We start from the raw sequence: 47672 nt of genomic DNA on the forward strand, positions 1-47672 counted from the left end.
CTCCGAAGGCGCCTGCCGCCCCGGCGCCGGGGAACACGGCGATGGCCGAAGCCCTTCGGCGGGCGGGACTCGGGAAGTAGCGCCTACCGTTCGTCGCGAAAATGCTACCGCTCATCGTGAAACCGCCCGTCGTGACTTCGGAACCTCGACGCCGCCGTGTGATCTGCACCATGATTGCCGAAGGCAACGGCCCAAGTGAGGCCTTTCGCCTCTGTGCCCCGGGGAGGCGCAGATCAAACTGCGGGGACGGCGTCGTCCCCAACTGAGCAAGGGGAGCACCAATGGGCTGGCTGGACCGTGACCGCACAATCGCCCCTCCGGGGTTCAACCGCTGGCTGGTTCCGCCCGCCGCGCTCGCCGTGCACCTGTGCATCGGCCAGGCCTACGCCACCAGCGTGTACAAGACCGCCCTGGTCAAACACTTTGGCGCCAGCCTGACCGAGATCGGCATCATCTTCTCCATCGCCATCGTGATGCTGGGCCTCTCCGCCGCCATCATGGGCACCTGGGTGGACAAGAACGGCCCGCGCAAGGCCATGTTCACCTCGGCCATGTTCTGGGCCAGCGGCTTCCTGATCGGCTCCCTCGGCATCTTCACCCGCCAGCTGTGGCTGGTCTACCTGGGCTACGGCGTGGTGGGCGGCATCGGCCTGGGCATCGGCTACATCTCGCCGGTGTCCACCCTGATCAAGTGGTTCCCGGACCGGCCGGGCCTGGCCACCGGCATGGCCATCATGGGCTTCGGCGGCGGCGCGCTGATCGCCAGCCCCGTCTCCACCGCCCTGCTGAAGGCCTACGACCCCAACTCCGGCGCCCAGGGCTGGGTGGCCAGCGGCGACGCCGTCGGCAAACTCTTCCTGACCCTCGCCGTCGTCTACCTCGCCTACATGCTCTTCGGCGCGTTCACCATCAAGGTCCCCGCCGACGGCTGGAAGCCCGCCGGCTTCGACCCGTCCAAGGTCAAGGCCGCCAAGCTGGTCACCACGGACAACGTCTCGGCCAAGAACGCGGTGAAGACCCCGCAGTTCTGGCTGGTCTGGGTGGCGCTGTTCTGCAACGTCACCGCCGGCATCGGCATCCTGGAACAGGCCGCCCCGATGATCCAGGACTTCTTCCGCCAGCCCGGCGGCACCTCCCTGGTCAGCGCCGCCGTCGCCGCCGGTTTCGTAGGGCTGCTGTCCATCGGCAACATGGCCGGCCGCTTCGCCTGGTCCGCCACCTCCGACGTCACCGGCCGCAAGCGCATCTACATGGTGTACCTCGGCGTCGGCGCCGTACTGTACGTGCTGCTGGCCCTGGCCGGATCGTCCACCACCATCCTCTACGTGGCGCTGGCGTTCCTGATCATTTCCTTCTACGGCGGCGGCTTCGCGACCGCCCCGGCCTATCTGCGGGACCTCTTCGGCACCTTCCAGGTGGGCGCGATCCATGGCCGGCTGCTGACCGCCTGGTCTGCTGCCGGCGTCGCCGGGCCGCTGATCGTCAACGCGTTCCTCGACGCCCAGGGCACCCCGGGCAAGCTCAACGCCGCGTCCTACCAGCCGGCGCTGCTGACCATGGTGGCCCTGCTGGTGGTGGGCTTCGTGGCCAACCTGATGGTCAAGCCCGTCGCCGCCCGTTTCCACGAACCCCGTCCCGAGAGCAACCGCTCCACCGAACCCGCCATGGAGGCCTGAGATGAGCACCCAGCACCCGCACGGAGCCGACACCCCCGTCAACGCGTCCCCCGCACGGCTGACCATCGCGTGGGCCCTCGTGGGCCTGCCGCTGGCTTACGGCGTCTACGAGACGCTGACCAAAGTGACGGCGCTGTTCGGCTGAGCATGACGTTTACCGCTCCGGACCAGTTCACCACCCGGCCCACCCTGCAGGGTACCTTCGGCATGAGTGCCTCAACGCACTGGCTGGCGACGGCGGCCGCGCAGGCGGTGCTGGAACGCGGCGGCAACGCGTTCGACGGCGCCGTCGCGGCAGCCTTCGTCCTGCACGTCGTCGAGCCGCACCTCAACGGGCCGGGCGGGGACATGACCGGCGTCTTCGTCACCGCGGCGGACCCGGACACCCCGGTGGTGCTCATGGGCCAGGGCCCGGCGCCGGCCGCCGCCACCGCGGAGCACTTCCGCAGCGAGGGCCTGGACCTGGTTCCCGGGTCCGGGGCCCTCGCCGCGGCCGTGCCCGCCGCCGTCGACGCCTGGCTCCTCCTGCTGCGCGACCACGGCACCTGGGAACTGGACGCGGTGCTGGAGTTCGCGATCGGCTACGCCCGCGACGGCCACCCGCTGCTGGGCCGGGTGGGCGCCACGATCGCGACCGTGGCCGAGCTGTTCCGCGAGCACTGGCCCAGCTCCGCCGAGCTGTGGATGCCCGGCGGCACCATCCCCGCCGAGGGGGAACTGTTCCGCAACCCCGCGTACGCCCGCACCCTGGAACGTCTGGTCGCGGCGGGCGTCGCGAAGTCAGGCTCCCGCGAGGACCGGATCGACGCGGCCCGGCGCGAATGGAGCGAGGGGTTCGTGGCCAGCGCCATCGTCGCCTCCGTCCAGCTCCCGCACCGGCACTCCTCCGGAACGGACCACGCCGGCGTCTTGGCGGCCGAAGACCTGGCCGGGTTCCGCGCCGGGTACGAGCCCGCCGCCACCGTCGAGTTCCGTGGCCACACCATCGCCAAGACCGGACCCTGGGGACAGGGCCCTGCGTTGCTGCAGACACTCGCGATCCTGGACAGGTTTGAGGACCGGTACCTGGACCCGTCGACCGAGCTCGGGGCCCACACCATCCTGGAGGCGCAGAAACTGGCGTTGGCGGACCGCGAGGCCTACTACGGCGACACCGACGTGCCGCTGGACTACCTGCTCTCACCGGACTACTGCGCCGAACGGCGGGCCCTGATCACCGAGCGGGCCTCCCACGATTTCCGCCCCGGCACGGTACCGGGCCGGGAACCCTACCTGCCGCCGCTGCGGACCGAGTACACGCCGCCCGCGTTGGTCCACGACGGCGCCGGGCTTGCCCCGGCGGGGCTGGGCGCCGGGGAACCGACGGTGGCCCGCACCGGGGAGACCCGCGGCGACACCTGCCACGTGGACGTCGTCGACCGCTGGGGCAACATGGTCTCCGCCACCCCCTCCGGCGGCTGGCTGCAGTCCTCCCCGGCCATCCCGGAGCTGGGATTCTGCCTGGGCACCCGGCTGCAGATGACCTGGCTCGAGGAGGACACCCCCTCCACCCTGACGCCGGGGGAACGGCCCCGCACCACGCTGACGCCCACCCTGGTTCTCCGCGACGGTCAGGCCGTCACAGCCCTCGGCTCACCCGGCGGCGACCAGCAGGACCAGTGGCAGCTGCCGTACCTGCTGCGCACCATCGTGGGCGGCTACACGCCCCAGCAGGCCATCGACGCGCCCACGTTCCATACGACGTCGATGCCGGGCTCCTTCTGGCCCCGCACCTGGGAACCCGGCGGCGCCGTGGTCGAGGAACGGCTGGGCGAGGAGGTCATCGCCGGGCTGAAGCGCCGCGGCCATGTGGTGACGACGGCGCCGGGCTGGAGCCTGGGCCGGATCTCTGCCGTCGCGCGGGACCCGGAAACCGGCGTGCTGCAGGCGGCCGCGAACCCACGGGGCGCGCAAGGGTACGCCGCGGGACGGTAACCCGGACGCGGCGGCGTGGTCAAAGACCGGCCTGGCTACCGGGAGCCGCCGTGCTCCAGGCAGACCGTCGTCGTGAACTGCTCGATAGTGTCCGGTGTTCCGGGCGCGTTGGTGAAGAGCGAAACTGCCGCTGAGGCCTCTCCGGAAGCGAAGCGGCCGCCTGTGGCCGGCAACGTGAGCGTGACGGTTTCGGTTTCGCCCGTGCAGGGGCGCTGGCCCGTACCGGCGCCACCGACGACGTCGGGCTCGGACGGTGTTGCCTGGCTGAGGACGAATCCGACGCCGGCGCTCCGGCCCTCATCGCACCGGTAGCTGAGCCTGACCCTCACGTCCGCGCCGTGGCTGCGGAGGGCTGCCGCCTCGATGCTGACCGGAGCGCCGTCGTCGGCCCGGGCGGGATCCGCGGCCGCGAATAATGATCCGCACAGGACGGCTGCTCCCGTCAGGGCGACCATGCGGCGTCTAAGAGGTGGGGAGATGTGCTCCATGATGTGCCTGCCTTGGCTCCCGGGGGTGGAGACCGGACCCCATCCACTACACGCCTCCCCGGGCGCGACGGACAGGGAAGAAAGACCCTTGAAGCCCGTCAGAACGGATCGGGGAGCGCCTCAGCCCCGCCCGGAGCTCGCCCGGCCGGAACCAATCAGTGCCCGGGGCCGGCCGAACTGGGTCCGGACCCCGGGGGAGTACAGCACCGACTCCGGCGGCCCGGCCACCGCGATCCCGGCCGCGGCCACCAGCCCGTCCTCCAGCCGCGCGATCCGCGCCGGGTACAGCGGCCAGGGAGTGTGCGTGTTGGGGATGTAGAGCGTCTGGCCGTGGAACCGGGAATGCAGCCCGAACCGCGCCGTCAGGTGCACGGACAGCGGGTCTCCGGCATCGCCGTCGTAGTCCGGAACCACGGCAAAGTCGCTGGCCGCACCGCCCCGGAACCGCCGCACCGTGTACCCGGTGGCCGGGTCCTCCGGGGTCGGCGGGCGGTAGCAGTCCCTGGACCAGACGTAGGGGATGCCCGCGGCCCGCGCCGCGACGACCACCGCCAGCCGGGAAGCGTCCAGGGACAGGAACACCACGCCCCGGGTGCCGTCCGGTTCCCGCGAATAGAGCCGGACGTTGATCTCGGTGAAGCTGCCGAAATACGGGATGGCCGGGCCGGTGCCGATGCCCGCGCCCTGCATCCGGAAGCCGATCAGGCCCACCCAGGCGGACCCGTCGAACTCGTCCGGCTCCGCCCCCGCGGGCATGAGACGCGCGGCGGAGGCCCGGGGGATGCGCCAGTGCAGGAACACGGCGTCGCTCCAGCGCTGGTCCATGATGACCGGGCGGGGCAGCTCCGGCGCCGCGGGCCAGGGATCCATCAGTTCAGCGGCCGGGTGCCGTCGGGCAGGGCGCCGCCGGCGAGGAGCTGGGCGGCGGTGTCGGCCAGGGCGGTCAGCGCCACCCGCTGGGTCCACGGGCCGTAGGAGATCCGGGCGACGCCGAGTTCCTGCAGCCGGGCCGGGGCCAGGGAGCCGGGGACGTTGATGACGGAGACCTTGTTCCAGCCGATCCCGTCCACCAGCGCCGCGACGGTCTCCTCCTCCAGCAGCCCCGGCACGAACACGGTGGTGGCGCCGACGTCCAGGAAGGCGCGGCCGCGTTCGATCGCGTCGGCAAGGACCTCGCGCCGGTCCCGGTCCTTGCCCTTGAGGAACGCGTCCGTGCGGGCGTTGAGGACGAAGTCGATGCCCTCGTCCGCGGCGGCCTCGCTGACCGAGCGCATCTGGGCGATGGCGTCCGCCAGGGGACGCATCTGGTCCTCGATGTTCGCGCCGACGACGCCGACGCCGATAGCCTTCCGCACGGCTTCGCCGGGGGTGCCGTAGCCCGATTCGAGGTCGGCGCTGACCGGCAGGTCCGTGGCCGCCGTGATCCGGCCGATCGCGGCGATCATCTCATCCAGCGGGATGTTCTCGCCGTCCTCGTAGCCCAGGGAGGCGGCGATGGAGTGGCTGGCCGTGGCGAGGGCCCGCGTGCCGGGCACGTCGCCGATGACCTTGGCGCTGATGGCGTCCCAGACGTTGACGACCTGGAGGATCTCGGGGGCTTGGTGCAGGCGCAGGAGTTCGGTGGCTTTGGAGGCTGTGGTTTCCGTCATTTCGCGAGCCTAACCGGGTGCGAGGGTCCCGGAACAGGGGTTTTGCTCAGGGATGAACGGTCAGGCCGCGCCGGCCTCGGCCCGGCTGCCGGCGGACGGCTTTTGCCAGGGCCAGCGGCCGGTGATTTCCAGTTCCAGCGAGAAGCTCAGGAACGTCCTGATCAGGACAATGATGGCCAGGACGGCGACGCTCTCAAAGGTGGGGGTGATGGCCACGGTGCGGATGATGTCCGCCGCGACCAGCAGCTCTAGACCCAGCAGGATCGAGCGGCCCAGCAGCTGACGGTAGGACCGATACTTCGAGAGCGGCTCCGAATCCGCGGCCAGACCGCGCGGCTGGACGCCCCGCAGCGCCATCGGCAGCGACACCAGGGCGCCCACCACCATCACCGCCACCCCGGCGAAGTCCATGAAGCCGCCGACGGCCTCGATGATGATCCTGAAGTCCATGCTGCTCCTTGGGACGGGTGGGTGGCGTGGTTCTGCTGCTGTCCGAGTTAGGGGTGGCGGACGCCGACGCCGGCCAGCACGGCGCGGTAGCCCTCGCGGTAGCTGGGGTAGGTGAACTCCAGGCCGGTGCCGCGCAGTAGGGCGTTGCTGACCTTCTTGTTGCCGCCGCGGGACGGTTCCCCTGAACGGCGGCCGGCGGTTGGGCGATCACTGCCGGTGTGTTCGCCGCCGTCGGTGTCCTCGGGCTGCGGGGTGGGCAGGCCTAGCTCCGCGGCGAGGAAGGTGAGGACGTCCGCCATCTCGGCCGGTTCGTTGTCGACGCCCAGGTAGAGCGGTGCTGGTTCGGCCTCCATGGTGCAGAGGCGCACGATCGCGGCGGCGGCGTCGTCGCGGTGGATGCGGTTGGTGAGCTTGGAACCGGCCGGCAGTGTGGCCTTGCCGCCGCGGACCATGTCGATCAGGCGGGTCCGGCCGGGGCCGTAGATCCCGCCGAGCCGCAGCACCACCGGGGCGATCCCCGTACCTTTGAGCCGCTCGGCCAGCAGCTGCTCAGCCTCGAGGATGATGCGGCCGGAGAAGCCGCCGGGGTTCGGTGCGGTGGTCTCGTCCACCCAGTCGCCGTCGGCGTCGCCGTAGACCGCCGTGGAGGAGACGAACAACACCCGCCGCACGGGAGCCCCGGAGGCGAGGACGGCGTCGAGCACCCGGGACAGGCCGTCCACGTAGGCGGCGCGGTAGGCCTCCTCGGTGGGCGAGTCGGCGGCGACGGCCACGACGACGGCGGTGGTGTCCGCCGGGACGGGCGGCAGCTCACCACGGGTCAGGTCCGCCGCAAAGCCTTCGATCCCGGCAGGCAGCTTCTCCGGCGAGCGTCGCCAGCCCGCCACGCGGTGTCCGGCGGCGGCAAACCGCAGCCCGGCCTCAGTCCCCAGGTCGCCGCATCCGGCAAGCAGAACAGTCATACCGGCAAGTCTGCCAGCAAATCGGAGGGGCTCTGTGCCGGGTCGGATCGGGCCGGTTGGGAGCGCGCCGGCGCCCCGCCCCGACCCCGCCCGCCTAGCGCGCGGGGATCGGGAAGAAGAGCCGGGGGTCCTGGAGCAGTGCCGGGTAGTCGAAGTCCTCGCGGGCGATGACCTCGTCCACCTCGAAGTTGCGGGCGAACCGGCCCTCCACCTCGATCGGACGGCCCACGACCTTGCCGACGGCGAAGGTGCGGCCGGCGTCGAACGGGACAGCCACCACGGACTTGCCCGGGAGGGTGGTGAACGCCTCCTCCTGGGCCAGGCGCTTGCGGGTGGGCTTCTTCGGCTGCGGCTTCTGGGGCCGCTTCTTGGCGTTCTTCTCCGGCCGGCGGGAAGTGGGCTCGGCGTAGACGAACTGGTACTCGCCGTCGTCCGGGGCCGCGCCCTTGCCGCGCACGGGCGGCAGGCTCACGGTCAACAGGTCCGAGGGATCGGTGCCCTCGACGGGAAGCCGCAGGATCCACATCTTCTCGCCCTCGGGGTCCTCCGGCAGCAGCTCGAGCTTAGGCTCGGGCCAGAGGTACTCCAGGTCCGGGTCCGTGCCGGGGAAAACATCGGCGTAGAACGCAGGCTCCTTGGCCAGCAGGCGGGACCGGTGGGCGAGGTGGAACCCGGGGTCGCCCAGCCAATACGGCATCTGGATCCGGTCCGCGTAGTCCGGGTGGCCGGCCTGCGGCGCGAATTCCAAGATCCGGCCGCGGGTGTTGTCTTCCCCGCCGCGGGCCACCCATTCATCCACCATCGCCAGGCCGTACATGGTCAGCGCGGGGACGTGGCCCATCCACATCCGGACGGCCGGGTGGGTCTGCCAGCCGTACTGGGGGATGACCAGGGCGCGGAGCACCTGGAGGGCCTCGACGCGCTGTTTGCCCAGCCGGGCACGGTCCAGGGCCGCGGCGCTTTGCCGGAAATCGGAGTAGGGCAGGAAAGTTTGCATCTCTCCAGTTTGAGGCCGCGGCCCCGCATCGCCAATTGCGGGCCGTCCGGGGTGAGCGTGTTCACATGTCGGGCGCCTACAGACAGCTCCCAGCCGGGAGATTTATCATGGATCGGAATCACCCACGCTCCACGGAAGATCCGCCATGACCCCTGAAACCACGGCGCCTTTTGCGCCCAAATACGGACAGATGCTCAGCCCGGAAGCCAACGGCATCCTGGTGCTCGAGGAATTCACCCTGGATCCGGCCGCAGCCCGCAAGGAACAGCACGGCTTCCGCGCGGCCCTCGCGTCGGTGGCGCTGACAATGCGTAGGATCCTCGCGTTCCGCATGCTGATCGCCCTGGTCGCCATCGCCAACCTGCCGCTGTTCCTGCTCTCCAGCGGCTGGGAAATCTACGTGGTGTCCGTGGCCCTGGTGGTGGCCGTCCACGCCGCGGTGACCTGGCTGAACCGGCACGAGCCGCGGCTGAAGCAGCGCCGGATGCTGGAACTCCACCTGCACCGGGAGCGCAGCGACAACTACCGCAAGGTCCGCGACGCCGTGAAGTACGTCATCGACACCCCCGCCCGGATGAACGAGCAGCTCTACCTTGAGCTCCTCGCCGCCAAGCGCGTAGCCCTGAACCTGGCCCACGGCACGGTGGCGCTGCTGGACACCAGCGACGACGCCGCGTGGAAGGTCCGCATCATCCGCGAGCTGCCCCGCACCGCCTGAGCAGCTGCAGAGACAACAAACGACGACGCCGGAGCGGCCCCCCAAGGCCGCCCCGGCGTCGTCGTTTTGTCGTGTCTGAAAGCTAGGCCGGAAGCTGCAGGACCTGCCCGGCGAGGACCAGGTTCGGGTCGCTGATGGTGTCCGTGTTGGCGTCGGCCAGGGCCTGCCAGCCGCCCTTGATGTTCAGGTGCTCGGCGATGGTGCTGAGGCTGTCGCCGCTCTGCACGGTGTAGGTCTTGCCGCTGAGGGCCACCGGGGCCGCATGCCGGGCAGGAACGGGTGCCTGGATCGGGGCGGCCTGGGGTGCGGCCTTGACGGGGGTGCTCTGGACAGGGTTGCTCTGGACGGGGGCAGACTGGACGGGAACGCTGGCCGCAGCCCCGCCGCCCCCGCTGAGGCCAAGCTGCGCGGCGCAGGACGGCCACGCGCCCCAGCCCTGGCTGGCCTGGACGTTCTGGGCGACGGCGATCTGCTGCTCGCGGGTGGCGTTCGCCGGGGAGCCGGTGCCGCCGTTGGCCGCCCAGGTGCTCTGGGTGAACTGCAGGCCGCCGGAGAATCCGTTGCCGGTGTTGGTGCTCCAGTTGCCGCCGCTCTCGCACTGGGCGAGTGCATCCCAGGTGGAGGTGGACGTGGCGGCGGGGGTCGCGGCGCTGGCGGCGGTGGCGGAAAGGGCGACGCCGGCGGCGGAGATGGCGGCCAGGGCGGCGCCGCGGCGCGCGGCAGTGGTGAGGGTTGAAGTCTTCATGTGGTTCAGCTGCTCCTGAGGGCCACCTGCGCTCGGCCCGTCCCCGGGCGTTGTCGCGCCACTGCCCGCCCCTGACAATAGAGGTCATCTGCGGTGTCTGCCGGTCGGGCAGTTCTGGTGGAGGCAGCACCGGGCATGCGATCGCCCGATTTCGGGCATCCGCCCACGCTAGGACAGACCGCAGCATGTTTCAACCCCGCCGCCCGGGAAATGCGCAGGTCAGCGGGCCAGTACGGCCGCAAGGTACGGCGCGGTGCGGCTCTTGGCGGAGCGGGCGACGGCGGCCGGTTCGCCCGCGGCAATGATCCTGCCTCCGGCGTCACCGCCCGCCGGGCCGAGGTCGATCACCCAGTCCGCGGCGGCCACCAAGTCCATCTCGTGCTCGACCACCACCACCGTGTTTCCGGCGTCCACCAGGCGGTGCAGCTGCGCCATCAACAGCTCGACATCGGCCGGGTGCAGCCCGGTGGTGGGCTCGTCCAGCAGGTAGAGCGAATGCCCGCGCTGGGCGCGCTGAAGTTCGGTGGCGAGCTTGATCCGCTGCGCCTCGCCGCCGGAGAGCTCGGTGGCGGGCTGGCCCAGCCGGAGGTAGCCCAAGCCCACCTCGCGGAGCGTCTGCAGGGCGCGGGACGCGGCCGGCACGGAGGCCAGGAACTCGGCGGCGGCGTCCACCGTCATGCCCAAAACCTCCGCGATGTTTTTGCCCCGGTAGGTGACCTCCAGGGTTTCCGGGTTGTACCGGGAGCCGTGGCATTCGGGGCACGGGCCGTAGCTGCCGGGCAGGAAGAGCAGTTCGACGGCGACGAAGCCCTCGCCCTGGCAGGTCTCGCAGCGGCCGCCGGCGACGTTGAAGGAGAACCGGCCGGCGCCATAGCCGCGGGCCTTGGCCTCGTCCGTCGTCGCGAAGACCTTCCGGACCGCGTCGAACAAGCCGGTATAGGTGGCCAGGTTGGAGCGCGGCGTCCGGCCGATCGGTTTCTGGTCCACCCTCACCAGCCGGTCGATCAGCTCCAAACCGGTCACGGGCCCGACGGTCAGCGGTTCGGTGAGCTCCCCGGCGTCCTCGGCGTCCTCCGGGTCGGCGGCGGAACCGACGGGGGTGCCGGCAGCGCCGCCTCCGGACGTGCCGTCGCCGTCAGCGCCGCCGTTGTCCCCGTGCAGCCAGCGGCCGGTCACCTCGGCCAGGACCTGGCTGACCAGCGTGGATTTCCCGGATCCGGAGACGCCGGTGACGGCGGTCAGGACGCCCAGCGGGAAGTCGGCGTCGAGGTGCTGCAGGTTGTGGCGGCTGATGGCGCGCAGCTGGAGCCACCCGGACGGTTCCCGGGCATCGCCGTCGTCGCCGCGCGAACCCGCACCGCCGTCGTCGCGCGCCCTGGAAACCGAAGCGGCCTCGGGGAACAGGTACGGCCGCGTCACCGAGGCGTCCACCCCGGCGAGGCCGTCCACCGGGCCGCTGTAGAGCACCTCGCCGCCACCCTCGCCGGCCCGCGGACCCACGTCCACCAGCCAGTCCGCCCGCCGCACCACGTCCATGTTGTGCTCCACCACGAACACCGAGTTACCGGCGGATTTCAGCTGGTCCAGCACCGCGAGCAGGGGTTCGGCGTCGGCGGGGTGTAGGCCGGCGGAGGGCTCGTCCAGGACGTAGATAACGCCGAACAGCCCGGACCGCAGCTGGGTGGCGATCCGCAGCCGCTGCATCTCGCCGGGGGAGAGGGTGGGGGTGGAGCGGCCCAGCGCCAGGTAGCCCAGGCCCAGGTTCAGCAGCACGGTGACCCGCTGCAGCAGGTCACGGGTGATCGCAACCGCCACCTCGTTGGTTTCCCCGGACGACTGTTTCCGCGAGGCCGTCCCTGCGCCGGTCAGCTCGGTGGTGGGCCGGATGATGTCGGCGAGTTCGCTCATCGGGGCCGCGTTCAGCTCGGCGATGTTCCGGCCCGCGAAAGTCACGGCCAGGGCCTCGGGCCGCAGGCCGCTGCCGCCGCAGCGCGGGCACGGACCGGTCTCCATGAACTTCAGGACCTTCTCGCGCATGGTGGAACTCTTCGAGTCGGCCAGGGTGTGCAACACGTAGCTGCGGGCGCTCCAGAACCGGCCCTTATACGGCTTGGCGACGCGGTCCCGCTGCGGCGTCACCTCCACCACGGGCTGCTCCTCGGTGAAGAGAATCCAGTCGCGGTCCTTTTTGCGCAGCTTCCGCCAGGGGGTGTCGATGTCGTAGCCGAGGTGGCTGAGGATGTCGCGGAGGTTCTTGCCCTGCCAGGCGCCCGGCCACGCGGCGATCGCGCCGTCGCGGATACTCAGGTCGGCGTCCGGGACCAGCGAGGACTCCGAAACGGTGTGGGCGATGCCCAGGCCGTGGCATTCCGGGCAGGCGCCGGCGGCGGTATTGGGCGAGAACGCGTCCGAATCCAGCGGGGCGGCACCGGCCGGGTACGTGCCGGCGCGGGAGAAGAGCATCCGCACCGAGTTGGACAGCGTGGTCACCGTGCCCACGGTGGAGCGCGAGCTGGGCGTGCCGCGGCGCTGCTGGAGCGCGACGGCGGGCGGCAGCCCGGTAATCAGCTCCACCTTGGGATTGTGGCCCTGCTGGATCAACCGCCGGGCGTAGGGCGCCACCGACTCGAAGTAGCGGCGCTGGGCCTCGGCGTAGATGGTGCCGAAGGCCAGCGAGGACTTGCCTGAGCCGGACACCCCCGTGAACGCGACGATCGCGTCGCGGGGGACGTCGACGTCGACGTTGCGCAGGTTGTTCTCACGCGCGCCGCGGACCCGGACGAACCCGTCCGAGGGCGCCTCGGGCGCAAGGCCGGGGAAATCGGAAGCCTGCTGATCATTCTGCATTGTATTGACTCTATCCGGCCCGGCCCGCGTCGGGCATATCCTTACCGAATGGAAAGTTACGACGGTGGCGCTGGGGCGCCGCAGGCAGTTAATGGGGCGCCGCAGGCGGAGCCGGCAACGGGACATGCAGCGGAGAACCCAGCAGAGGCCCGGCCCGAGGGGGTCCCCGACTTCGTGGAGGTCCCGGAGGAAGTCCACGGCCCGCTGCCCGTGGCGGAACTGCACCTGCACATCGAGGGGACGCTGCAGCCGGAGCTGATCTTCGCGCTCGCGGAGCGGAACAACATCACCCTGCCGTACGCGGACCTTGACGAGCTGCGGGCCCGCTACGAGTTCACGGACCTGCAGTCGTTCCTGGACCTCTACTACGCCAACATGGCCGTGCTGCAGACCGAGCAGGACTTCGCGGACATGATCCGGGCTTACCTGTCCCGTGCCGCCACCGCCGGGGTCCGGCACGCGGAGATCATGCTGGACCCGCAGGCGCACCTCTCACGCGGCATAGCGCTCGAAACCTGCGTCAACGGCGTTGCCTCCGTGTTGGCTACCTCGCAGGAGGAGTTCGGCATCTCCACCCTGCTGATCGCGGCGTTCCTGCGCGACCTGTCCGAGGAGTCCGCCCTGGAGGTGCTGGAGCAGCTGCTGGCGATGAACGCCCCGTTCGCCGGGATCGGCCTGGACTCCGCGGAGGTGGGCAACCCGCCATCGAAGTTCGAGCGGCTCTTCGCCCGGGCCAAGGACGCCGGGCTGCACCGGATCGCGCACGCCGGCGAGGAGGGCCCGCCGTCGTACATCGTCGAGGCGCTGGATGTCCTGGACGTGGAGCGGATCGACCACGGAATCCGCTGCATGGAGGACCCGGACCTGGTGGAGCGCCTGGTTCAGGAACTGATGCCGCTGACCGTGTGCCCGCTCTCCAACGTCCGGCTCCGCGCGGTGGACACCCTGGCCGAGCACCCGCTGCCGGGCATGCTCGCCGCGGGCCTGAACGTCAGCGTGAACTCGGACGACCCGGCGTACTTCGGCGGCTACGTGGACGACAACTTCACCCAGCTCAGGAGCGTGATCGGCCTCTCCGAGTTCGACTGTGTCCGGCTCGCGGCGAACTCCATCCGGTCCTCGTTCGCCAGCGAGGAGCGCAAGACCGAGCTGCTGGCCGAGCTCGCCGCCTCCGGCCGCTAGGGCGGAGGCGGCTAAGCCGGAGGCGGGGCCGGGAGAGCCTAGGCGTCGATGCTGCCCATGTCCGGGTAGCGTCCGCCGGCGGCCACCCCTGCCGGTGCCAGCTCCTCCAGCCGGGCCAGGTCCTCGGCGGTGAGTTCGACGTCGACGGCTCCGAGATTCTCCTGCAGCCGGTCGCGCTTCTTGGTGCCGGGGATCGGGACGATGTGCTCGCCCTGGGCCAGCAACCACGCCAGCGCCAGCTGCGCCGGGGTGCAACCCTTGGCGGTGGCCAGCTCGGTCACCCGGTCCACCAGCTCCAGGTTGCGGGTGAAGTTCTCGCCCTGGAATCGCGGGGAGTGGCGGCGGAAGTCGTCGGGCGCGAAGTCGTCCTCACTGCGCAGCTGCCCGGTGAGGAAGCCGCGGCCCAGCGGGCTGTAGGGGACGAAGCCGATGCCCAGCTCGGCCAGGACCGGGAACACCTTGGTCTCCGGCTCCCGCTCCCACAGCGAGTACTCGGTCTGCAGCGCGGTGATCGGGTGCACGGCGTGTGCCCGGCGGATGGTGTCCGCGCTGGCCTCCGAGAGCCCCAGGTACTTGACCTTGCCGGCCTGGACCAGTTCGGCCATGGCGCCGACGGTCTCCTCGATCGGCACGGTCTTGTCCACCCGGTGCTGGTAGTACAGGTCGATGTGGTCCACGCCGAGGCGCTGCAGGCTCGCGTCACACGCGGCCCGGACGTACTCGGGCTTGCCGTTGATGCCCACCCAGGAGCCGTCCTCGCGGCGTTCGTTGCCGAACTTGGTGGCCAGCACCACGTCGTCGCGGCGCCCCTTGATCGCGCCGCCCACCAGCTTCTCGTTGGTGAAGGGCCCGTACATGTCGGCGGTGTCCAGCAGGGTGCCGCCGGCGTCGAGGAAAGCGTGGATGGTGGCGACGGATTCCTGCTCATCGCCCTTGCCGTAGAACTCGCTCATGCCCATGCAGCCGAGGCCCAGGGCGGAGACGGTAAGCGAACCAAGCGTGCGGTGTTCCATGGGGGTTCTCCTGACACAGTGGGAGGGCCGCGGATCGGCCCCCTGGGGAGCGGGGGTGGCGGCGATCAGGCCACTGTAGCCAGCCTGATTGCCCGGAGCAACGGTCGTTCAGTCCCCGGGAGTCACGGCGCCGGCGCGGTGTCGGTGCAGCCGCAGGATCAGGGCCACCAGCGGGCTGACGGCGGCGCACACGGCGGCGCCCCAGGCGATGTCCGTGACGGCGACGACGGCGGGGAAGTCCTTGAGCACGGCGAACGCCGTGAGCGCCCACGTGGCGTAGGTGAAGAAGCCGAAGAGCGCCCCGGACCCGGCCCGGCTCCGGAGGCTGGCGCGGCTGTCCGTCGGGCGGACGCCGTAGTGGACGATCCCGGCGACAAAGACCAGGTAGAACAGCACGGCGCCGGCGGCGTTGAAGCTGGCCGGGAGCAGGTGGCCGATCTGGCTGCGGTACTGCGGGGTGGCCACGGTGAGGATCCAGATGGCGTCGACGGCGGCGAAAATCACGGCGGTCACCGCGTAAGCCAGCAGCCATTTCCTGAGCGGACGGGTCATGAGGGGCTCCTTCTAGGGGTGATGCGTGTTCAGCGGTGGGGCGTGGCCGGGGGAGCCGGAACTTTCCCCAATACTAGTTCGTAGGCTTAGTAGTCAGTGCCGGCACCGGGACCCGGGCCGCCTAGGGAAGGAACGTCCATGAAAGAGTCCGAACGCAAGGCCCTCGCCGCCATTCCGGTGGTGGTGCTGCTCGGAGCCGGGCTCGCCTGGGCCGGAAGCCAGAACGGGGCGGCGGCCGGCGGCATCCCGGTGTTCACCCTGGCCGTGGCGGCCGCCTTCATCATCCAATGGCTGGCGTTCATTCCGGCCTACCTTCGCCAGACGGAGCGCTTCTACGACCTGACCGGGTCGCTGACCTACATCGCCGTCACCGTGATGCTGATGCTGCTCACCCCCGGAATCGACGCCCGAGGCTTCTTGCTGGCGGCCCTGGTGCTCGTGTGGGCCGCCCGGCTGGGGTCCTTCCTGTTCCGCCGAATCAGCAAGGCCGGCAAGGACGACCGCTTCGATGAGATCAAGCCCTCGTTCGTCCGCTTCCTCAGCACATGGACCATGCAGGGAATCTGGGTGGCCTTCACCGCCGCCGCGGCCTGGGTGGCCATGACCTCGGCCAACCGCGTGGGGCTGGACTGGTTCGCCCTGATCGGCGTGCTGGTCTGGATCGCCGGGTTCGGCATCGAGGCGACGGCGGACCGGCAGAAGGGCAAATTCAGCGCGGACCCGGCCAACAAGGGCAAGTTCATTCACACCGGGCTCTGGGCGAAGTCCCGGCACCCCAACTACTTCGGCGAGATCCTGCTCTGGGTGGGCGTCGCCATCATCGCCCTGCCCGTGCTGCAGGGCTGGCAGTGGGTGGCCCTGATCTCCCCGGTGTTCGTCGCCCTTCTGATCACCAAGGTCAGCGGCGTCCCGCACCTGGAGAAGAAGGCGGACAGGAAGTGGGGCGGCCAGGCCGACTACGAGGAGTACAAAAAGAACACCCCGGTGCTCATTCCCAAGCTCTGACCCACGTAACTACGCCGCGTCATATCCGGTCACGACACCGGTCCAATCGACGCGCCCGGTCGCGGATGCCGGGGAACCTTGGCAAAATGCAGGTGGATCAATAGCTGCTAGAGGAGACCCATGGGCGCGAACGCTGCGGAAAACACTAACCTTCGCCTGAAAGCTGTGCTGGACGTCCTGACCGAGGGGGTGTGGTCCGGGGAGAAGCTGAACGCCGGCGTCGTCCTCGGCGAGGCGATCGCCCGGGTCCCGCTGAATGACAAGGAGCGGGAGCTGCTCAGTGGCGGCATTCCGCGCGGGCACAAGGCACTCACCACCGCGTCCGCGAAACTGGTGAAGGCCGGCTGGCTGATCAAGGGCCGCTCCGGCTGGACCATTACCGAGGACGGCCAGCGCGCCACGGTCGCCTTCGCGGACCCGGCCGCCTTCACGGCCGCGCTCGACGCCGGCACCCCGGTCCCGGCCGACACCCCGCTTCCCGCGGCGCCGGCCGGCCACAGCGCCCCGAAGGCCGCCCCGCACGGGGCGGAGAAGGCCGTGAAGGCGGTCGAAAAGGTCGCCGAGAAGGTGGCGGACACCGCCGCCAAGCTGGTCGAGGAGACCGTAGCCCCGGTGGCGAAGGCCGTCCGGAAGCGCAAGGCCGCGGACAATGCGGCTCCTGCCGAAGCACCCGAGGCCGCGCCCGCCGTCGAGCAGCCCGCCGAGGTCGCCGTCGCCGGTGACTTCAACGTCCTGCTCGGCGCCCCGGCCAACTGGGCGCCGCAGTACGACGAGTCCCAGATGCAGTTGGACGAGGTGGACCAGCTGTGGAAGCTCGCCGCGGACCTGCCGGCAGGCGCCTACAGCTTCAAGATCGCCATCAACCGCTCCTGGGACGAAAATTACGGCCGGTTCGGCGCCTTCGACGGCGCCAACCACGAGGTGCACCACCGCGGCGGACCCCTGGTGATCCGCTACGACCACCGCACCCGCGACATAGTCACCGAGTAACGCGCAAGAACCATGAACCGGCCGGGGCCCCGCACAGGGCCCCGGCCTGTTCTTTATGGCCTAGAACCGGGTGGGGTCAGGCCCCGGCGGAATGGGCGACGGCGGCGGGACCGGCCCCGGGTCGGGGATCGGCAGCGGCCCCGGCGGCGTCGGTCCCGGCTCCGGGGCGGGCCCGGGAGCCGGACTCGGCGTCGGCTGGGGGATTGGCGGCGGCGTGGGACCGGGCTCGGGCGGGAACGGGTCCCCGGGTTGAGGTTCCGGCGAGGTGGGGCCGGGTTCCGGCGGGAACGGATCGGGTCCGGGCGGCGGGGGGATGGTCATGCCCCCGATTATCTGCCCGCATCCCCGCGCTGGGAAGAGCCCCTAGTTTTGCGAGGCGGCGGACTTGTCCCGGTCCTCGAACACGTCCTCGCCCGGGCCGGAGAAGGCCTTGGAGCGCTCCACCGCCTCCAGGGATCCGGTGAACAGCTGGGAATCATGGGGGTCGGTCGGGGTCCGGTCATCCGGTGCCACGATCCCGGCAGGGAGCGACTCGACCCGGAAGTGCGGCAGCGCCGTCGGGTGCTTCTCCTGGAGGAAGAGCACCAGCTCCTCCCGGATCAGGCAGCGCAGGTCGAACAGCGCGGCGCTGTCCGCGGCGCTGACCAGGATCCGGACCCGGACGTAGCCGGCGGTCGCGTCGGTGATCTGCAGGATCCCCACCCGCTGGTCCCAGAGTTCCGTGCCCGCCAGGACCCGCTTCAGCTCGGCCCGCATGGCGGAGACGGGCGCGCGCCAGTCCAGGTCGAACTCCACCGTGCCCATCACCTCGGACTGCCGCCGGGTCCAGTTCTCGAACGGGGTGGTGGTGAAGTAGGTCGAGGGCAGGATCAGCCGCCGGTCGTCCCAGATGTGCACCACGATGTAGGTGAGGGTGATCTCCTCGATCCGGCCCCACTCCTTCTGCACCACCACCACGTCATCCACCCGGATGGCGTCGGTGAAGGCCAGCTGGATCCCGGCGAAGACGTTGACCAGGGAGGTCTGCGCCGCCAGGCCGGCCACGATCGAGATCAGGCCCGCGGAGGCCAGCAGCCCGGCGCCCAGGGCCTGGACCGCGGGGAAGGTCAGCAGGATGATGCCCAGCGCCACGATCGCGACCAGGGCCGCGCCGATCCGCCGGGCCAGGATCACCTGGGTGCGCAGCCGCCGGGCCCGCCGGTTGTCCGCCACGTCCACCCGGTAGCGGGTGGTGACCAGGGTTTCGATGATCAGCAGCACGGCGATCGCCAGCCACGCGACGGAGGCGATCAGGGCGATCACGAGGCCGTGGTCCAACGTGCGGCGCCAGTCGGCGTCGTTGGTGGTGGCGGCGAGGGCGATCCGCACGCCGATCAGGCAGAGCGCGAAGCGCAGCGGCAGCCGGGCCACGCGGGAGGTTTCCCGGAGCGCCTCCTGCTTGCGGTTGAGCCGCAGGACGATGCGTCGCACCAGCCAGGAGGCGGCCAGCCCGGCGATGATGGCCAGGGCCACGGCCAGGAAGGGCATTGCGGAGGAGAGGAACTCTTGCATCTTCCAAGGTGTAGCAAGGATTCCCGCCCCGGCTGAAATCGCGGCCCTGTCAACGTGGGTCCGCTCACGGTTTACACGGCGGGCAGGTGCCTCCGGAGGTGGTGGTGCCCGGCCCGGGCGGCCTGGCTGCTCTTGGTCCACGTGGTGCCGCCCCAGGGGGTGGCGTGCGATTCGCGGATCAGGCCGGTTCCTGCGCATTCGCGGACGGCCATGATGCCGTCAGCCGCGGAGCGCTTGTCCTCGAAGGGTTTGGAGACAGCGAGCACTGTGCCGTCCGCCCCCAACAGCCGGAACCGGACGTTCGAATCTGTGTCGGTGAAGATCTCGAATTGTCCTGCCATTGTCTTGTTCCTTTCAGGCGATCCGGCGGGTGCGCGGGACGTCGGATGGTGTCCCCGGGACCCCGCCGGAGGGTCTTCTTCCACCCTCCGCAATGCCGTGCGGGGGCTGAAAGGGGCGAAGGTCCCGGATACCGGACACTCCGGTGCGGGGCTAGATTGGGTCCATGGCGGAGAATGCGGGGGAGCGGTCCGGGCCCGACGGCGGCGCCGGCGTGCGGCTCACGGCCCGGGTCACGGGCATGGTCCAGGCGGTCGGCTTCCGGTACTGGACGGTGCGGAAGGCCGCCAAGCTGGGGCTCACGGGCACGGTCCGGAACGACGACGACGGCTCGGTGCGGCTCGTGGCGGAGGGGCCGCCGGAGGTGGTGCTGGAGCTCCGGGCCTGGTTGCGGTCCCCGGACGCGCCGGGCCGGGTGGACCACGTTGAGGAGTCCCTCTCCCCGGCCACCGGCGAATTCACCGGCTTCGACGTCAGTTACTGAGGCCGGCGGCGCACATCTGGCTTCAGGCGCGCTTCAGCAGGCCCCGCTCCAGGACGGCTCGATGGGAGAGGGTCTTGTAGCCCTCGGAATCGAACAGCACGGTGAGGACGTTGCCGTCGCACTGGATTACCTGGCCTGGTCCCCACTCGGCGTGGACCACAGCGGATCCCACGGGGAAGTCGCTCCCGGAATCCTCGCCGCCGTCGTCCGCGGCCCCATCCGGAGCAGCCTCCCCGGCAAGGCAGGTATCGCAGTTGCCGCAGGGCCCGGGCAGCTCTTCGCCGAAGTAGCCCAGCAGGAACTGCCGCCGGCAGTGGTGGGTCTCGGCGTAGCCGCGGATCATCTCCACCCGGGACCGGTCCACCCGTCCCCGCGTCTCGGCGAGGTCGACGGCCAGCGCCAGCGCCGCCTCCGGGTCTCCGGTGAGACGCACGCCGCCGTCGTCGGCGTGAAGCAGCCCGGTGTCCTGCAGCTGGTTCAGCAGGGCGGTGATCCGCCGGGACGGGAAGCGGGTCCGGGACGCGAGCTCGTCGCGGGCGAGCGGGGTGTCCTTGGCGGCCAGGACCGCCAGCAGCACCCGCAGGGAGGGCTGGTTCGTTGTGTGCGTGGTGAAGAAGCGGCGCAGGCCCAGGTCCTCGGACCGGTAGTGCAGCACCGCCCGGGCGGGTCGGCCATCACGTCCGGCGCGGCCGAACTGCTGGTAGTAGCTGTCCAGGGATTCCGGGATGTCCGCGTGCAGCACGAAGCGGACATCCGGCTTGTCGATGCCCATGCCGAACGCGGTGGTCGCCGCCACCACGTCCAGGGTTCCGGCTTGGAAGGCCTCGTGCACCCGGGTGCGCTCGGAGGCGGGCATGCCGGCGTGGTACGCGGCGGCCCGGATCCCGGTCCGGGTCAGCTTCGCCGCGTACTTCTCGGTGTCCTTGCGTTTGGCGGCGTAGATCAGCCCAGGGCCGCGCAGCTCCGCCACGAATCCGGCGGCCTGCTCGATGACGGCCCGGCGCTTCGCCTTGTCCTCGTGGTGCCGGGTCACGGCCAGGTGGATGTTCGGCCGGTCGAAGCCGCGGACCAGCACCAGCGGCCGGTCCAGGTGCAGGCGATGCTGGATCTCCTCGCGGACCGGGGCTGCCGCTGTGGCGGTGAGGGCCGCCGTCGTCGGGTTGCCCAGGCGCTCGCGGACCTCGCCCAGGCGCAGGTACTCGGGCCGGAAGTCGTGCCCCCAGGAGGTGACGCAGTGCGCCTCGTCCACCACCAGCAGCGGGATGCCCAAAGCGGCGAGCCGGTCCACGGTGCTGTCCTTGGCCAGCTGTTCGGGGGCCAGGAAGAGGAAGGCCGCGGTGCCGTCTTCGGCGGCGGCCCAGGCCCGGTCCTGTTCCGCGGTGGTGTGGGCGGAGTTGATGTCGACGGCGGTGCCGGGCCCGGAGGCGTCGTTGATTCCCGCCAGCTGGTCCTCCTGCAGCGAGATCAGCGGCGAGACCACCAGGGTGGGGCCGGTGCGGGTACCGGAGTGGTGGAGCAGCAGGCCGGGGACCTGGTAGATCAGGGACTTGCCGTAACTGGTGGGCATCACGGCCAGCAGGTCGCGGCCGGCGGCCAGGGCGGCCATGCCCTCGAGCTGGCCGCCGCGCAGGGTGCCGATGCCGAAGGTCTCCGCCGCGATCCGGCGCAGGGCGGCCTCGCGGGGTCCCGGAGTGCTCGGGCTGACAGGAGCGGCGGGGGCGGCGGGAAGCGCGTGGGCGCCGGGCACGTCGGCGGGCGGGTCTGCGGTGGCCTGAGTCATGGATGCTCCACGCTGAACGGTTCCGGCGGCCGGCTGCTGCAGCCGCACTCCCAGCCTAACGCCGCCCGCAAGGCCCACCCAGGGACCGAGCCGCCGCAACGGGGACGGCCCGCGGCAAGCCGAACCCGCCCCGTGGACATCGTTTCGAATCACCGGCCCGCATGGGACAGACTGTTGCCGTGAGCAACTCTCCCCGGACCGGTCTGGCCATCGCAGGGCTCAGCCTTGGCACCGCGCTGAACCCGCTGAACTCCTCGATGATCGCCGTCGCCCTGGTGGTGCTGCAGGCCGACTTCAAGCTCGACGTCGCCACCGTCACTTGGGTGGTGACCTCGTTCTACCTCACGTCCGCCGCCGGGCAGCCGCTGATGGGCAAGCTGGCGGACCGGTTCGGCCCGCGCCGGCTGTTCCTGCTGGGCATGGTCCTGGTGGCGGCCACCTGTGCGTTCGCCCCGTTCGCGCCCAACTTCGCGTTGCTCTGCGTGGCCCGGGCCTTCATGGCCCTCGGAACTGCGAGCGCGTACCCCAGCGCCGTCGTCATGGTCGCCGCCCTGGCCAAGCAGGCCAACGTGCCCTCCACCCGGCCGCTGGGCCGGATCCAGATGGCCAACACCTCCGCCGCGGCCGTCGGCCCGGTGGTGGGCGGCCTGCTGGTGAGCCTGGTGGGCTGGGAGGCCCTGTTCCTGATCAACGTGCCGCTGGCCCTGGCCTCCATCCTGATCGTCCGCCGCTTCGCCCCCGCGGACGGCGAACGGGAACGCGGCAAGGTGGCGGACCTGGTGCGGGACTCGGACCTGCCCGGCATCGGGGCGTTCATCGGCGCCCTGACCCTGGTGATGATGGCGCTGCTGAACGTGCTGCCCGGCTACCGCTGGTGGCTGCTGGGCGCCGGGGTAGTCCTGGCGGTGCTGTTTGCCGTGCGGGAACTGCGGTTCAGCCCGCCGTTCCTGGACCTGCGCCTGCTCGGCCGGAACCGGCCGCTGCTGCTGGTGTACCTGGGCTTCGTGCTGTTCAGCGGCGTCTACTACTTCGCGTTCTTCGGCCTGCCGCAGTTGCTGCAGACCGCCGGCGGGTACGATCCGGGCGTCGTCGGCCTGCTGATGCTGCCGCTGGCGGCCATCTCCGTGGTGGGCACCCCTGCCGCGGTCAAGGCGATCGACCGGTTCGGCGTGCGGCGGGTGCTGATCGCCGGCGTCGTGCTGCTGCTCGCCGCGTCCGGGGCCATGTGGCTGCTGACCGCGTCCCTGGCCGTCCCGCTGGTCCTCGCCATGACCGCACTGCTGGGCGTGCCGTACTGCGTGGTCAGCATCGCCTCCAGCCAGGGCATGTATTCGTCCACCCGGCTGGAGGAGCGGGGCGTCGCGGCCGGGATCTACCAGACTTGCCGGTATCTGGGCGCGATCACCGCCACCGTGCTGATCGGCATCTTCTACGGCAGCGGCGTGAACCAGGCCAACTGGGGGCTGATGGTGTTCGTGATGCTGGGCCTCGGCGCCGTGGTGCTGTTGGTCTCGCTCGCCTGGCGGGAGCCCAAGAGCCGCTAAAACAGCGGTCCGGAAACGGTCAGCCCGCGGCGGGCTCCAGCTCGGCGTCGTGGACGGCGCGTTCCCGGGCGATCTCCCCGGTGAGCGCCACCAGCAGGGTCAGCGCGGCCGTCGCCATCACGCCCAGTCCGGGGTGGATGTGCAGCAGGGCCGCGCCCACGGTGGCGCCGGCCAGGATAAGGACGACGGCGCCCAGCCGGCGGCCGGTGTGCGCGCCGGTGCCGCCGCCCAGGCGGGAGTCGGCGGCAAGGCCGGTCAGGGTGGAGGTGACCACCACGGTGGTGACGTCCTTGACGGCCAGGTGCCGGGCGGTGGCGGCCTGCATGCCCATCGCCACGGCCAGCGCTCCGGTGATGGTCAGGGTGACGGGGTCACCGGCGTGCGGGGCGTGGACGGTGAGGACGACGGCGATTGCGCTCATGGTGAGCCCGACGGCGGCCAGCAGCACGGTGGTGCGGCGGCTCCAGCCCGCGGCCTCGGGACGGAGCGTCCGGCCCGCGATCACCGCGCCCACCATGAAGCAGGCCAGCGCGATCGAGGGGCCCACCACGGGCAGGTTGTCCGCCCCGATCAGCGCCATGCCCAGGATCACCACGTTGCCGGTCATGTTGCCGGTGAACACCCGGTCCAGGCCCAGGTAGCCCACGGCGTCGATGATGCCGGTGGAGAAGGTCAGGACCAGCATCAGGGTCAGGTTCAGCCGGTCCGGTTCGGTGGATTTCAGTCGCTTGAGCATGGTGTTGTCTTTCGGTGCGGTGCCCGGTCGGGCGGCGTGCGGGCGGCGGGCTCAGCGGGGGCCGAGCCGGCGGGCCAGGCGCAGCAGGTCCAGGTCACGGTGTACGGGTCCCACAATACTCACGCCGCAGGGCAGCCCGTCGGGTGTGACGAGCGGGAGGGAGAGGGCCGGCAGCCCGGCGATGCCCGCGATGCAGGTCAGCTGCATGGTGGCTTGCCGGACCGCGTCGATGGTGGACCCGCCCAGCGCGGAGGCCTGCGCCACCTCGGTGAGCAGCGGCGCCACGGACGACGTCGACGGCAGCACCAGCAGCCCGCCGCCCACGAAGTCGCGGATGCGTTGCCGGGCGGACCGCAGCACGTCCCGCGCCGCCTCCGCCTGGTGCGCCGTGATCCGCGACGCCGTCGCGAACCGCCCGGCGACGTCGGCACCGAGGGCATCCGGGTGCGCCTGGATCCACTCGCCGTGCTGTTGCCAGGCCTCGAAGCCCTGGACGGTCTGGAACGCGGCGAGCCAGCCGGGCAGGTCCTCCGCCGGGAAGGGTTCGGTCGCTTGCCGCGGCAACTCCGGGGCGGCGACGAACTCCCGGATTGCCTCGGCGATCCCGGGCTCGGCCAGTGCCAGCCACTCGGGTGGCACGGACATGCCCGCGAACGGGGCGGTTGCAGCGCCGGCAGACTCCGGCAGCAGCACCTCACCGACGGCGGCGAGGGTGGCGGCGTCGCGGGCCAGCCACCCGACCGTGTCGAACGACGGCGCCAGCGGCAGCAGCCCCTCGACCGTGACCGAGCCGTGGCTGGTGCGGATCCCGTAGAGGCCCTGGTATGCAGCCGGGACCCGGATGGAGCCGCCGGTGTCCGTGCCGAGCCCCACGTCGGCCTGGCCGAGTGACACGGCGCTCGCCGAGCCGGAGGAGGACCCGCCGCTGATCCGGCCGGGCGCCCGCGGGTTGGGCGGGGTGCCGTAGTGGGCGTTGGTGCCGGCCAGGCTGTAGGCGAACTCGTCGGTCCGGGCGATCCCGGCCACGGACGCGCCCGCGGCCAGCAGCGCTGCGGGGGCGGCCGCCGTCGTCGTCTCCGGCGCGGCCCCGGCCAGCCGCACCGGGTTCCCGGCGCCCACCGCGAACCCCTCCAGCGCGAACAGGTCCTTGACCGCCACGCTCAGCCCGTCCAGGGCACCGGTGCCGGTGGGCGGAACCAGCGGGGCGCCGAGGACGCGCCACACGGTGGGATCCTCCGGCGTAGCAGGATCGGCGGCAGAAGCGGCAGGACCGGCACCAGGCACAGACCTCACGGGCGGAAGTCCTCCACCCGGATGCGGGCGTGGACGCCCTTCACCAGGTCCACCACCTGCGAGATGTTGAAGTCCGTGGCGGCGCTCAGGTACGCGTAGGCCAGGCTGGGGTCCATGCCGTAGCGGGCCTGCAGCAGGGCGACGGCGGCGCGGACGCAGTTCTGCACCGCGGCGTCCAGGTCCTCGTCCATTCCGGTCGGGACCAGGAACTCGGGGGTCTGCGCGAGGGGTCCGGTGAGGGTGCCGAAGTTCCGCACGGCCTCGTCCTGGGCGACGACGTCAAAGCGGAGCCGGACCCGCAGCGAGGCCTCCATGGCGGTGAGGGAGACCTCGCCGTCGCCCTGGGCGAAGTGCGGGTCGCCCACGTAGGCGAGGGCGTCGGCCACCTGGACCGGGAGGTAGAGCGAGCTGCCGGCGGTGAGCAGGTTGATGTCGATGTTGCCGCCGTGAGCTCCGGGCGGAACCGAGTGCAGGCGCCGGTCGCCGTCGACGGCCACGCCCATGATGCCGAGGAACGGGTTGAGCGGGAAGTGCACGGTCGGTTCGGCGCCGGGCCGCAGCGGCAGCCAGCCCGAGGGCGTCCCGTCCGCGTCGTCCCGGACCGTGGCGAAGGCGCTGTAGTTCCCGGCGCCGAGCGGGTATTCGCCGTTCAGCGCGCCGCGGCCGTGCCGGCTGGAGATCACGCCGTAGGGCACCCGGGGGGTGGCTTCCAGCACGGTGATCTTCAGCAGGTCCCCGGGCCGGGCGCCGCGGACCGCGATGGGCCCGGTGACCACATGTGGGCCCAGATTGGCGGAGAGCCGCTGGATGTCCGAGCCGGCCAGGCTGATGGCGTCCTCGAGGATCTGGTGTTCCGGGACGCCGTGCGAGCCGAAGTAGGCCAGCGGGTCCCGGCCCTGGTCCTCCAGGATGCCCTCGTGGCTGATGGTGTCGATGGTGACGTCGGTGCCCGGGTCGATGCTGAGCACGGGCCGGTCCGCGGCGCAGGGGAGCGCGCCCCAGAGGACGTTCTCCCGGGACGAGGGCAGGTAGGTGGTGCCGTCGGCGATGCCGTCCCACGACTGCAGGATGCGGGCGGCTGTGTGGGTTCCGGCGGCGGTAGTTCCGGCGGCGGTGCCGGGCTGGATCAGTGAGGTGCTCACGGTAAGTCTCCGATGGGTTGAGGTACTAGGGCTGGTGGTCGCGGATGAGGACGGCGACGTCGGCCAGATGGTCGCGCATGGCGATGCCGGCCCCGGTGGCGTCCCGGGCCAGGACGGCGGCCAGGATCCGGCGGTGGCCCTCGATGGAGCAGCGCCGGCCCTCCGCGGTGGCGTGCGAGCGCAGCCGCACCTCGGAGGTCCAGGAGCTGGTGAGGGTCAGGACGGTGGCCATCAGCTGGTTGCGGCCGGCCTGGGCCAGCAGGGTGTGGAACTGGACGTCCAGCCGCAGCGCCTCCTCGGGGGAGAGGTGTTCGCTGGCCGCGGCCAGGGCGTCCTGCAGCTGGATCAGGTCCGCGGCGCTGGACCGGGCGGCGGCGAGCTCGGCCACCAGGGGTTCCAGCGATCCGCGCAGCTCGGCCACGTCCTGCTGTGCCTGCCCGGCGCCGGCCAGCCGCGCGTACAGCTCGCTGACGGGCGCCGGCGGCTCCGCGACGATGGTTCCGCGGCCGCGGGTCCGCTCCACCAGGTGCTTGGACTCCAGCTCCTGGAGGGCGGTGCGGACCGTGGCGCGGGAGACGGACAGCTGCTCCGCCAGGTCCCGCTCGGTGGGGAGCTTGTCCCCGGGGGTGAGGCCGCGCGAGGCGATCTCCCGTTCCAGGTACGCGGCCACCTCCGCGCTCATCGAGGCGGCCCGGCGCAGCGTGGGCCCGGCGGCGGTGTGCTGCGGAAGTGACTGGTTCACGGCAGGTCCTTTCACGCGGCGGGGTGGGGGACGGGGTCGACGGCGGGGGCGGGCTGGGTGGCGACCCGGGCCGGCGTCGTGAAGCAGAACGCTACCGCGCCCACCAGCAGCAGCACAGCGGACAGGTAGAACCCGGCCTCGAGGGCTCCGGTGGCGTCGGCCAGGGCGCCGGTGATGTACGGGGCGAAGATCGAGGAGAGCATGCCGGCGAAGTTGAAGTAGCCGTAGGCGGTGGAGTACATGGAGCGCGGGGTGTTCTCGGCCAGGAAGGCGATCAGGATGGGGTCCAGGGCCAGCTTGCCCACCAGGCCGTAGACCACCAGGCCGGCGATCACCAGGGAGTAGTTGCCGGTCATCGGGACCAGGATCTGGCAGAGGCCGCCCAGGACGGAGAGGACCACGATCAGCGGGCGGGTGTTCTTCAGCCGCCGGGCCCACATGCTCAGCAGGATGGCGCCTGGGATGGAGGCCCAGGGGACCAGGGAGGCGATGATGCCGGTCTGGGCGGGGGCCACGCCGCGGGCCTGCTGCAGGTAGGTGGGCAGCCAGGTCAGCATCGAGAAGAAGCCGTAGAGGGAGCAGAAGATCAGCACGTAGGTGAGGATGTGGTTGCGGGTGAAGAGGGCCTTGTTGGAGGCCTTCTGCACCGGGGCGCCGTCGTCCGTGGCGCTGGACGCCGAAGCCTTGTGTTCGGCGTCGATCGGGGCGAGATAGTAGTTGATCAGGAACGCGACGATCAGGGTGGCGGCGCCGAAGATCAGGAACGAGGCGTGCCACGGCAGGCCCAGGGTGAAGGTGAAGTAGCCGGAGCCGATGAAGCCCAGCGAGATGCCCACGGCCATGCCGCTGTTGATCAGGGCGGCGGAGACCCCGCGCCACTTGTCGGAAATGTAGCTGGAGGAGATGCCGTAGACCGGGCTGTAGAAGGTTCCCTCGCCGATGCCGGTGAAGGCACGCATCAGCAGGAACACCATGAAGCCGGGGGCGAAGCCGCTGAGGATAGTGCCGATGCCGAACACCACGTAGCCGGCCACCACCACCTTGACCCGGCCGATCCGGTCCGCGAGGTAGCCGGTGGGGATCTGCATCAGGGCATAGGTGATGAAGAAGACGGTGGACATGAGGCCCAGCTGGCCCTTGTTGAGTCCCCACTGGGACTGGATGACGCTCATGACGGGGGAGAGGATGTTCCGGTCCGCGTACATGAACACCCAGCCCAGGGAGAAGAGCAGGGTGACGGCCACGGGGCCGGGGCGCTTGCCGCTGACGGGCAGCAGACGACGGCGGGCCCCCGAGCTGGCGGTGGAGCTGGCGGGGGAGGTGGCGGTGGAACCGGCGACGGCGGGGCCGGCCGCTCCGGCCGTGCCCGGCGGCACGGAGCCGGTGGCCGGCTTCTCGGCGGTGGAAACGTTCACGGGGTGCTCCTCGGGGGCTTGAGACGACTTGGTTCATTGGTCGAACCAAGGTCCAAGCTAGGACCCCGAGAGGGCGAAAAACCCTTGAAATGGCGGGGGTGAGGAGAGCTTTACGGGCCGGAAACCGGGTTTAACCTGCCGGTTACACGGCTGGTTTTTGGCCGACTCATAGGACCAGTTATGCGTCGGCCGTGTTGCCGGCGCCGGGAGTGTGACGCGCGGTTCCTAGACGACGGCGCTGAGGCGCTCGCCGTTGAAGTATTCGAGGTTCCAGCCGTCCTCGGGGTGGTGGTGGGCCAGGTTCAGGGCGGCGTTTTCCACGCTGTCCAGGTGGCGGCCGGCGGCGCGGCTGAGGCTGACCCGCAGCAGGGACCCGTGCGCCACCACCAGGACGTGCCCGCCGCGGTACTCCTCGGCCAGTGCCTCGAGGGCGGCGAGACCGCGTTCGGCGGCATCCTCTTCGCTCTCGGCGCCGCGGAAGCCGTTGGGGATCCGCAGTTTGTCCAGCTCGGGGCCGTCGGTCATGCCCTCGGCGGGGCCGTAGGCGCGTTCGGTGAGCTCCGGGACGCGGCGGGCCACGCTTAGGCCCAGCCCGGCGGCGATCAGGTCCGCGGTTTCGGCGGCCCGGCTCAGCGGCGAGGAGACGATCGCGTCCCACCGGAAAGCTGCGAGGGCGGCGACGGCGTCGCGCGCCTGGGCGCGGCCGACGTCGTTGAGCGGAATGTCGGTGGACCCCTGCAGCCTGCGCTCGGCGTTCCAGTCGGTCTGGCCGTGGCGGATGAGGGCGAAGGTAGTGAGGGTCATGCTTCCATTCTGCCGCGCCGCCGCTGGGGCATGAAAACGACGGATGGGACAACAGGTGGGATAGGCGAACCCCTACCGCACCCCCTCCGGACCCGCGGGCACCAGCCCGGACGCCGCGAGCTCCCGCCAGAGGTCCTCGACAATCTGCCCCGAGGACGTCCCGGAGTCGATCCGGACGAAGGAGTCGAAGTCTTCCAGCTCCCGGTAGGCCCGGTCGAAGGACCTCAGGATCTCGAGGTCCTCGGTGTCGGTGCCCGTTCCATGATCCTGGCGAGGGCGGTCTCGGCGGGGATCTCGAGGTAGAAGACGACGTCCGGGTGGGGGAGGAGCCGCAGCAGCCAGGGCAGCACCCGTCCCTGGTCCAGGCCCTTCACCCGCTTGAGGGCCAGCTGGCAGTAGAGGTGCCGGTCCATGATGACGATGCCCGGGAAGGTGGCGGCGCGCAATTGGGACACCAGCACGTTGGCGCAGCGGATCCCCGTTTCCACCGCATCCAAGAGCTTCGCCGGGACGGTGAGGCCGAGACGCTGTGACCACGCCGCCAGGGTGCTCCGCCCGCAGGGATTCCGGGCGAGGACAGCCGGGTGCCCGGCGGAGGTGAGGCGGCGTGCCAGCAGCCGTCCCGCCGTCGACTTTCCGGCGCCGTCGATGCCGGCCAGGACGATCACCGTGGCGTGCCGGCGCCGGGACGGGCGCCGGCGGCCGGACGCTTCAGGGGGTGCGGGGTGGTGGACGAGGAAAACCATGGTGGGACCTGCTTCCAGTCAGTGCGTGAACCAACTGGAGGTCTCTCCCGGCCGCGGTTGACGGCCCTGCCCGCCGGGGAGTCCTGAGACTCCCGTACTGACGACGGATCAGCGGTGGGGATACTCCCCTCCAAACTTCTTCCATTAAACCCAACCCCGGGCGGGGTGGGAAGGGGGTCCTACCGCAGCCCCTCCCGCTGTAGCGCCTTGTCGTGCTCGGCGTGGGCGCGGTGCAGCAGGTCCTTGAACTCGGTCTCGTGGTGGACCAGGGACTTGTACTTCTCCGGCAGGGCCTGGAGCTGCTGTTCCTCGGCCACCATCTTGGCGAAGATCCGCTCGCGCTCGGTGATGTCGGTTTCGTAGTTGAGGTCCAGGTATTCGACGGCGTGCCGCTTGGCGCCGGAGACGGCGTTCTTGGCCTTGCCCTTGGGGCTGAAGATGGAGGCCAGGACCGTGATGGTGAGAACGCCCAGGATCACCAGCAGGGACGCCCCGGTGCTGACCTCGATCACGTTGACGTGTTCGCCGTCGTTGATGAACGGCAGGTTGTTCTCGTGCAGGGCGTGCAGCACGAGTTTGACGCCGATGAAACCCAGCACTGCGGCCAGGCCGTAGGAGAGGTAGATGAGCCGGTCCAGCAGCCCGTCGATCAGGAAGTAGAGCTGCCGCAGGCCCATCAGGGAGAACGCGGTGGCGGTGAAGACCACGAAGACGTTCTGGGTCAGGCCGAAGATGGCGGGGATGGAGTCGAGGGCGAAGAGGATGTCCGTGCCGCCGATCGCCACCATCACCAAGAGCATGGGGGTGAGGACGCGCTTGCCGTTCTCGACCGTGAAGAGCTTGTCGCCGTCGTAGTTGGAGGACGCCGGGAGGAACTTCTTGGTGAGCCGGACGATCAGGCCGTCCTTCTCGTCGTCCTCGTGGGAGTCGGGCTTGAGCAGGTTGCCGGCGGTGAGCAGCAGGATCAGGCCGAAGATGTAGAACACCCAGGAGAAGCTGCTGATCAGCGCCGCGCCCAGGAAGATGAACGCTGTCCGGGCGATCAGGGAGAAGACGATGCCGAACAGCAGCGCCTTCTGCTGGTCCGCCCGCGGCACCCGGAAGCTGGACATGATGATGAGGAAGACGAACAGGTTGTCCACGGAGAGGGCCTTCTCCGTGACGTAGCCGGCGAAGTATTCGGTGCCCATGTCCACGCCGCCGAAGATCAGCACGCCGACGCCGAACAGCAGCGCCAGGCCCACGTAGATGGAGGACCAGAGGGTCGCTTCCTTCAGGCTGGGGGTGTGGGCCTTGCGGACGTGAAAAAAGAAATCGAAGGCCAGCAGGCCCACAATTCCGATGATGGTCAGTATCCAGACGGTGGTGGGGACCTGCATGTTGCCTCATTAGGTGTCGGCCGGGGTGGTCGGCGGGGGCGTGGTACCTAGGCCAACGAACGCGGTTCCCAGTCAGTGCCGGGTTTTTCCACGGTTTTTCATCAGACTTGTTTGCTAAGGGCCTGGCTCCGTATTGATTCCGCTAGCGCCGCGTTCGACGGCGTCCAGGTCGCGGAGAGCGTAGCGCAGGTGGTCCCACTCCTCGTTGAGGATGGTGTGCAGGCAGGAGCGTACCGTCACCGCGTGGTCCGGCGCCCACGGGTTGCGGCGCTCTTTGTTCAGGTCATTCTCCGTGACCGTGGCGAGGAACGCCCGGACCATCGCCTGCCGGTCTCTCCTCGCTTCCAGGACTTCGGGGTATCGCGGCGGTTCGGTGGCGAAGACGGAGAGGTCGTAGCCGTCGGTTTCAAACTCCACGTTGGGCTGCCCGAGCGGGTGGTACGGCTGCTCGATCTCCAGGATGGCCTTGCGGAGCCAGGTGTCCGTGGCCATCACCAGATGCCGGAGGGTCTGCGCGAAGGACCATTCCCCGTCCACCTGGACCTCGACGGCTCCGGCCGGCAGCACGGCTGCGCGCTCCAGCGCCAGGTCCCAGGCCTGCTCCAATCGTGCCCAGGCGTTTCTTAGTCCGCCCGGGTCCGTGGCCCGGCGTTCGCCCCGGCCGGGGAAGCGGCGGTTGAGTTCGGCCTCCACCAGGGGCACGACGTCCACCCCGTTGACCAGCAGCGTGCTCCCGTCCTCGGCCAGCCACGGAGCATCAATATCCGCCCCGGACAGGTCCACGCCCCGCATCACCGCGCCGGACAGATCCGCCCGGATGAACCGTGCACCGCGCAGGTTAGCGGCGGTGAAGGTGGCGCCTTGGAGATCGTCCGTGGGATCGAAGGTTTTCATGGCGGTTACTGTGGCACGGGCAGCCCCTGTGGGGAAAGGGATTCCTGATGTGGGGTTAGGGCAGTGGGTTGGCGAACTGATAGGTCTAGAGTTCTAGGGAGGAGCCTAAGAACGGCGGAGTGCTGGCGTGCTGAATCGTCGAGAATTTAGGACGCAGGGGAGGAGTAGGCGAATGATCCAGGGCCCCGATAGGAAACGCCCTTTTCGGCAGCTAGGTCCTTCGCTTCTTCGTCGAGGACACCTCGAAGTGTAATCAACTCAAATTGATAATTTTCGGGTTTAGCCCTAGTCGCCTGAAGGTATGTGTTGCAGGCAGCAAACATTCGAGCGAGGTTGCCAAAAGCGCGCGAGTTCGGGCGCAGTTGGAGTCTGGCCTCCCGAACTAACTGACGAGAGTGCAAAACGGACTCCGTGCATTGTTTCGCGTCCTGCGATTGTCCCTCCGCGACTCGCGGCTTGATCCTAGTCAGAGCCCGCTTGAATTGAAGGTCGAGGAGCAGTCCGTTCAGCGCTGCGACCTCTTTTTCTCGTGCCTCTCTCCTGCGCACCAAATAACCCGTGCCTAACGCCGACAGGGCACCAGCCAAAGTACCTATGAGAGTAGAAACTATTTGCAGCCAAAAATCCATGTTCTGAGAGTATCTGGCCGGGGAACTCACTACCGTACGACCCATGCCGCGTTGTTCGGTTGCAGCCAGCCGTCCTCGGCCAGCGGGACCGTTGTGAGCAACACTGTTCTCACCGGAAGCCGTTCGGAGTTCCCACCCATCGCGGCCGCCACGTCCCGTCGTCGCCGGTGGTGAGGTTGCCCTTCCGCCACAGTGTCCGATGACGCTCCAGCGCCGCTTTGGTCAGTTTCCGCGCGGAAGCGGGGTCGTGCTCCTGACGATTGACGGCGTGGGCGCCCCACGCTGCGGGCTGGGGGAGCCAAGGCTCAGACACTCGCGCAAAGCTCGCCGGAGTGGAACCTGGTTCAGGCCGGCGTCCGCTGTTCACGGCAGCGGGATCCGGGTGCCGTCCCTGCAGACGCGGCCCTGGCCACACCGGATCCACCAGGGCCTCGAGCGGAATGTCCACCTCGGTCAACTTCGTGTCCCGTGTCACTTACGGCTTGTCGGCTCGATACTGTCCGTTCATGGTGAGAGGCCTGACTGCCGACACGCGGTGTCGAAAGAAGCTTTGACGCGCGACTTCCATGACACGAACACGTCGTAAAGGGTACCCAAGCGCCCGAACCAGACACGATTGTGGGTCCGACCATCCATGCGCGGAATAGCAGGAAACTTCGTGCTAATGTTTTCTCGCTACTCTGGCGAAGAAGCAACCGCCATAAGGCAGTTGTCCGCATAGAGAACCACTGCGCGGGTGGCGGAATGGCAGACGCGCTAGCTTGAGGTGCTAGTCCTCGAAAGGGGGTGGGGGTTCAAGTCCCCCTCCGCGCACCGGAAATAACCCTAGAATCCAAGGTTTCTAGGGGTTATTTCTGCGACGCTGAAAAGTGCCTAATGCTCGTCGGGAGGTGTCGTGACTTACATTTAGCAGTGAAGTCGTGACCTACATTCAGCAGTGAATCCGCTAAGACGGCTCCGTCGCCCACATCGAGCGGGGCATCGAGAAGCAGACCAGGCGGCGCGAGTCGCTGAAAGTGGACCCGGAGGAGAACGCTAAGCTACTGAGGGTTGTCCTCGAAGCGGGCGAAAACGACGTCGATGGAGCCATCGAGAGTGTGACGACTCAGCTCAAGGGTGTCTAAACTGTGTTCCGCATGATCGCGAATCCGTTTGCCTTTCTAATGGTCGACGGTTACACGCTTCGGCGACAGTGACCGGGTGCCGACCACCTCGGAATTGTGCGCCTCGCAATGAAACACCAGATCGAGCATCTGGCTAACCGCGAACGCGTTACCGGCGACGGCTATCCCTGGGATGTCCGGGCCAACCGGGCGGCTCCTACGCTGAGCACGAGTCCATCGAGGAGGGTACCTCCGGAGGCGCCGATGCGTGGGGTGTATCCGAGCAAACGGTGTGGCGCTGGCACTGGGCGAGAAGGAAGTCGCCGGAGCCTGACTACCTGACCCCGGTGACCACCTCATAAGCGGCCAATGCTGTCTCGAGCACGTCAATCCCCTCGTTCCGGATCTTCCCGTACGAGACTCTCCCGTAGCTGTCCAGGAGCTTCGCCACCCGGCCCCCGTCTACCTCGCGGGCCAGATGGGGACGGTATGAGGAGGTCGTCAAACACAGGAACAGGCAGACCTCGAAGCCACCCTTGCCGAGTCCCGCGAATTTCCTTGACGACAGGTCCACATCCGCGGACCGCGTCTTGACCTGGACTTTCCGCCCCTTACTGTCGATCAGGTCGTAACCCGCCGACCCCTTCGGGGATAGAGCGCCCCCGTACATCGCAACAGCCAGGTATTCTCCGAAGTCGCCCACCGTGCTACGTGTGCGGACGAGATCCCTCCGCTTCAGTTCTGCCTTCACCCGTTCGAGAGTCTCAATCAGTTCCAGTTCGCTGGCTGACGACACATCAAATCCCATGAGGAAAGCCTTCCCTGCCCGCCCGGTGTTTGCTGGAAGCCATCCTAGTATCACCAAAAACTTCTCACGGGGGCCGACGCTCTCGCGCCATGTTCAGCGAGCCATGTTCGACAACCGCTCCCAAAGCTTCGGTTTGTTCTTTCCGCCCAGCCGAAGGACTCTACGCCGTCAGGAGCGTGAGGCTCTGTGACGCAACGAAGTGCGTTGCCTCCGGCCGAGAAACGGCACCGCAGCTGTTTGTGCGGACTCACTGGCAACGAGCACCTGACCAAAAGTTCGTGGGCCCATTGGCGGTCAAGGTCGTGGCGGCGGGCAGCCTCTGATTTGAACGTTCCGCCTTCGGGTACGGCCAGGAGGATGACCTCGTCCTTGACATGGCCAATCGGGGGTGTCGCCGATCTCCCGGACTTGTGTCGCCTATGTCCTGGGATCACACACCCCTCCGTGCACAAGTGTGACGTCGTGGGACATCGACAGCACTCGGCGACGGTTTCGACACCGGCGGCCCGGATGAGCAACTCGATAGGTCGTGCATGTGGGCGTGGCTGGCGCGATAGCGCCGAAGGCGCCCGGAGCGGCGGGGGAGTTTCCGCACTGGCGCACGCGGTAGAGGCGCCGGCGCTAGCTGTACTGGGCCATTAGGTTGGTGACACCCGGGTGATAGGTGGGGTTCCGATGCCGGTGTGGATTCGTTCAGTGTTGTAGTGCTGGAGCCAGGGCGCAAGTGCGGCTTGGCGGGGGTCGCTCCTGGTGAAGACCTGCCGGTAGGCCCATTCGGTTTGCAGGGTGCGGTTGAAGCGTTCGGCTTTGCCGTTGGTCCAGGGGCAGTGGGGCTTGATGAAGCGCTGGGCGGCTCCGAGGTCGGCCACTGCCTGGCGGAACGCGGCGGAGTTGCGGTAGGCGAGGGCGTTATCTGTGATGATGCGTTCGATCCGGTCGATGCCGTGCCCTGCGAAGTAGTCTGCGGCCCGGGTGAGGAATCCCGCCGCGGTGGCGCCCTTCTCGTCGGAAAGGACCTCGGCGTAGCCGAGGCGGGTGTGGTCATCGACCGCGACGTGGACGTAGTCGTTGCCGATTCCGCGTCCTCTCACCTGCTCGGAGCGGCCGTGGGCGCGCCAGCCGCCTCCTTCCCGGATGCGTCCGAGTTTCTTGACGTCCAGATGGACCAGTTCACCGGGACGTGAGCGTTCACACCGGTTCGAGGTGGTCCGCGTGGCCCGGATCGGGGTCCCGGTCAGCGGGTCGCAGTCCGCAAGCCGCGGGACCCCGTGGCGGTGAAGTATCCGGGACACGGTCCGGGGCGGAACCCGGTGAGCGCGGCGATCCGCAGCGGCCCGAACCGGACTGACCGTCGGGCGTCCAGAACGGTCTGTTCCCGATCGGCACTGGTGCGGGTGGGTGTTGACCGCGGCCGGCTCGAGCGGTCCGCCAGGCCCGCTGGCCCCTCAGCGCGGAAACGTCTGACCCAGCGGTAGGCGGTCTGCCGGGAAACGCCCAGCTCCGCGGCGATATGGGCGACCGGGCGGCCCGCGGCCACCCGGTCAACGATCAGGCGTCTTCCGTGAACAGTGAGACGGGCATTAACGTGGGACATGAGGACCTCCGTGCGCCAAGTGTGTGAACTAGACAGCTCCACTTAGCCCGGAGGTCCTCCTCGTTTTCAAGCCCTACGTGTCAACAACGTCCCGGCCCAGTACAGCTAGCGGCCGTCTTGATTCGCTCCCAGGCGACTGCCCTGGGTGTGTCGAGGGTGCTGGGCTTCCTTGGTCTTGAAGGTTTCAGTTGATGGTGCCGATTCTTGGTCGACGTTCAAACCCTCCCTCGCTTTACCGGGCGACTAAGGCTTCTTCAACGTCGGCCAGCGAAATGGCGCGGCCGATAGAGAACAGATCCCGCAATGCATCGCGGCTGGCCTCATGTCGCGTGTCGTCATAATGCAGCACAAGTTCGATGAACGTGGCTATGTCGATTGCAGAGCCGCCGACACCGGTCTGTTCGATGATGTTAGTGAGACCTCGGTTGACTGTTGGTTTTAGTCCCGCGGCGATGTACATGAAAAACGCCAGGTCGTGCCCATCGTTGCTTCGGTACGCAGGGATATAGGTGTTGGCCATAACCGATTCGGCAGTGTGGCTAATCGAGAAGTCCTGGATCGCCTTGTTGTCGATGATGCCGGAGTATCCTTTTGCCCGATCCTTGACCCAAATGTCCGGTTGGCGTCCGTGCTGGCCGATCTGCTCTGCTTCGAAACCAAAGACTGTGCGGAATACCTCAGCTGTGGCTAGCTCAAAGTCCCGGGCGTCTTCACGACCTTGATGTGCCATTTCATTGAGCTTGGTCAGGAAGGGTCCAAGCTCGCCATTGGGATGCAACTTCTGGAGGGTCTTCTGGACGAAAGCCTCGTCGAAGCCCGTAATGTCCCTAATTTCTCGGACGAGCCGGGCGTCGATGCCTGTGATGATCCGAGTTGTGGAAAGCTTGACGAACTGAGCGTTGACTTCCGACGCCATCACGGCCTGGAGGGTAACTGAGGATTCGCGCGTTAGGTTGCGGTTGTCGCGAAAGGTTCCGGGAGCCAGGCCGTAGGCCCGCTGGAACTTCGCCTCGTCAGTGTGGTCCCGCAACAATGGTTTTGACTGGTAAGTGTTCACGAACTCTCGTGCCTTAGCCACCTGGCTCGGAATCAGGCTGATAGACGAGGGCCGAAGTTCACGTTGAATGAGTAGAGTATATTCCAACCAGTTCAATGCCGTATTGGCTATATCCAAGAGATGTCCGAACCGGTTGCCGGTCCGTGATTGTTCCCAGCTAGTGCCGAACTTCTCGTCAAAGTCGGCTTCAAGAGAAGAGTCGCCGTCGATGCGAAACTTCAGAATTCTCCTAACGACGTCGTCGACACATTTAGAGCTATTAGATTCACCGTACGTAAGGACAAGCTTGGCAGTCTCCTCTTGAGTCAGGTTCCCACCTAGCTGTGGATGCAGAAGTAGCTGCAGGATGAAGACGAATGGACGCACTCTAAATCGAGGTGCCATCTCCTTCAACCCCCGCCCACCGCTGTACTGGTAGCAAGGGAATTGGTTCTTCATGACTTGTTCGGTGAGTACCGGAATCGGGTTCGAGCCCTTGGCCAGCGCGTCACCGGCAAGAGTCGTATACAGTCTCCTGACACCGTGTTGGTCTTTGCCGTTAAACACGAGGCCGAGGGTCTTGAGCGACGCCTGGTGGGTCCGACCCCCGCTTCCAGAGCCGTCCCGCCGTTCACCGGGGCGCTTAAGTCCTTCTTGTTCCAAGGCCTCTTCAAAATTGACTTGAGTCTGCCGTTGGCCTGCCCATTCTTTTCCGAGCGCCAACCTAACGCTGACCGCCACACGCAGCGGTACCCCGGTGAGTTTTCGGAAAGGCCGCGGGAACATCCAGTAGTTCAGCATGCAGGGGACTGCTCCTTATAGACGAATCGACGTTTGAGACTTATCTGATGTTATAGCCTTGTTTGCTTACAGGGGAGACGCTAATACACTGGACCGCGAACTTAGACATGTTGGGTTTTACCTCGAGGATCAAACTTTAGTCAAAGTCGCCCCAGAGCGGCGAATTTCTTTGGATGAATTTCTTCCGACCAGCTTCCTGATGCTACTCCGGGGGTCTATGAACATCGTCGAAGAAGTCTTAGCTCCGTACGGGGGTCATCACGGATCTCATTTACGGCCGGAGTGAGGCAAGCGCTTCAACTTGAACCGTCTCGAGCTGGAAGAATCTAATCGCGCCGTAGAGCTTTACGTCGCCGCGGCCTCAATGAACCCGGATGACCAAGTGAGCTTGCTGGCGGATGAGCCGCCTGCCGGTTGCGTACATTCTGAAACGACCTAGAGCGGAGTGACGCGGTGGCTGTCGTCCTTGCCCACGCGCGAGTCCCCTGCAGGATCCGTCTCACCGTCGCAGGCAGCTGCTAGACTGGCGCAGTCGAACATACATTCGTAGTTGCGATGAAAGTCGATTCGCAGCGTGGACCCCAGGTCTGCGCTGGGCCGTTAGTTCTCAAGGGAGATGCAGTGAAGTACAGACTCGGTGAGTTATTTTCGGGCCCCGGTGGTCTCGCGCTGGGCGCAAAGCTGGCCGGAGCGAACGTGCCCGGACACGAAATAGTTCACCAGTGGGCGAGTGACTACGATCGTTCTACTTGCGACACCTATATCGCGAATATCCCCGGTGCATCCGCTGATAGCGTGCACTGTGAAGACGTCCGAACCCTTGAAACGCACTCCCTGCCTGAGATTGAGGGGTTTGCATTCGGTTTCCCCTGCAATGACTTCAGTATCGTAGGCGAGCAGAAAGGAATCGACGGTACCTTCGGCCCCTTGTACCAGCATGGTATTAGCGTCCTAAAGTCTCACCAGCCACTATGGTTTGTGGCGGAAAACGTCGGTGGGCTCCGAAGCTCTAACTCTGGAGACACTTTCGGGCTAATTCTCGGCGAAATGATCCAGGCCGGGTACAGAGTTGTCCCTCACCTGTACAAATTCGAACAGTATGGCGTACCGCAGGCCCGCCATCGGATCCTGATCGTGGGTATCCGAAACGATCAGGATGTTGAGTTTAGGGTTCCTTCGCCGGTGCTTTACAGCCATCTGGACGTCAGTTCTCAGGCCGCCATCGAGTGCCCTCCTATCGCAACTGACGCCCACAATAATGAACCCACAAAGCAATCGCCGGTCGTGCAGGAGCGGCTGTCTCACATTCTGCCCGGCCAGAATGCTTTCACGGCTGATCTTCCTGAACATCTGAAGCTTAATGTAGCGGGTGCGACTATGAGCCAGATCTACAAGAGGCTTCGCCCTGATATGCCCGCCTACACCATCACCGGGTCCGGTGGCGGCGGCACTCATGTCTATCACTGGTCTGAGAACCGCGCATTGACAAATCGCGAGCGAGCTAGGTTGCAGACTTTCCCCGATTGGTACCACTTTCAGGGGTCAAAGGAAAGCGTACGCAAGCAAATCGGCATGGCCGTCCCTGTGGATGGGGCCCGCGTCGTATTTGAAGCTATCTTGCGCACATTCGCCAAATTGCCCTACGATTTTGTGGAGCCAAATCTCATGAATCGAATTCCGGTCTTTTCGAGCTAAGCAGTGCACTAAATGGGGGCGAAATGTTTGCGGATAGGCTTTTTGAAAGAGTCCTGATCGAGCCGCACTTGGCGGGCGCAGACACCTTGACAATTGTTACCGGTTACGCATCCCCGGCCACGCTCATTGAGCACACAAACCGCCTCAAGGTTGCCGTCGGCGCATTGGATGCGACACTGCCTAAATTATCAATCGATCTGCGCGTAGGCATGTTTGCGGGCGGCGGCACAACGAGGCCGGAACACGACGCGTTTGTGCGTTTGACAAGGCAAAGCCTCTTGGACGGAAGCCTGAGGATTTCCTATTTTCCCGGGCCCGATGTCGTGCATTCCAAGGTATACCTGTGGTCAGCCGAAGGCTTGCCTGCTAGCGCGTTCACGGGCTCGGCCAACTACACCAACCCAGGGTTTGGCCTCCAACGCACGGTACAGCAGAACGTCATGACGTACGTATATCCCGAGCAGGCAGATGAATATTGCGAGTCCGGTATGGGCCTGCTACTCGATTGCAGCGACGTTGACGAAAGCACGCGCCAGCGTTTGCCCGTGAGTCATCAGCGACCGTCCAGAATGTCCTTGACCAGGCCGACTAAAAGTCTATCGGATCCACCATTGAGTGACGATGAGTGGGTTGGTGTTACGCATAGCTTGTCTCTACTCAACACCTACGGTGGTGACTATTTTCCTGGAGGGGGAATAAATTGGGGTTTGAGTCGGGGGCGGGTAAGTAAAGATGAGGCTTATATATCCATCCCATCGGCAATAGGACGGTGTGGCTTCTTTCCTCCTCGGAATGTGACGTTCGATATGATAGGAGATGACTCGGAGCTCTTATCGGTCAGAGTAGCGAGCGGCGAAAATTCTTACGGAAAGGACCTAACAACTACCGCACCTAATTCGCATTTAGGTTCCTATATTCGCCGCCGTATGGGTCTTCCTCCTGGAGCGTTCATCGGCAGGCGAGAACTTGACCAATATGGACGCTCCGATATTGACGTCACGTACGTTGGGGACGGCCAGTACACTCTTGACTTTTCGGTGTCGTAGGAGGCCGCTATTGGGCGGAGAGCGTGGCTGATGACGACGTTGCCGGAGGTGATGAAGGGGAATCTGAGCACCCGTCGGACCCGTCTGGCATGAGAATGAGGCCGCCGATCCGGTGTACGAGATGGCGTAGATAAATGCGAACGGGACCCCACGTTTTCGGGGGGAACGCCGTGGGCAGTGGGGAGTTCATGTTGCCGGAGGTGGCCAGGACCATGCCGACGCCGTCGGCGACGGCCGCGCCCGCTGAGGTCACTCTCCCCTTAGGTGTTGCGGTGAACCCGGGGCGAAGATGCCGCGGACTCTCACTGGCGACGACTTCGGCAGTTAGAGCCTGGGCCGCGGCAGACCATGTTCCCTCTCGGCGCTAGCCTCCGCCTGCTTCTACGCCTTGGGCACCTTCGGCCGGCAGTCCGGCCACATGCTCGAACGCCTTCGCAACCCAGGCCCTGGCGCGTGGCTCATCGCTGCCGCCCTCGTCGCTCCAGATCTCCGGCAAACCGGTCCAGCCACCCATGGGGCGCTCGGCCGGCCCGAACGGAACGGTTCGCTCGGTGCCTTCGAGCGCGGCCTTGTCTTCCTCGAACAGCTTCACGCCGACGGTGGGACCGAACAGGCCGGCGAACATATTGCCGTTCTCGAAAGACCCCAGATTCCCGAACATCGGCTTGATAACTATCTCGGGGAGGTCTGGCACCAGCGAGCGGAAACGGTCCTTGTCGGCATCGGACGCCTTAGGCATTTCCATGGGTACCTCGGGGACGCTGAGGGCTACGGACGCGTTCCTGAAGGATATGCCGGCGGCCCCGCGGTTGATGGGCGTCCGGCGGCCCGCCTCGTAGACATCGGCACGGACAAGGGAGCCGTCTGCAAGGATGGAGCCATGACTCAGAACCCTCGCCAGCACCAGGAATCCGTCACGGTCAACGCCTCCGTCGAGGCGCTCTACGACCTCGTCTCCGACGTCACCCGCACCGGTGAGTGGAGCCCTGTGTGCAAAACCTGCTGGTGGGACGAGGAGGATAGCGCCGGCACCGTCGGCGCCTGGTTCACCGGCCGGAACGAGGTCCCGGGGCGGACGTGGGAGACCCGGTCGCAGGTGGTGGCTGCGGAACGCGGCCGGGAATTCGCCTGGGTGGTAGGCGGGAAGTACGTCCGGTGGGCCTTCACGATGACGCCGGCCGAATCCGGAACCGTCCTGACCGAGTCATGGGAATTCCTGCCGGAAGGCATCGCCATGTTCCAGGAGAAATTCGGCGACAACGCCGACGCCCAGATCGCCGACCGCACCCAGCAGGCGCTGGACGGCATCCCCAGAACCCTCGCCGCCATCAAGCAGATCGCCGAGAGCGTCCCCGCCGCCCAAATGTAACGGACTGGTAACATGAATCGATGCCAAATCAGCACGGATCCACCCGAGTCACGCAACTGGACGGCCTCCGCGGGCTGGCCGCCCTGGTGGTGGTTGCCTGCCACGCGATTTCCACGCTACCGTGGGTCGGCCGGGTCGTCTCGAACGACCGCTCCTCCCGGCTCACCAGCCCCGAGATGTGGGCGGTGTTCTCACCACTGCACGTTTTCTGGAACGGCACCCCCGCGGTCCATGTCTTCTTTGTGCTCTCCGGCTTCGTCCTAATCCTGCCGTTCACGAAGTCCCTCCCGGGCAGGAGCTGGGCGCCGTACTACGCCAAGCGGCTGCTGCGGCTCTACCTGCCGGCGTGGGCGGCGCTGGCACTCGCCGTCGTCCTCATGGTGCTGATCCCGCGCACGCCGTCGCCGTTGCAGAGCCCGTGGGCGGACATGTACGTCACCACGCCGGACCCGGGACAGGTCTTCCGCGACGCCCTGCTGCTGCTCAACGCCAGCACCATCAACACCCCGCTCTGGACCCTCCGCTGGGAGGTCGCGTTCTCGCTGCTGCTGCCGCTCTACGTCTTCCTCGCCCTGCGCTGGCGCCGGTTCTGGCACCTCAAGCTGGCCATCGCCCTGGGCCTGGCGGTCATCGGCGGCGTCTTCCACATCGAGGCGCTGACCTACATGCCAATCTTCGCCATCGGCTCCATCCTGAGCGCAGAACGGGAACGGATCCGCGAGCTGACCAGCGCCTGGCCGCGGGTGATCTGGCTGCTGCTGGCCGCCGTCGGGCTCTACCTCGCGAACGCCGAGTGGATCAGCCCCGAACCGCCCATCCCCGGCATCGAGGCCGTCATCACTGTGGGCGCCACCCTGATCGTGCTGGTGTTCCTGCTCTCCGGCTCGGCCAAGAAACTGGGCGACACCTCCCTCGCCCAGTGGCTGGGCCGTATCTCCTTCAGCCTCTACCTGGTGCACCTGCCGATCATCCTGGCCGCCGCCACCCTGCTGCGCGGCGTCTCGCTCCCGCTGGGCCTGGTCCTGGGCGTGGCGGCATCCTTCGGCGTCGCCGAGCTGTTCTTCCGCTACGTCGAACGCCCCGCGCACCGGCTCTCGGTCGCCGCGGGCCGCGCCGTCGAGCGGCGGATCACCAAGGGCAACCGGGCTGCGGCCGTCGCCGCAACAGGGCCCGCAGACGCTACGTCGAACCCCCGGCCGGGGACGGCGCCGTCGGCCGCGGACGTCCGGCAGGCCCAGCCGCAGTCCTAGCCGCCCGGCCCGGGCACTCCGCGTCATGTGGTAATTAACGGCGCCCAACTCCTGTAGTGTTGAACCTGTTGTTGTGTTTGCAGTTCGTAGTTCAGGCAGTACGCACGGTCGAAAGTCCGTGTTCTTCTGAAGCAGCGGTTTTGAGCACCCCACACCGGAGGGCCCGAAAGTCGGGATTTTCCCTCTACCTTCACGAAGGACAAAAATAATGGCTACTGGTACCGTCAAATGGTTTAACGCTGAAAAGGGCTTCGGCTTCATTTCCCCCGATGACTCCTCGCAGGACGTTTTCGCACACTACTCCGCGATCAACTCCTCCGGCTTCCGCTCCCTCGAAGAGAACCAGAAGGTCTCCTTCGACGTCGAGCAGGGCCCCAAGGGCCCGCAGGCAACCAACATCCAGGGCCTCTAATTTCTTAGAGTTCCGGGACCGTTAGGTTTCGAGCAGGGCCCGTCTTCGGACGGGCCCTGCTTTTTTGTGCCCTTCGGAAGCCGCCCGTGCCCCGTTCACACCGCCGCCACCAGCGGTTCATCCGGACCGGCAACGGTGGAGGCATGACTGAATTCAGCCGCCGCAATGTCCTCAAGGGTGCCCTGGCCGCCGCCGGTGCAGCCGCCGTCGTCCCCGGAACCGCCACCGCCGCCAGCGCGTCCGGCGTCGCCCTGGTCCGCAACCGCCTGACCCTGCCCTCCGGCATCTCCACCGGCGACGTCACCACCGGCTCCGGTGTCCTGTGGTCCCGCTCGTCCGGGTCCGGCACCCTGGTGGCGGAGCTGCTGGCTGTGGACGACGGCGGGTCCCTGCTGCGCGGCGGCCGCGCCTTCCGCCGGGTGCTGCGGGGCAGTGCCGCCACCGAGGCCACCGACTTCACCGCCCGGATCGACGCGAGCCACCTGCCCGCCGGCACCCGCTTCGCCGTCAGCATGCACTTCGAGGACGCGGACGGCCTCGCCGGCGAAACCGCGCAGGGCTCCTTCAGCACCGCCGCCGACACCGGGCTGCTGGCCAGCGGCCGGGAAGCCCGCGGCCAAAGCTTCGTCTGGACCGGCGACACCGCCGGCCAGGGCTGGGGCATCAACGAGGAGATCGGTGGGATGCGCGGCTACGCGGCCATGCACGCCACCCGCCCGGACTTCTTCATCCACTCCGGCGACACCATCTACGCCGACGGCCCCATCAGCGCCCAGGTCACCGAACCCGACGGGCAGATCTGGCGCAACCTGGTCACCGAGGAGGTCTCCAAGGTGGCCGAGACGCTCAACGACTTCCGCGGCCGGCACCGCTACAACCTGATGGACAAGAACATCCGCGCCCTCTACGCCGAGGTGCCCGTCATCGCCCAGTGGGACGACCACGAGACGCACAACAACTGGTACCCCGGCCAGATCCTCACCGACACCCGCTACACCGAACGCCGCGTGGACGTCCTCGCCGCCCGCGGCCGGCAGGCCTGGCAGGAATACCAGCCCATCGCCGGGGTGAGCGCCGGCGGCACCGGGTTCGAACCCGAACGGATCTACCGCAAGATCTCCCGCGGCCCGCAGCTGGACATCTTCTGCCTGGACATGCGCAGCTTCAAGGACCCGAACACCGACGGCAAGGAAACGCACCTGACCCACATCCTGGGCCAGGAGCAGACGGACTGGCTGATCCGCGAGGTCAGCCGCTCCAAGGCCACGTGGAAGGTGATCGCCAACGACCTGCCGCTGGGGCTGGTGGTCCCCGACGGGCCGGTGAACGAGGAATCGCTGTCCAACCACGACGACGGCGCCCCGCTGGGCAAGGAGCTCGAGCTCGCCGCGGTGCTCTCGGCGTTCAAGCGCAACCGGGTTAAAAACGTGGTCTTCCTGACCGCCGACGTGCACTACTGCGCCGCGCACCACTACTCGCCGGACCGGGCCGCGTTCACCGACTTCGACCCGTTCTGGGAGTTCGTGGCCGGCCCGATCAACGCTGGCAGCTTCGGGCCCAATGCCCTGGACGGCACGTTCGGCCCGAAAGTGGAGTTCTTCAAGGCCGGCGCCTACGCCAACGAGTCCCCGCGCAGCGGCACCAGCCAGTTCTTCGGCCACGTGGACCTCGGCGCGGATGACGTCTTCACCGTCAGCCTCCGCGACGCCAACGGCACCGTGGTCTGGAGCAAGTCCCTCCCGCCGCAACGGTAACCTCCGCGCGTGCGGGGGGCCGCCGTCGTGCGCGGATCCCCAAACGCCAGTGGGCCCCACCCGGAGAAGTCCGGGAGGGGCCCACTGGCGTTTGGCGAGAGGGACGTTACGGCGTCGGCATGCCGCCGTTGACGTTCAGCGTCTCGCCGATCACGTAGCTGGACTCGGGGGAGGCCAGGAACACGTAGGCCGGGGCGAGCTCGGCCGGCTGGCCGGCGCGGCCCAGCGGGGTCTCCTTGCCGAACTCCGGCAGGTCCTCGGTGAGCTGGCCGCCGCTGGGCTGCAGCGGGGTCCAGATGGGGCCCGGCGCCACGGCGTTGACGCGGATGCCCTTGGGCGCCAGCTGCTGCGCCAGGCCCTTGGTGAAGTTGTTGATCGCAGCCTTGGTGGAGGCGTAATCCACCAGCGTCTCCGAGGGGCTGTACGCCTGGATGGAGGTCGAGTTGATGATGGTCGCGCCGGCCGGCAGGTGCGGCAGCGCCTCCTTGGTCAGCCAGAACATCGCGTACACGTTGGTCTTGTACGTGTGGTCGAACTCGACATCGGTAATGTCGCCCAGGGCCTTCTGCGCCATCTGCTTGCCGGCGTTGTTGACCAGGATGTCCAGGCCGCCGAGCTCCCGGACGGCCGTCTCGACCAGCTCGCGGCACACGGCCGAATCCTTCAGGTCGCCGGGGACCTTGACCGCCTTGCGGCCGGCCTTCTCGATCAGGCCCGCGATCCGGGCGGCGTCCTCTTCCTCCTCCGGGAGGTAGGACATGACGACGTCGGCCCCCTCGCGGGCGAAGGCGATGGCCGTGGCGGCGCCGATCCCCGAGTCCGCGCCGGTGATGAGCGCCTTGCGGCCCTCCAGCCGGCCGGTGCCGCGGTAGGTCTCCTCGCCAAGGTCCGCCCTTGGGGTCATCTTCGCGTCCAGGCCGGGTTCCGGCTGGCTCTGCTCCGGCGGCTCAATCTGGTCATACGCCGTGACGGGGTTCCTGAACGTGTACTGGTCAGACATAGTTCTCCTCCGATAGGTGCGTGCGGCCCGGCCATCAGGCGGCCCGGGCTCGGGCGGCGGGTGGATCCCACGGCATGCTAAGCATGCTTATCAATCACCCTAGTTCGACGGCGGGGAGCGCGCAACGCGGGGGAGGGTCCGCCCTTGGCAACTGCGGTGTGTGGGACAAAGATGGCCCTAGCGGCGGTGGCGCCGTTTGCCGGGGGAGAGGACGCGATGAGCGGAGTCGACGATCTCCTGAAGCGCGGCGAGAAGCGGTGGGAAGCCGCACGACGTCGGGCTGCCGGCATCGGAGATCGGGGACTCGGGCCCGCGATTCGCCGCTACTACGGCCTCTATCTTCCGGCCGGCGCGCTTGTTATTGGGGCGGGGGTTGCCGTGGCGGGACTGCTCGTGTCCTTGGCCGGGCCGGTGGACTGGGAGCTGATAGTGGCGCTGGGCGTCCTTTGCGCCGTCCTGGCCGCCAGCGTCGGCGGCATCATCTACAACCGGAAACGGATTGCGCCGGCGGCCTCGCCAGGCAGGGTGGACGTCATGCTGTCCTTGACCGACGAGGAGCGGAAGTCCGTCCGTCGGCAGATCCGCGGGAAGGAGCCGATCGACCCTCGGTGGGTTGACGTGACCCGGGCCGCGGCCGTGCAACTCCGGCGGGGTCTGGCCACCCAGCTGATGTTGTTCCCGATTCAGGCGCTCATCTTTCTGCCGCAAGTCATTCACTGGGGTGGCCTCTTTTCGTGGCTCTTCGCGACGGCCTCGCTGCTGATGGGGGTGGGCTTGGTCTACACCTACTGGGACTTCCGCCGGGCAGGGGAGTTCATGGCGCGGACCCAGGGGAGTGCGCTCGCGGCTTAGGGCGGCCGACCGGCGAAGAGCCCTCGAGACGTGACGCGCTGCACAGAACCGGGTTCCCGTGTCTGACGGGAATTCGGCCCCTGCCACGCCCCGAAATCCCCGGGTTTCCGGGGGTTTTCGGGGCGGTGGATGGCCTTGGGGGTGCGATTTGTGTGGTCCGGTGTTCGTGTGTAAAGTTATTCGAGTCGCCGCCGCTGAAGCGGAAAGATAGCGACCGACCCCCTTG

43 protein-coding genes, 1 tRNA gene and 1 pseudogene (1 of these 45 running past the window's edge) are annotated in these 47672 nt (G+C 68.0%); 18 read left to right on the top strand and 27 right to left on the bottom strand.

The features are described 5' to 3' along the window. The 4 genes from ACFUCU_RS14045 to ACFUCU_RS14060 all read left to right on the top strand — a co-directional run. Nucleotides 1-80, top strand: partial view of a Tex family protein gene (locus ACFUCU_RS14045; protein WP_377973140.1) — the 3' end only. 2329 nt of this gene lie to the left of the window's left edge; the window shows 80 of its 2409 coding nt (coding positions 2330-2409); its start codon lies off the left edge, out of view; it ends in the stop codon at nt 78-80. A gap of 201 nt (nt 81-281) precedes the next feature. Next, complete coding sequence (locus ACFUCU_RS14050; protein ID WP_290258634.1) at nt 282-1676, top strand: OFA family MFS transporter; 1395 nt, start codon at nt 282-284, stop codon at nt 1674-1676. Nucleotide 1677: 1 nt separating this feature from the next. Further along, a complete protein-coding gene (locus tag ACFUCU_RS14055) occupies nt 1678-1821 on the top strand; it encodes a hypothetical protein (RefSeq protein ID WP_290258633.1) in 144 nt (47 codons plus the stop codon). A 2-nt stretch (nt 1822-1823) separates the two neighbouring features. Then, nucleotides 1824-3650: a gamma-glutamyltransferase family protein gene (locus ACFUCU_RS14060; protein WP_377973141.1), complete on the top strand. Its 1827-nt coding sequence runs from the start codon at nt 1824-1826 to the stop codon at nt 3648-3650. 35 nt (nt 3651-3685) lie between these two features. On the opposite strand, the gene ACFUCU_RS14065 is transcribed toward ACFUCU_RS14060, so the two are convergent. The 6 genes from ACFUCU_RS14065 to ACFUCU_RS14090 form a co-directional block, all read right to left on the bottom strand. Then, nucleotides 3686-4105: a hypothetical protein gene (locus ACFUCU_RS14065; protein WP_377973142.1), complete on the bottom strand. Its 420-nt coding sequence runs from the start codon at nt 4103-4105 to the stop codon at nt 3686-3688. A gap of 153 nt (nt 4106-4258) precedes the next feature. Further along, nucleotides 4259-5008: a YqjF family protein gene (locus tag ACFUCU_RS14070; protein ID WP_377973143.1), complete on the bottom strand. Its 750-nt coding sequence runs from the start codon at nt 5006-5008 to the stop codon at nt 4259-4261. Then, complete coding sequence (locus ACFUCU_RS14075; RefSeq protein WP_377973144.1) at nt 5008-5787, bottom strand: isocitrate lyase/phosphoenolpyruvate mutase family protein; 780 nt, start codon at nt 5785-5787, stop codon at nt 5008-5010. The genes ACFUCU_RS14070 and ACFUCU_RS14075 overlap by 1 nt, the downstream gene beginning before the upstream one ends. A gap of 60 nt (nt 5788-5847) precedes the next feature. Beyond that, nucleotides 5848-6237 carry a DUF1622 domain-containing protein gene (locus ACFUCU_RS14080; RefSeq protein WP_377973145.1) on the bottom strand — a complete coding sequence of 130 codons (390 nt, stop codon included), beginning with the start codon at nt 6235-6237 and terminating at the stop codon, nt 5848-5850. Nucleotides 6238-6284: 47 nt separating this feature from the next. After that, on the bottom strand, nt 6285-7199 hold the full coding sequence (locus ACFUCU_RS14085; RefSeq protein ID WP_377973146.1) for an SDR family oxidoreductase: 915 nt from the start codon (nt 7197-7199) through the stop codon (nt 6285-6287). A gap of 94 nt (nt 7200-7293) precedes the next feature. Beyond that, nucleotides 7294-8196 carry an MSMEG_6728 family protein gene (locus ACFUCU_RS14090; RefSeq protein ID WP_377973147.1) on the bottom strand — a complete coding sequence of 301 codons (903 nt, stop codon included), beginning with the start codon at nt 8194-8196 and terminating at the stop codon, nt 7294-7296. 145 nt (nt 8197-8341) lie between these two features. Between ACFUCU_RS14090 and ACFUCU_RS14095 the strand changes: the two genes are divergently transcribed. Then, nucleotides 8342-8914 (top strand): hypothetical protein, encoded by a 573-nt coding sequence (locus ACFUCU_RS14095; RefSeq protein ID WP_364138584.1) that lies wholly within the window; start codon nt 8342-8344, stop codon nt 8912-8914. An 82-nt stretch (nt 8915-8996) separates the two neighbouring features. On the opposite strand, the gene ACFUCU_RS14100 is transcribed toward ACFUCU_RS14095, so the two are convergent. Both ACFUCU_RS14100 and ACFUCU_RS14105 read right to left on the bottom strand, forming a co-directional pair. Next, a complete protein-coding gene (locus ACFUCU_RS14100) occupies nt 8997-9659 on the bottom strand; it encodes a transglycosylase family protein (RefSeq protein ID WP_377973148.1) in 663 nt (220 codons plus the stop codon). Nucleotides 9660-9878: 219 nt separating this feature from the next. Then, a complete protein-coding gene (locus ACFUCU_RS14105; protein ID WP_377973149.1) occupies nt 9879-12506 on the bottom strand; it encodes an ABC transporter in 2628 nt (875 codons plus the stop codon). A 48-nt stretch (nt 12507-12554) separates the two neighbouring features. Between ACFUCU_RS14105 and ACFUCU_RS14110 the strand changes: the two genes are divergently transcribed. Next, nucleotides 12555-13688, top strand: coding sequence for an adenosine deaminase (locus ACFUCU_RS14110; protein ID WP_377973150.1), 1134 nt, complete (start codon nt 12555-12557; stop codon nt 13686-13688). A 38-nt stretch (nt 13689-13726) separates the two neighbouring features. Here the strand turns inward: ACFUCU_RS14110 and ACFUCU_RS14115 are convergent, their stop codons facing one another. Both ACFUCU_RS14115 and ACFUCU_RS14120 read right to left on the bottom strand, forming a co-directional pair. Then, on the bottom strand, nt 13727-14701 hold the full coding sequence (locus ACFUCU_RS14115; protein WP_364138574.1) for an aldo/keto reductase: 975 nt from the start codon (nt 14699-14701) through the stop codon (nt 13727-13729). 108 nt (nt 14702-14809) lie between these two features. Then, entirely contained in the window at nt 14810-15253 is a 444-nt protein-coding gene (locus tag ACFUCU_RS14120) for a DUF2177 family protein (RefSeq protein ID WP_290258620.1), read from the bottom strand. A gap of 138 nt (nt 15254-15391) precedes the next feature. Between ACFUCU_RS14120 and ACFUCU_RS14125 the strand changes: the two genes are divergently transcribed. Next, entirely contained in the window at nt 15392-16258 is an 867-nt protein-coding gene (locus ACFUCU_RS14125) for a DUF1295 domain-containing protein (protein WP_377973151.1), read from the top strand. 120 nt (nt 16259-16378) lie between these two features. Further along, on the top strand, nt 16379-17248 hold the full coding sequence (locus tag ACFUCU_RS14130; protein ID WP_377973152.1) for a glycosidase: 870 nt from the start codon (nt 16379-16381) through the stop codon (nt 17246-17248). Nucleotides 17249-17611: 363 nt separating this feature from the next. Here the strand turns inward: ACFUCU_RS14130 and ACFUCU_RS14135 are convergent, their stop codons facing one another. Both ACFUCU_RS14135 and ACFUCU_RS14140 read right to left on the bottom strand, forming a co-directional pair. Then, nucleotides 17612-18799: a mechanosensitive ion channel family protein gene (locus ACFUCU_RS14135; protein WP_377973153.1), complete on the bottom strand. Its 1188-nt coding sequence runs from the start codon at nt 18797-18799 to the stop codon at nt 17612-17614. Nucleotides 18800-18870: 71 nt separating this feature from the next. Next, nucleotides 18871-19140 (bottom strand): YegP family protein, encoded by a 270-nt coding sequence (locus ACFUCU_RS14140; protein WP_356903580.1) that lies wholly within the window; start codon nt 19138-19140, stop codon nt 18871-18873. A 164-nt stretch (nt 19141-19304) separates the two neighbouring features. Here ACFUCU_RS14140 and ACFUCU_RS14145 point away from each other — a divergent pair, with 164 nt between their 5' ends. Continuing rightward, complete coding sequence (locus tag ACFUCU_RS14145) at nt 19305-19622, top strand: acylphosphatase (RefSeq protein WP_377973154.1); 318 nt, start codon at nt 19305-19307, stop codon at nt 19620-19622. A gap of 22 nt (nt 19623-19644) precedes the next feature. Here the strand turns inward: ACFUCU_RS14145 and ACFUCU_RS14150 are convergent, their stop codons facing one another. Continuing rightward, on the bottom strand, nt 19645-21402 hold the full coding sequence (locus ACFUCU_RS14150; RefSeq protein ID WP_377973155.1) for a RecQ family ATP-dependent DNA helicase: 1758 nt from the start codon (nt 21400-21402) through the stop codon (nt 19645-19647). A 179-nt stretch (nt 21403-21581) separates the two neighbouring features. Here ACFUCU_RS14150 and ACFUCU_RS14155 point away from each other — a divergent pair, with 179 nt between their 5' ends. Beyond that, a complete protein-coding gene (locus tag ACFUCU_RS14155; RefSeq protein WP_377973156.1) occupies nt 21582-22946 on the top strand; it encodes an MFS transporter in 1365 nt (454 codons plus the stop codon). 19 nt (nt 22947-22965) lie between these two features. On the opposite strand, the gene ACFUCU_RS14160 is transcribed toward ACFUCU_RS14155, so the two are convergent. The 9 genes from ACFUCU_RS14160 to ACFUCU_RS14200 all read right to left on the bottom strand — a co-directional run bounded on the left by ACFUCU_RS14160 (nt 22966) and on the right by ACFUCU_RS14200 (nt 32097). Next, the gene (locus ACFUCU_RS14160; protein ID WP_377973157.1) at nt 22966-23682 is read right to left on the bottom strand and encodes a YoaK family protein; all 717 of its coding nucleotides are present in this window, start codon (nt 23680-23682) and stop codon (nt 22966-22968) included. Between the two features lie 51 nt (nt 23683-23733). Beyond that, nucleotides 23734-24906 carry an amidase family protein gene (locus ACFUCU_RS14165; protein WP_377973158.1) on the bottom strand — a complete coding sequence of 391 codons (1173 nt, stop codon included), beginning with the start codon at nt 24904-24906 and terminating at the stop codon, nt 23734-23736. A 65-nt stretch (nt 24907-24971) separates the two neighbouring features. After that, on the bottom strand, nt 24972-26117 hold the full coding sequence (locus tag ACFUCU_RS14170; protein ID WP_377973159.1) for an acetamidase/formamidase family protein: 1146 nt from the start codon (nt 26115-26117) through the stop codon (nt 24972-24974). Between the two features lie 25 nt (nt 26118-26142). Continuing rightward, a complete protein-coding gene (locus ACFUCU_RS14175; protein ID WP_377973160.1) occupies nt 26143-26859 on the bottom strand; it encodes a FadR/GntR family transcriptional regulator in 717 nt (238 codons plus the stop codon). 11 nt (nt 26860-26870) lie between these two features. Next, nucleotides 26871-28274, bottom strand: coding sequence for an MFS transporter (locus tag ACFUCU_RS14180; RefSeq protein ID WP_377973161.1), 1404 nt, complete (start codon nt 28272-28274; stop codon nt 26871-26873). Nucleotides 28275-28499: 225 nt separating this feature from the next. Then, the gene (locus ACFUCU_RS14185) at nt 28500-29078 is read right to left on the bottom strand and encodes a histidine phosphatase family protein (protein WP_377973162.1); all 579 of its coding nucleotides are present in this window, start codon (nt 29076-29078) and stop codon (nt 28500-28502) included. A gap of 224 nt (nt 29079-29302) precedes the next feature. Continuing rightward, nucleotides 29303-29824 (bottom strand): dTMP kinase, encoded by a 522-nt coding sequence (locus ACFUCU_RS14190; protein ID WP_377973163.1) that lies wholly within the window; start codon nt 29822-29824, stop codon nt 29303-29305. Between the two features lie 179 nt (nt 29825-30003). Further along, complete coding sequence (locus ACFUCU_RS14195; RefSeq protein ID WP_377973164.1) at nt 30004-31203, bottom strand: TerC family protein; 1200 nt, start codon at nt 31201-31203, stop codon at nt 30004-30006. A 114-nt stretch (nt 31204-31317) separates the two neighbouring features. Beyond that, the gene (locus ACFUCU_RS14200) at nt 31318-32097 is read right to left on the bottom strand and encodes a DinB family protein (protein WP_377973165.1); all 780 of its coding nucleotides are present in this window, start codon (nt 32095-32097) and stop codon (nt 31318-31320) included. Between the two features lie 1359 nt (nt 32098-33456). Here ACFUCU_RS14200 and ACFUCU_RS14205 point away from each other — a divergent pair. After that, nucleotides 33457-33539: transfer RNA gene (locus ACFUCU_RS14205), tRNA-Leu, on the top strand. Between the two features lie 624 nt (nt 33540-34163). Here ACFUCU_RS14205 and ACFUCU_RS14210 read toward each other — a convergent pair. The 3 genes and pseudogenes from ACFUCU_RS14210 to ACFUCU_RS14220 all read right to left on the bottom strand — a co-directional run bounded on the left by ACFUCU_RS14210 (nt 34164) and on the right by ACFUCU_RS14220 (nt 38068). Next, nucleotides 34164-34637 (bottom strand): DUF6998 domain-containing protein, encoded by a 474-nt coding sequence (locus ACFUCU_RS14210; RefSeq protein ID WP_377973166.1) that lies wholly within the window; start codon nt 34635-34637, stop codon nt 34164-34166. Between the two features lie 638 nt (nt 34638-35275). After that, nucleotides 35276-36231: pseudogene (locus tag ACFUCU_RS14215) on the bottom strand (IS481 family transposase). Nucleotides 36232-36463: 232 nt separating this feature from the next. After that, nucleotides 36464-38068: a hypothetical protein gene (locus ACFUCU_RS14220; protein ID WP_377973167.1), complete on the bottom strand. Its 1605-nt coding sequence runs from the start codon at nt 38066-38068 to the stop codon at nt 36464-36466. A gap of 621 nt (nt 38069-38689) precedes the next feature. Between ACFUCU_RS14220 and ACFUCU_RS14225 the strand changes: the two genes are divergently transcribed. Both ACFUCU_RS14225 and ACFUCU_RS14230 read left to right on the top strand, forming a co-directional pair. Continuing rightward, nucleotides 38690-39763, top strand: coding sequence for a DNA cytosine methyltransferase (locus ACFUCU_RS14225; RefSeq protein ID WP_377973168.1), 1074 nt, complete (start codon nt 38690-38692; stop codon nt 39761-39763). A gap of 23 nt (nt 39764-39786) precedes the next feature. After that, nucleotides 39787-40809: a restriction endonuclease PLD domain-containing protein gene (locus ACFUCU_RS14230; RefSeq protein WP_377973169.1), complete on the top strand. Its 1023-nt coding sequence runs from the start codon at nt 39787-39789 to the stop codon at nt 40807-40809. A 364-nt stretch (nt 40810-41173) separates the two neighbouring features. On the opposite strand, the gene ACFUCU_RS14235 is transcribed toward ACFUCU_RS14230, so the two are convergent. After that, nucleotides 41174-41554 carry a hypothetical protein gene (locus ACFUCU_RS14235; RefSeq protein WP_377973170.1) on the bottom strand — a complete coding sequence of 127 codons (381 nt, stop codon included), beginning with the start codon at nt 41552-41554 and terminating at the stop codon, nt 41174-41176. A gap of 135 nt (nt 41555-41689) precedes the next feature. On the opposite strand from ACFUCU_RS14235, the gene ACFUCU_RS14240 reads away from it, so the two are divergent. The 4 genes from ACFUCU_RS14240 (at nt 41690) to ACFUCU_RS14255 (ending at nt 45594) form a co-directional block, all read left to right on the top strand. Beyond that, nucleotides 41690-42178 (top strand): SRPBCC family protein, encoded by a 489-nt coding sequence (locus ACFUCU_RS14240; RefSeq protein ID WP_377973171.1) that lies wholly within the window; start codon nt 41690-41692, stop codon nt 42176-42178. A 20-nt stretch (nt 42179-42198) separates the two neighbouring features. Then, nucleotides 42199-43428, top strand: coding sequence for an acyltransferase family protein (locus ACFUCU_RS14245; protein ID WP_377973172.1), 1230 nt, complete (start codon nt 42199-42201; stop codon nt 43426-43428). A gap of 208 nt (nt 43429-43636) precedes the next feature. Continuing rightward, the gene (locus ACFUCU_RS14250; protein ID WP_208747914.1) at nt 43637-43840 is read left to right on the top strand and encodes a cold-shock protein; all 204 of its coding nucleotides are present in this window, start codon (nt 43637-43639) and stop codon (nt 43838-43840) included. A 143-nt stretch (nt 43841-43983) separates the two neighbouring features. After that, nucleotides 43984-45594 carry an alkaline phosphatase D family protein gene (locus ACFUCU_RS14255; protein ID WP_377973173.1) on the top strand — a complete coding sequence of 537 codons (1611 nt, stop codon included), beginning with the start codon at nt 43984-43986 and terminating at the stop codon, nt 45592-45594. A gap of 106 nt (nt 45595-45700) precedes the next feature. On the opposite strand, the gene ACFUCU_RS14260 is transcribed toward ACFUCU_RS14255, so the two are convergent. Then, nucleotides 45701-46594, bottom strand: coding sequence for a glucose 1-dehydrogenase (locus ACFUCU_RS14260; RefSeq protein ID WP_377973174.1), 894 nt, complete (start codon nt 46592-46594; stop codon nt 45701-45703). Nucleotides 46595-46738: 144 nt separating this feature from the next. Between ACFUCU_RS14260 and ACFUCU_RS14265 the strand changes: the two genes are divergently transcribed. Further along, nucleotides 46739-47446, top strand: a complete 708-nt coding sequence (locus ACFUCU_RS14265) for a hypothetical protein (RefSeq protein ID WP_377973175.1) — start codon at nt 46739-46741, stop codon at nt 47444-47446. The last annotated feature ends 226 nt before the right edge of the window (nt 47447-47672 follow it).

The organism is Arthrobacter sp. NPDC057259 (assembly GCF_042668995.1).
GTDB lineage: Bacteria > Actinomycetota > Actinomycetes > Actinomycetales > Micrococcaceae > Arthrobacter.

What these genes read in the sequence shown, in the direction of transcription:
- ACFUCU_RS14050 (WP_290258634.1), top strand. Translation starts at nt 282, where the DNA reads ATGGGCTGGCTGGACCGTGACCGCACAATCGCCCCTCCGGGGTTCAAC.
- ACFUCU_RS14055 (WP_290258633.1), top strand. Translation starts at nt 1,678, where the DNA reads ATGAGCACCCAGCACCCGCACGGAGCCGACACCCCCGTCAACGCGTCC.
- ACFUCU_RS14060 (WP_377973141.1), top strand. Translation starts at nt 1,824, where the DNA reads ATGACGTTTACCGCTCCGGACCAGTTCACCACCCGGCCCACCCTGCAG.
- ACFUCU_RS14065 (WP_377973142.1), bottom strand. Translation starts at nt 4,105, where the DNA reads ATGGTCGCCCTGACGGGAGCAGCCGTCCTGTGCGGATCATTATTCGCG.
- ACFUCU_RS14070 (WP_377973143.1), bottom strand. Translation starts at nt 5,008, where the DNA reads ATGGATCCCTGGCCCGCGGCGCCGGAGCTGCCCCGCCCGGTCATCATG.
- ACFUCU_RS14075 (WP_377973144.1), bottom strand. Translation starts at nt 5,787, where the DNA reads ATGACGGAAACCACAGCCTCCAAAGCCACCGAACTCCTGCGCCTGCAC.
- ACFUCU_RS14080 (WP_377973145.1), bottom strand. Translation starts at nt 6,237, where the DNA reads ATGGACTTCAGGATCATCATCGAGGCCGTCGGCGGCTTCATGGACTTC.
- ACFUCU_RS14085 (WP_377973146.1), bottom strand. Translation starts at nt 7,199, where the DNA reads ATGACTGTTCTGCTTGCCGGATGCGGCGACCTGGGGACTGAGGCCGGG.
- ACFUCU_RS14090 (WP_377973147.1), bottom strand. Translation starts at nt 8,196, where the DNA reads ATGCAAACTTTCCTGCCCTACTCCGATTTCCGGCAAAGCGCCGCGGCC.
- ACFUCU_RS14095 (WP_364138584.1), top strand. Translation starts at nt 8,342, where the DNA reads ATGACCCCTGAAACCACGGCGCCTTTTGCGCCCAAATACGGACAGATG.
- ACFUCU_RS14100 (WP_377973148.1), bottom strand. Translation starts at nt 9,659, where the DNA reads ATGAAGACTTCAACCCTCACCACTGCCGCGCGCCGCGGCGCCGCCCTG.
- ACFUCU_RS14105 (WP_377973149.1), bottom strand. Translation starts at nt 12,506, where the DNA reads ATGCAGAATGATCAGCAGGCTTCCGATTTCCCCGGCCTTGCGCCCGAG.
- ACFUCU_RS14110 (WP_377973150.1), top strand. Translation starts at nt 12,555, where the DNA reads ATGGAAAGTTACGACGGTGGCGCTGGGGCGCCGCAGGCAGTTAATGGG.
- ACFUCU_RS14115 (WP_364138574.1), bottom strand. Translation starts at nt 14,701, where the DNA reads ATGGAACACCGCACGCTTGGTTCGCTTACCGTCTCCGCCCTGGGCCTC.
- ACFUCU_RS14120 (WP_290258620.1), bottom strand. Translation starts at nt 15,253, where the DNA reads ATGACCCGTCCGCTCAGGAAATGGCTGCTGGCTTACGCGGTGACCGCC.
- ACFUCU_RS14125 (WP_377973151.1), top strand. Translation starts at nt 15,392, where the DNA reads ATGAAAGAGTCCGAACGCAAGGCCCTCGCCGCCATTCCGGTGGTGGTG.
- ACFUCU_RS14130 (WP_377973152.1), top strand. Translation starts at nt 16,379, where the DNA reads ATGGGCGCGAACGCTGCGGAAAACACTAACCTTCGCCTGAAAGCTGTG.
- ACFUCU_RS14135 (WP_377973153.1), bottom strand. Translation starts at nt 18,799, where the DNA reads ATGCAAGAGTTCCTCTCCTCCGCAATGCCCTTCCTGGCCGTGGCCCTG.
- ACFUCU_RS14140 (WP_356903580.1), bottom strand. Translation starts at nt 19,140, where the DNA reads ATGGCAGGACAATTCGAGATCTTCACCGACACAGATTCGAACGTCCGG.
- ACFUCU_RS14145 (WP_377973154.1), top strand. Translation starts at nt 19,305, where the DNA reads ATGGCGGAGAATGCGGGGGAGCGGTCCGGGCCCGACGGCGGCGCCGGC.
- ACFUCU_RS14150 (WP_377973155.1), bottom strand. Translation starts at nt 21,402, where the DNA reads ATGACTCAGGCCACCGCAGACCCGCCCGCCGACGTGCCCGGCGCCCAC.
- ACFUCU_RS14160 (WP_377973157.1), bottom strand. Translation starts at nt 23,682, where the DNA reads ATGCTCAAGCGACTGAAATCCACCGAACCGGACCGGCTGAACCTGACC.
- ACFUCU_RS14185 (WP_377973162.1), bottom strand. Translation starts at nt 29,078, where the DNA reads ATGACCCTCACTACCTTCGCCCTCATCCGCCACGGCCAGACCGACTGG.
- ACFUCU_RS14190 (WP_377973163.1), bottom strand. Translation starts at nt 29,824, where the DNA reads ATGGTTTTCCTCGTCCACCACCCCGCACCCCCTGAAGCGTCCGGCCGC.
- ACFUCU_RS14195 (WP_377973164.1), bottom strand. Translation starts at nt 31,203, where the DNA reads ATGCAGGTCCCCACCACCGTCTGGATACTGACCATCATCGGAATTGTG.
- ACFUCU_RS14200 (WP_377973165.1), bottom strand. Translation starts at nt 32,097, where the DNA reads ATGAAAACCTTCGATCCCACGGACGATCTCCAAGGCGCCACCTTCACC.
- ACFUCU_RS14210 (WP_377973166.1), bottom strand. Translation starts at nt 34,637, where the DNA reads ATGGGATTTGATGTGTCGTCAGCCAGCGAACTGGAACTGATTGAGACT.
- ACFUCU_RS14220 (WP_377973167.1), bottom strand. Translation starts at nt 38,068, where the DNA reads ATGCTGAACTACTGGATGTTCCCGCGGCCTTTCCGAAAACTCACCGGG.
- ACFUCU_RS14230 (WP_377973169.1), top strand. Translation starts at nt 39,787, where the DNA reads ATGTTTGCGGATAGGCTTTTTGAAAGAGTCCTGATCGAGCCGCACTTG.
- ACFUCU_RS14235 (WP_377973170.1), bottom strand. Translation starts at nt 41,554, where the DNA reads ATGGAAATGCCTAAGGCGTCCGATGCCGACAAGGACCGTTTCCGCTCG.
- ACFUCU_RS14240 (WP_377973171.1), top strand. Translation starts at nt 41,690, where the DNA reads ATGACTCAGAACCCTCGCCAGCACCAGGAATCCGTCACGGTCAACGCC.
- ACFUCU_RS14245 (WP_377973172.1), top strand. Translation starts at nt 42,199, where the DNA reads ATGCCAAATCAGCACGGATCCACCCGAGTCACGCAACTGGACGGCCTC.
- ACFUCU_RS14250 (WP_208747914.1), top strand. Translation starts at nt 43,637, where the DNA reads ATGGCTACTGGTACCGTCAAATGGTTTAACGCTGAAAAGGGCTTCGGC.
- ACFUCU_RS14255 (WP_377973173.1), top strand. Translation starts at nt 43,984, where the DNA reads ATGACTGAATTCAGCCGCCGCAATGTCCTCAAGGGTGCCCTGGCCGCC.
- ACFUCU_RS14260 (WP_377973174.1), bottom strand. Translation starts at nt 46,594, where the DNA reads ATGTCTGACCAGTACACGTTCAGGAACCCCGTCACGGCGTATGACCAG.